Origin of the sequence: Microvirga sp. 2YAF29, from assembly GCF_052114605.1 — a bacterium.
Taxonomy (GTDB): Bacteria; Pseudomonadota; Alphaproteobacteria; order Rhizobiales; family Beijerinckiaceae; genus Microvirga.
Genome location: NZ_JBFRFB010000006.1, coordinates 230,687 through 285,875 on the forward strand (window position 1 = coordinate 230,687; position 55,189 = coordinate 285,875).

General features: G+C 63.6%; 54 protein-coding genes (2 of these 54 cut by a window edge). 33 read left to right on the top strand and 21 right to left on the bottom strand.

Annotated elements, in window-relative coordinates; genetic code table 11:
* On the top strand, positions 1-2,005 hold the 3' portion of the coding sequence (locus AB4Y85_RS10640) for an HWE histidine kinase domain-containing protein (RefSeq protein WP_441984863.1). Its footprint begins 533 nt before the window's first position; only the last 2,005 of its 2,538 coding nucleotides appear in the window; its start codon lies beyond the left edge, outside the window; it ends in the stop codon at positions 2,003-2,005.
* Here the strand turns inward: AB4Y85_RS10640 and AB4Y85_RS10645 are convergent.
* Positions 2,002-2,928 carry a polyprenyl synthetase family protein gene (locus AB4Y85_RS10645; RefSeq protein WP_441984864.1) on the bottom strand — a complete coding sequence of 309 codons (927 nt, stop codon included), beginning with the start codon at positions 2,926-2,928 and terminating at the stop codon, positions 2,002-2,004. The genes AB4Y85_RS10640 and AB4Y85_RS10645 overlap by 4 nt on opposite strands.
* A 103-nt stretch (positions 2,929-3,031) precedes the next feature.
* On the opposite strand from AB4Y85_RS10645, the gene mtgA reads away from it, so the two are divergent.
* From mtgA to AB4Y85_RS10660, 3 genes are all read left to right on the top strand, one after another.
* The gene (gene mtgA / locus AB4Y85_RS10650) at positions 3,032-3,718 is read left to right on the top strand and encodes a monofunctional biosynthetic peptidoglycan transglycosylase (protein WP_441984926.1); all 687 of its coding nucleotides are present in this window, start codon (positions 3,032-3,034) and stop codon (positions 3,716-3,718) included.
* Positions 3,719-3,840: 122 nt separating this feature from the next.
* Entirely contained in the window at positions 3,841-4,026 is a 186-nt protein-coding gene (gene rpmF, locus AB4Y85_RS10655; RefSeq protein ID WP_202065583.1) for a 50S ribosomal protein L32, read from the top strand.
* A 225-nt stretch (positions 4,027-4,251) separates the two neighbouring features.
* Positions 4,252-5,862 (top strand): GGDEF domain-containing protein, encoded by a 1,611-nt coding sequence (locus tag AB4Y85_RS10660; protein ID WP_441984865.1) that lies wholly within the window; start codon positions 4,252-4,254, stop codon positions 5,860-5,862.
* A 142-nt stretch (positions 5,863-6,004) separates the two neighbouring features.
* Here the strand turns inward: AB4Y85_RS10660 and phaR are convergent, their stop codons facing one another.
* On the bottom strand, positions 6,005-6,589 hold the full coding sequence (phaR, locus tag AB4Y85_RS10665; RefSeq protein WP_441984866.1) for a polyhydroxyalkanoate synthesis repressor PhaR: 585 nt from the start codon (positions 6,587-6,589) through the stop codon (positions 6,005-6,007).
* Between the two features lie 222 nt (positions 6,590-6,811).
* On the opposite strand from phaR, the gene AB4Y85_RS10670 reads away from it, so the two are divergent.
* The 3 genes from AB4Y85_RS10670 (at position 6,812) to yddG (ending at position 9,965) form a co-directional block, all read left to right on the top strand.
* Entirely contained in the window at positions 6,812-7,990 is a 1,179-nt protein-coding gene (locus AB4Y85_RS10670) for an acetyl-CoA C-acetyltransferase (RefSeq protein WP_441984867.1), read from the top strand.
* Positions 7,991-8,294: 304 nt separating this feature from the next.
* On the top strand, positions 8,295-9,020 hold the full coding sequence (gene phbB, locus AB4Y85_RS10675) for an acetoacetyl-CoA reductase (protein ID WP_441984868.1): 726 nt from the start codon (positions 8,295-8,297) through the stop codon (positions 9,018-9,020).
* Between the two features lie 66 nt (positions 9,021-9,086).
* Entirely contained in the window at positions 9,087-9,965 is an 879-nt protein-coding gene (gene yddG / locus AB4Y85_RS10680; RefSeq protein ID WP_441984869.1) for an aromatic amino acid exporter YddG, read from the top strand.
* Here yddG and AB4Y85_RS10685 read toward each other — a convergent pair.
* On the bottom strand, positions 9,940-10,701 hold the full coding sequence (locus AB4Y85_RS10685; protein WP_441984870.1) for a GNAT family N-acetyltransferase: 762 nt from the start codon (positions 10,699-10,701) through the stop codon (positions 9,940-9,942). The two genes, yddG and AB4Y85_RS10685, sit on opposite strands and share 26 nt — an antisense overlap.
* Before the next feature lie 34 nt (positions 10,702-10,735).
* Positions 10,736-11,503, bottom strand: coding sequence for a hydroxyacylglutathione hydrolase (gene gloB, locus AB4Y85_RS10690; protein ID WP_441984871.1), 768 nt, complete (start codon positions 11,501-11,503; stop codon positions 10,736-10,738).
* Between the two features lie 162 nt (positions 11,504-11,665).
* Here gloB and AB4Y85_RS10695 point away from each other — a divergent pair, with 162 nt between their 5' ends.
* The 4 genes from AB4Y85_RS10695 to AB4Y85_RS10710 all read left to right on the top strand — a co-directional run bounded on the left by AB4Y85_RS10695 (position 11,666) and on the right by AB4Y85_RS10710 (position 16,349).
* A complete protein-coding gene (locus AB4Y85_RS10695; protein ID WP_441984872.1) occupies positions 11,666-12,451 on the top strand; it encodes a methyltransferase domain-containing protein in 786 nt (261 codons plus the stop codon).
* Positions 12,452-12,535: 84 nt separating this feature from the next.
* Entirely contained in the window at positions 12,536-13,489 is a 954-nt protein-coding gene (locus AB4Y85_RS10700; RefSeq protein WP_441984873.1) for an acetyl-CoA carboxylase carboxyltransferase subunit alpha, read from the top strand.
* 275 nt (positions 13,490-13,764) lie between these two features.
* A complete protein-coding gene (locus AB4Y85_RS10705) occupies positions 13,765-15,069 on the top strand; it encodes a L,D-transpeptidase family protein (protein WP_441984874.1) in 1,305 nt (434 codons plus the stop codon).
* A 239-nt stretch (positions 15,070-15,308) separates the two neighbouring features.
* The gene (locus AB4Y85_RS10710) at positions 15,309-16,349 is read left to right on the top strand and encodes a sodium:calcium antiporter (RefSeq protein WP_441984875.1); all 1,041 of its coding nucleotides are present in this window, start codon (positions 15,309-15,311) and stop codon (positions 16,347-16,349) included.
* A gap of 358 nt (positions 16,350-16,707) precedes the next feature.
* On the opposite strand, the gene secA is transcribed toward AB4Y85_RS10710, so the two are convergent.
* The gene (gene secA, locus AB4Y85_RS10715) at positions 16,708-19,521 is read right to left on the bottom strand and encodes a preprotein translocase subunit SecA (RefSeq protein ID WP_441984876.1); all 2,814 of its coding nucleotides are present in this window, start codon (positions 19,519-19,521) and stop codon (positions 16,708-16,710) included.
* Positions 19,522-19,774: 253 nt separating this feature from the next.
* Here secA and AB4Y85_RS10720 point away from each other — a divergent pair, with 253 nt between their 5' ends.
* Positions 19,775-20,695, top strand: a complete 921-nt coding sequence (locus tag AB4Y85_RS10720) for a peptidylprolyl isomerase (RefSeq protein WP_441984877.1) — start codon at positions 19,775-19,777, stop codon at positions 20,693-20,695.
* A 288-nt stretch (positions 20,696-20,983) separates the two neighbouring features.
* A complete protein-coding gene (gene argJ / locus AB4Y85_RS10725) occupies positions 20,984-22,225 on the top strand; it encodes a bifunctional glutamate N-acetyltransferase/amino-acid acetyltransferase ArgJ (RefSeq protein ID WP_441984878.1) in 1,242 nt (413 codons plus the stop codon).
* On the opposite strand, the gene AB4Y85_RS10730 is transcribed toward argJ, so the two are convergent.
* A complete protein-coding gene (locus AB4Y85_RS10730) occupies positions 22,226-22,597 on the bottom strand; it encodes a hypothetical protein (RefSeq protein WP_441984879.1) in 372 nt (123 codons plus the stop codon).
* Between the two features lie 113 nt (positions 22,598-22,710).
* Between AB4Y85_RS10730 and mutT the strand changes: the two genes are divergently transcribed.
* Positions 22,711-23,133, top strand: a complete 423-nt coding sequence (mutT, locus tag AB4Y85_RS10735; RefSeq protein WP_441984880.1) for an 8-oxo-dGTP diphosphatase MutT — start codon at positions 22,711-22,713, stop codon at positions 23,131-23,133.
* A gap of 7 nt (positions 23,134-23,140) precedes the next feature.
* A complete protein-coding gene (locus tag AB4Y85_RS10740; RefSeq protein WP_441984881.1) occupies positions 23,141-24,058 on the top strand; it encodes a DMT family transporter in 918 nt (305 codons plus the stop codon).
* Here AB4Y85_RS10740 and AB4Y85_RS10745 read toward each other — a convergent pair.
* From AB4Y85_RS10745 to AB4Y85_RS10760, 4 genes are all read right to left on the bottom strand, one after another.
* Entirely contained in the window at positions 24,030-24,476 is a 447-nt protein-coding gene (locus AB4Y85_RS10745; RefSeq protein WP_441984882.1) for an acyl-CoA thioesterase, read from the bottom strand. The two genes, AB4Y85_RS10740 and AB4Y85_RS10745, sit on opposite strands and share 29 nt — an antisense overlap.
* Positions 24,473-25,621, bottom strand: coding sequence for an iron-containing alcohol dehydrogenase (locus tag AB4Y85_RS10750; RefSeq protein ID WP_441984883.1), 1,149 nt, complete (start codon positions 25,619-25,621; stop codon positions 24,473-24,475). The genes AB4Y85_RS10745 and AB4Y85_RS10750 overlap by 4 nt, the downstream gene beginning before the upstream one ends.
* Before the next feature lie 138 nt (positions 25,622-25,759).
* Positions 25,760-26,125 (bottom strand): DUF427 domain-containing protein, encoded by a 366-nt coding sequence (locus AB4Y85_RS10755; RefSeq protein WP_441984884.1) that lies wholly within the window; start codon positions 26,123-26,125, stop codon positions 25,760-25,762.
* An 83-nt stretch (positions 26,126-26,208) separates the two neighbouring features.
* Positions 26,209-27,090, bottom strand: a complete 882-nt coding sequence (locus tag AB4Y85_RS10760) for a methyltransferase domain-containing protein (protein WP_441984885.1) — start codon at positions 27,088-27,090, stop codon at positions 26,209-26,211.
* Positions 27,091-27,490: 400 nt separating this feature from the next.
* On the opposite strand from AB4Y85_RS10760, the gene AB4Y85_RS10765 reads away from it, so the two are divergent.
* From AB4Y85_RS10765 to AB4Y85_RS10785, 5 genes are read left to right on the top strand one after another with little or no spacing between them, the layout of a single operon-like run.
* Positions 27,491-28,198 (top strand): ComF family protein, encoded by a 708-nt coding sequence (locus tag AB4Y85_RS10765; RefSeq protein WP_441984927.1) that lies wholly within the window; start codon positions 27,491-27,493, stop codon positions 28,196-28,198.
* A gap of 45 nt (positions 28,199-28,243) precedes the next feature.
* Positions 28,244-28,501: a glutaredoxin 3 gene (grxC, locus tag AB4Y85_RS10770; protein ID WP_441984886.1), complete on the top strand. Its 258-nt coding sequence runs from the start codon at positions 28,244-28,246 to the stop codon at positions 28,499-28,501.
* A gap of 12 nt (positions 28,502-28,513) precedes the next feature.
* A complete protein-coding gene (locus AB4Y85_RS10775) occupies positions 28,514-29,380 on the top strand; it encodes a carbon-nitrogen hydrolase family protein (protein ID WP_441984887.1) in 867 nt (288 codons plus the stop codon).
* A gap of 19 nt (positions 29,381-29,399) precedes the next feature.
* Positions 29,400-29,852: a DUF1178 family protein gene (locus AB4Y85_RS10780; RefSeq protein WP_441984888.1), complete on the top strand. Its 453-nt coding sequence runs from the start codon at positions 29,400-29,402 to the stop codon at positions 29,850-29,852.
* Positions 29,853-29,903: 51 nt separating this feature from the next.
* Positions 29,904-30,419, top strand: coding sequence for a metallophosphoesterase family protein (locus AB4Y85_RS10785; protein WP_441984889.1), 516 nt, complete (start codon positions 29,904-29,906; stop codon positions 30,417-30,419).
* A 27-nt stretch (positions 30,420-30,446) separates the two neighbouring features.
* Here AB4Y85_RS10785 and ubiG read toward each other — a convergent pair whose 3' ends face one another.
* Positions 30,447-31,190: a bifunctional 2-polyprenyl-6-hydroxyphenol methylase/3-demethylubiquinol 3-O-methyltransferase UbiG gene (gene ubiG, locus AB4Y85_RS10790; protein WP_441984890.1), complete on the bottom strand. Its 744-nt coding sequence runs from the start codon at positions 31,188-31,190 to the stop codon at positions 30,447-30,449.
* A gap of 132 nt (positions 31,191-31,322) precedes the next feature.
* Here ubiG and AB4Y85_RS10795 point away from each other — a divergent pair, with 132 nt between their 5' ends.
* The 6 genes from AB4Y85_RS10795 to AB4Y85_RS10820 all read left to right on the top strand — a co-directional run bounded on the left by AB4Y85_RS10795 (position 31,323) and on the right by AB4Y85_RS10820 (position 38,617).
* On the top strand, positions 31,323-32,561 hold the full coding sequence (locus AB4Y85_RS10795; protein ID WP_441984891.1) for an aspartate kinase: 1,239 nt from the start codon (positions 31,323-31,325) through the stop codon (positions 32,559-32,561).
* A gap of 89 nt (positions 32,562-32,650) precedes the next feature.
* Complete coding sequence (ptsP, locus tag AB4Y85_RS10800) at positions 32,651-34,918, top strand: phosphoenolpyruvate--protein phosphotransferase (protein ID WP_441984892.1); 2,268 nt, start codon at positions 32,651-32,653, stop codon at positions 34,916-34,918.
* The gene (gene prfA, locus AB4Y85_RS10805) at positions 34,918-36,006 is read left to right on the top strand and encodes a peptide chain release factor 1 (protein ID WP_441984893.1); all 1,089 of its coding nucleotides are present in this window, start codon (positions 34,918-34,920) and stop codon (positions 36,004-36,006) included. The genes ptsP and prfA overlap by 1 nt, the downstream gene beginning before the upstream one ends.
* Positions 36,003-36,428: a FosX/FosE/FosI family fosfomycin resistance hydrolase gene (gene fosX, locus AB4Y85_RS10810; RefSeq protein ID WP_441984894.1), complete on the top strand. Its 426-nt coding sequence runs from the start codon at positions 36,003-36,005 to the stop codon at positions 36,426-36,428. The genes prfA and fosX overlap by 4 nt, the downstream gene beginning before the upstream one ends.
* A complete protein-coding gene (prmC, locus tag AB4Y85_RS10815) occupies positions 36,425-37,273 on the top strand; it encodes a peptide chain release factor N(5)-glutamine methyltransferase (RefSeq protein ID WP_441984895.1) in 849 nt (282 codons plus the stop codon). Before fosX ends, prmC begins: the two co-directional genes overlap by 4 nt.
* Positions 37,274-37,654: 381 nt before the next feature.
* A complete protein-coding gene (locus AB4Y85_RS10820) occupies positions 37,655-38,617 on the top strand; it encodes a DUF4167 domain-containing protein (protein ID WP_441984896.1) in 963 nt (320 codons plus the stop codon).
* Between the two features lie 201 nt (positions 38,618-38,818).
* Here the strand turns inward: AB4Y85_RS10820 and AB4Y85_RS10825 are convergent, their stop codons facing one another.
* The 3 genes from AB4Y85_RS10825 to AB4Y85_RS10835 all read right to left on the bottom strand — a co-directional run bounded on the left by AB4Y85_RS10825 (position 38,819) and on the right by AB4Y85_RS10835 (position 40,281).
* Positions 38,819-39,601 carry an MOSC domain-containing protein gene (locus AB4Y85_RS10825; protein WP_441984897.1) on the bottom strand — a complete coding sequence of 261 codons (783 nt, stop codon included), beginning with the start codon at positions 39,599-39,601 and terminating at the stop codon, positions 38,819-38,821.
* Between the two features lie 85 nt (positions 39,602-39,686).
* Entirely contained in the window at positions 39,687-39,947 is a 261-nt protein-coding gene (locus AB4Y85_RS10830; RefSeq protein WP_441984898.1) for a hypothetical protein, read from the bottom strand.
* Positions 39,948-39,954: 7 nt separating this feature from the next.
* Positions 39,955-40,281, bottom strand: a complete 327-nt coding sequence (locus AB4Y85_RS10835; RefSeq protein WP_441984899.1) for a hypothetical protein — start codon at positions 40,279-40,281, stop codon at positions 39,955-39,957.
* 189 nt (positions 40,282-40,470) lie between these two features.
* On the opposite strand from AB4Y85_RS10835, the gene clpB reads away from it, so the two are divergent.
* Positions 40,471-43,092, top strand: coding sequence for an ATP-dependent chaperone ClpB (gene clpB, locus AB4Y85_RS10840; RefSeq protein WP_441984900.1), 2,622 nt, complete (start codon positions 40,471-40,473; stop codon positions 43,090-43,092).
* A 66-nt stretch (positions 43,093-43,158) separates the two neighbouring features.
* Here clpB and hpf read toward each other — a convergent pair whose 3' ends face one another.
* Positions 43,159-43,560 (bottom strand): ribosome hibernation-promoting factor, HPF/YfiA family, encoded by a 402-nt coding sequence (hpf, locus tag AB4Y85_RS10845; protein ID WP_441984901.1) that lies wholly within the window; start codon positions 43,558-43,560, stop codon positions 43,159-43,161.
* Positions 43,561-43,659: 99 nt separating this feature from the next.
* Positions 43,660-44,766, bottom strand: a complete 1,107-nt coding sequence (locus tag AB4Y85_RS10850; protein WP_441984902.1) for a S1C family serine protease — start codon at positions 44,764-44,766, stop codon at positions 43,660-43,662.
* Between the two features lie 147 nt (positions 44,767-44,913).
* Here AB4Y85_RS10850 and AB4Y85_RS10855 point away from each other — a divergent pair, with 147 nt between their 5' ends.
* The 4 genes from AB4Y85_RS10855 (at position 44,914) to AB4Y85_RS10870 (ending at position 47,748) form a co-directional block, all read left to right on the top strand.
* Positions 44,914-45,636, top strand: coding sequence for a DUF4142 domain-containing protein (locus tag AB4Y85_RS10855; RefSeq protein ID WP_441984903.1), 723 nt, complete (start codon positions 44,914-44,916; stop codon positions 45,634-45,636).
* A 119-nt stretch (positions 45,637-45,755) separates the two neighbouring features.
* Positions 45,756-46,172, top strand: a complete 417-nt coding sequence (locus AB4Y85_RS10860; protein ID WP_441984904.1) for a hypothetical protein — start codon at positions 45,756-45,758, stop codon at positions 46,170-46,172.
* A gap of 182 nt (positions 46,173-46,354) precedes the next feature.
* Complete coding sequence (locus AB4Y85_RS10865) at positions 46,355-47,443, top strand: TRAP transporter substrate-binding protein (RefSeq protein WP_441984905.1); 1,089 nt, start codon at positions 46,355-46,357, stop codon at positions 47,441-47,443.
* Between the two features lie 143 nt (positions 47,444-47,586).
* Positions 47,587-47,748, top strand: coding sequence for a hypothetical protein (locus AB4Y85_RS10870; RefSeq protein ID WP_441984906.1), 162 nt, complete (start codon positions 47,587-47,589; stop codon positions 47,746-47,748).
* A 51-nt stretch (positions 47,749-47,799) separates the two neighbouring features.
* Here AB4Y85_RS10870 and AB4Y85_RS10875 read toward each other — a convergent pair whose 3' ends face one another.
* Positions 47,800-48,666 (bottom strand): DMT family transporter, encoded by an 867-nt coding sequence (locus tag AB4Y85_RS10875; protein WP_441984907.1) that lies wholly within the window; start codon positions 48,664-48,666, stop codon positions 47,800-47,802.
* 265 nt (positions 48,667-48,931) lie between these two features.
* Between AB4Y85_RS10875 and AB4Y85_RS10880 the strand changes: the two genes are divergently transcribed.
* Entirely contained in the window at positions 48,932-49,822 is an 891-nt protein-coding gene (locus AB4Y85_RS10880; RefSeq protein WP_441984908.1) for a YihY/virulence factor BrkB family protein, read from the top strand.
* A gap of 3 nt (positions 49,823-49,825) precedes the next feature.
* Here AB4Y85_RS10880 and AB4Y85_RS10885 read toward each other — a convergent pair whose 3' ends face one another.
* The 3 genes from AB4Y85_RS10885 to AB4Y85_RS10895 form a co-directional block, all read right to left on the bottom strand.
* On the bottom strand, positions 49,826-50,452 hold the full coding sequence (locus tag AB4Y85_RS10885) for a hypothetical protein (RefSeq protein WP_441984909.1): 627 nt from the start codon (positions 50,450-50,452) through the stop codon (positions 49,826-49,828).
* A 375-nt stretch (positions 50,453-50,827) separates the two neighbouring features.
* Positions 50,828-52,774: a bifunctional 2',3'-cyclic-nucleotide 2'-phosphodiesterase/3'-nucleotidase gene (locus tag AB4Y85_RS10890; RefSeq protein WP_441984910.1), complete on the bottom strand. Its 1,947-nt coding sequence runs from the start codon at positions 52,772-52,774 to the stop codon at positions 50,828-50,830.
* 366 nt (positions 52,775-53,140) lie between these two features.
* Complete coding sequence (locus AB4Y85_RS10895; RefSeq protein ID WP_441984911.1) at positions 53,141-54,295, bottom strand: trans-sulfuration enzyme family protein; 1,155 nt, start codon at positions 54,293-54,295, stop codon at positions 53,141-53,143.
* Between the two features lie 131 nt (positions 54,296-54,426).
* On the opposite strand from AB4Y85_RS10895, the gene AB4Y85_RS10900 reads away from it, so the two are divergent.
* Positions 54,427-54,936, top strand: a complete 510-nt coding sequence (locus AB4Y85_RS10900; RefSeq protein ID WP_441984912.1) for a TspO/MBR family protein — start codon at positions 54,427-54,429, stop codon at positions 54,934-54,936.
* Here the strand turns inward: AB4Y85_RS10900 and hpt are convergent.
* A protein-coding gene (gene hpt, locus AB4Y85_RS10905) for a hypoxanthine phosphoribosyltransferase (protein WP_441984913.1) crosses the window boundary here: on the bottom strand, positions 54,926-55,189 show its 3' end. Its footprint extends 321 nt past the window's final position; the window shows 264 of its 585 coding nt (coding positions 322-585); its start codon lies off the right edge, out of view — the gene reads right to left on this strand; the stop codon is at positions 54,926-54,928. The genes AB4Y85_RS10900 and hpt overlap by 11 nt on opposite strands.

The following is a 55,189-nucleotide window of genomic DNA, read 5'->3' on the forward strand; positions in this document are numbered from 1 at the left end:
CAAGCGCGGCGATCTCGAAAGTTTTCTCGGCCAGCACTTTCCCGCCAGCGACATTCCCCAGCAGGCGCGCGTTCTCTACCTGCGCAACATCATCCGCATCATCGGCGATGCCGACAGCCGCCAGATCCCGCTGGTGCCGGCGCTCGATGCATCCGGAGAACCCCTCAACCTGTCCTTCGCGCATCTGCGCAGCGTCTCGCCGATCCATTGCGAGTACCTGCGCAACATGGGCGTCGCGGCTTCGATGTCGGTCTCGATCATCATCGGCGGCGAGCTGTGGGGGCTCATCGCCTGCCATCATTACTCGCCCCGCGTCCTGCCCATGGGTCTTCGCGTGGCGGCGGAGGTGTTCGGCGAATTCTTCTCGCTCCACCTCAACGCTCTCCTGCAGCAGCGCAAGCTCGATGTGGCCATGGAGGCGCGCCGCTCACTGGACAGGATCCTGCGGCTGGCATCGCACCAGCCCGATGTGAGCGACATGCTGCGCACGAGCTTGGGCGAACTCAGTCAGATCGTTTCCTGCGATGGTGTCGGTCTCTGGATCGACGGCGTATGGACAGTTCAGGGCGCGGCGCCTCCTGAAGCTGCGATCCCAAGCCTCACGCGCTTCGTCGGCAATGTCGCCGAAGGCAAGGTGTGGGCAACGCACGCCCTGTCGCATCGCCTTGCATCGGCCGAAGACTACCGCGCGCAGGCTTCCGGCGTGATGGCCGTGCCGCTGTCGCAACTGCCGCGCGACTACCTGTTCTTCTTCCGCAAGGAGCAGGCGCAGACGCTCGAATGGGCCGGCAATCCAGACAAAGCCTACAGCAGCGGCCCCATGGGCGACCGCCTGACGCCGCGCAAGAGCTTCGCCATCTGGAAGCAGATCGTCCAGGCGCAATCCCTGCCCTGGACGGAAGCGGACCGCGAGATTGCGGAAGCCACGAGGATCTCCCTCGCCGAAGTCGTGCTGCGCCACGGCGAGCTTCTCGCCGACGAGCGCACCAAGGCCGACGTGCGCCAGCGCATGCTGAACGAGGAGCTCAACCACCGGGTCAAAAACATCCTGGCGATCATCAAGTCCCTCGTCGGGCATCCGGTCGAGGAAGGCCGCGAGCTGAGGGATTATGTCGATTCGCTCCAGGGCCGCATTCAGGCTCTAGCCGTCGCACACGATCAGGTCGTCCGCAGCGGCGGCGGTGGAGAACTGGGCGACCTCCTCGGCGCGGAGCTGACGCCGTATCAGGAACCCAGCACGAGCATCGTGCTTCAAGGCCCTAAAGTGGGACTCGATGCACGCGCCTATTCCGTAATGGCGCTGGTGCTGCATGAACTCTGCACCAACGCCGCGAAATACGGCGCGCTCTCGAATGCCAGAGGCCAGCTTTCCGTGATGTGGAGCCTCGAAGCCGAAGGCGGGTGCCGGATCGTGTGGCGCGAATCCGGCGGCCCTCTCGTGTCGGCTCCCAAGCGTGAAGGCTTCGGCACGGTGCTGATCGACCGCAGCATTCCCTACGATCTCGGCGGAGAAAGCCGCGTCGATTACATGCCCACCGGCGTCGAGGCCATCTTCCACATTCCGCAAAAGCACGTCGTGCAGGTTCTCGCATCGGAGGATGCACGGCCCAAGCGCAAAGCCGCCGCGAAGCGACACGCCGATCTCGCGAATATTTCCCTGCTGCTCGTCGAGGATCAGCTGCTGATCGCGCTCGATGTGGAAGCCATGCTGGGCGAGCGCGGGATCGGCGATGTGACGACGAGCGGAACGGTCTCCGATGCCCTGCGCAAGCTGTCCGAATCGACCCCGAGCGCCGCCATTCTCGACGTCAATCTCGGCAGCGAAACCTCGATCCCGGTCGCGGAAGAGCTGGCGCGGCGCAATATCCCCTTCGTCTTCGCCACCGGCTACGGCGAGAAAGGCATGGTGCCCGCCTCGCTCGCGAATGTCCCCGTCGTGCGCAAACCCTACGATGCGGACAGTCTGGCCGAGGCAGTGATCCAGGTCATCGCCACGTCTCGTTAAACCTGCCGCTCCACCACGAAGCGCACCGCCTCGCGCAAGGTGTCGGCCTTTGCGCCGAACCGGTCGAGCGCGGCATCGGCTTTCTCCACCAGCGCGGCGCATTCGCGCTTCGCGCCCTCCATGCCGAGCAGGTCGACCAGGGTCGCCTTGCCCTTTTCCTGATCCTTGCCGGTGCGCTTGCCGAGCGCCTCTGCGGAAGCCTCCCGGTCGAGGATATCGTCCGCGACCTGGAAGGCTGCGCCCAGCGCCCGCCCGTATTCCACGAGGCGCTTGCGCGAATCCGCATCCGCCCTGCCGATGATCGCGCCTGCTTCCGCCGAGAAGGTGAGGATCGCGCCGGTCTTCATCATCTGGAGCTGGCGCACCTCCGGCTCGCCCATGGAGACTGCGCCATAGCGCCCCTCCGCCGTGAGATCGAGGATCTGCCCGCCCACCATGCCGCCGAGACCCGATGCGCGGGCAAGGCCCAGCACGAGATCGGCGCGGATCGTGGGATCGGAATCGGTCGCGGTTTCCGCCAGCACCTCAAAGGCGAGCGTCTGGAGGGCGTCGCCCACGAGAATCGCGGTGGCCTCGTCATAGGCCTTGTGCACCGTCGGACGCCCACGCCGCAGGTCGTCGTCGTCCATGGAGGGCAGATCGTCATGCACCAGGGAGTAGCAATGCAGGAGCTCGATGGCGGAGCCCGCCCTTAAGGGACCCTCCCCCTCTCGGCCGAAGAGGCGCGCCGCCTCGATGGTGAGGAAAGGCCGCAAGCGCTTGCCGCCGCCCAGCGCCGCATGCCGCATGGCCGCTATCAGGCGCTCGGGCCTGGCAATCTCGCCGTGGGCCGCGTTGTCTGATAGCAAGGCTTCGAGATTAGCCTCGACAAGCCCTGCGGCCTGGTTGAGCCGTGCGGTGAAAGTGCTGGTGGATGGCGACATGATGAGCCCGAATTCGGACGGAGCGGCGGCCACGTCCGAGGAGAAACTTGAAGGAAGGTCGGGGCGTCGCTGGACGCTGCGGCCGGGTCGGGCACGGGGGCCGATGACGGTCTCCCGGTTCCTCCGCCGCGCCGTTCAGATCGGCCTCGGTCTGATTGTCTTATGGGTCGGAGCGGTTCTTTTGCTAGGGCTTCTCTACTGGGTCGTGCCTCCGGTTTCCACCCTCATGTTAGGCCGCTGGCTCACGCTCCAGAGCGTGGAGCGGGATTTCGTGGGCCTCGACGAGATCTCCCCCCACCTGCCGCTTGCCGTGATGACCGCCGAGGACAGCCGGTTCTGTGAGCATGGCGGCGTGGACTGGATCGCCATCCGCGAAGTGGTGGAGGATGCAGACGAGGACGGGCCCTCCCGGGGCGCCTCGACCATTCCCATGCAGGTGGCCAAGAACCTCTTCCTGTGGCCGAGCCGGTCCTATATCCGCAAAGGGCTGGAGATCCCGGTGGCCCTCTATCTCGATCTGATCTGGTCCAAGCGGCAGATGATGGAGGCCTATCTCAACGTGGCCGAGTGGGGCGAAGGCGTCTTCGGCGCGGAGGCCGCGTCCCAGAAATACTTCCGCAAACCGGCCAAGAACCTGACGAGGCATGAGGCCGCCCTCCTCGCGCGGGCCCTGCCGAACCCGCTTGTGCGCAACCCAGGCCGGCCGAGCAATCGCCACCGGGCCCTGGCGGGGCAATTGCAGGCCCGGATGGCGGGCGCGGCCCCCTTCAGCGGGTGTCTGCGGCCTTAAATTCGTAACGAAGGACTAGATATTTCCTCCAGGACCTTGTAAGAGGCGCAACCTCATCAAGTTTGAGATGTGAGCGTTTCCCGGTTAAGCGGGCGCTCCGCTATTTTGACCGGAGACGAGAAATGGCCGTTCCTAAGAGAAAAACGTCGCCTTCGCGGCGCGGCATGCGTCGTTCCGCCGATGCCTTGAAAGCCCCGACCTACAGCGAGGACAAGGACTCCGGCGAGCTGCGCCGCCCTCACCACATCGATCTGAAGACCGGTATGTACCGTGGCCGTCAGGTTCTGAAGGTGAAGGCTGACGCGTAAGCTTACGCGGCATGCGACAAAAAAGACCGGCGCTCAAAGCGCCGGTTTTTTTATGCCCGTAATCCCCAGAGCGCTGCCCCAAGGGCACTGAATCATTGTTTCTTTTTACAGTTCATTAAGTCTGAGCGCCGATCCTACACGCCTTGATATTTCCGAGGCTTAAGGACGGCGCAGACGAGGCGCGCCCCTCTGCCTCACGCGTGTTTTTGAGTACGAGGTGGCGTTATGGCAACGAAGCGGCAGGGCCGGCTGGGGATTTTCCAGGGAGCATCCCGGACACCCCGCAAACAGGCCGCTTCGCCGCTTCCCGGCACCGCCTATGCCTGGGATATGGCCACCGACGCCCTGACCTGGGGGCCGAACGCCACCGAGATCCTCGGTCTCACCAAAAGGGACCTGCCCCGCACCGGCCGCGCCTTCGCGCAGCTCGTCGAGCCCGGCAGCGGCATGGCCCGTTTCGACATCATCGCGGACCAGAACACACCGAACGGCTCCTACGAGACCCGACACGCCCTGCGCCTTGGCCCCGACCAGGTGTTGATGGTGGAGGATTGCGGCCGCTGGCAGCCGAGCGCCCAGGGACACCCCGCTTTCGTGCGTGGCCTGCTGCGAGCCGACCCAGTTCTCGCCATGCAGAATTGCCTACCCGCCCGGATCGCGGCGCGCTCGGACCTGCTGCGGCAGATACAGAACGGCATCAACGAGGCCTTGAGGATTTCCCAGACCTGCACCCTGGTCGTCGGTTCCTTCGACAAGGCCGACAGCATGAATGAGGCGGCCCGCAGGCTCCGCCCGATGATGCGCCGGCACGACGTGTTCGGGATCGTCAGCCCCACCCGCTTCGCGCTCGCCCTCGTCGGCTGCCCTGCCCCGGACACCGTCGGCGCCATGAACCGCATGGCGGGGCTCCTGAAAGGTTGCGGGGACGGCCTGATCCTGGGTGCGGCCTGCGCCCCGGACCACACCTTCCGTGCCCACAAACTCTTCCGTTTTGCCGAGGAGGCGGTGGAGGCAAGCCACCATCGCGGCTCAGACAAGGGCCTCTACGATCCCCGTCCCGCGCCCCGCTCCCGCGCGGTCGTTGAAGCCCCCTTCGACATCGTCACGGCCCTCAACGAGCGCAGCCTCATCCTAGCCACGCGGCCCGTGGTGGACGCCCATACGCGCCAGCCGGCCCTGTCGCAGGCCGTGGCTAGCCTCTCCATGCCCGATGGCGATGCCCTGCCCCTCGGACCCGTGCCGAGCCTGGACGACGCCAACCTCGCGCTGCTCGTGGATGGGCGCATGCTGGAGCTGGCGGCGGACCATCTCGCCCGCAATCCTCATGCACGTCTTTCGCTGCCCATCGCCTCCGCGACCTTGAAGGATTCCGAGTGGCTGCCGATGCTAGCGGCCCATCTCGGCGCCCGCCCCGGCATCGAATCGCGCCTCGTGCTCGAGGTGCCGGAGAGCGCTCTTGCGGGCGACGGCGCGCTTCAGGGCCGCCTGCATGCCATGAAGGCCATCGGCATCGGGCTGGCGCTGTCGGGTTATGGCAAGGGCCATGTTCCGGTGGACCAGCTACGGCACATGCCCTTCGATCTCCTCAAGATCGATGGCGTCTTTATCCAGCCTCTCAAGCGTTCGACACAGGACCGCCTCTACATCCGCACCCTGATCGACCGGGCACAGAACCTCGGCATCGCGGTCGCAACCGAGTGGGTGGACGATGAGATGAGCGCGCGGCTCCTCACGTCCTGGGGCGTGGATTACCTGGAAGGCAGCTATTTCGGCGAGCCCATGGCGATGGCGCAGCCGTCGCCTTTGCGCGACATGCTGGATCGGGCCTGGGGTTAGGGATAATCGACGAGCGTTTTCACACCCTCGACGTCATCACCGGCCTTGTGCCGGTGATCCCGATGCTGTGAGGCGTCGCACTCTTCCGATCGGGATGGCCGGGACAAGCCCGGCCATGACGGAAAAAGCTTCCCCTTAAACCCTACTTCCCGGCGAGCTTGTCCAACTTCGCCTGCATGTCGGCCATCTGGCGCTTCAACGCATCGAGGTCGCCTGCGCCCTGCTCCTGTTCCGGGGCGGTGGGAGCCTTGGAGCCGTTCGTGCCCGGCACTCCGCCCGGAAAGGGCGAGAACATGCGCATGGCTTCCGTGAAGAAGCCCATGTTCTTGCGCACCTGCTCCTCCATGGCCTGAAAGGCTCCGGCGCCGAAGGCGGTGGACATCTGGTCCCGAAGCTTCTGCTGCTCCTGGGATAGATTGTTCATGGAGAATTCGAGATAGCTCGGAACGAGTGCCTGCATGCTGTCGCCATAGAAGCGGATCAGCTGGCGCAGAACGGTGACGGGCAGCAGGTTCTGCCCCTCCTTGTTCTCCTGCTCGAAGATGATCTGGGTCAGGACCGAGCGGGTGATGTCGTCGCCAGATTTCGCGTCATAGACCAAGAAATCCTCGCCCTGGCGCACCATGCCGGCCAGGTCTTCCAGCGTCACATAGGTGGATGTGCCCGTGTGATAGAGGCGGCGGTTGGCATATTTCTTGATGACCGTCGGTTGCTTTTCCGTCGCCATGTGGCCGATACGCTCCTGAAAAAGACACCCGGCAATCTGTGGCAGAATTTAGCCGGTCCTCATTGATTATAAGGCTTATGCCGCGCGATCAAAGCGCCAAAAGTCTAAGGACCCTCCGGCCCCGCTTGCCCAAACGCATCCTTGACTTCCCAGGCTGTGGAGCTTTGATCGAACCAGCACTACATCATCTTCATGTCGAACAGATCAGCACAGGAGAGAGGCATGGCCCAGGACAGCATCGTCATCGTGGGAGCGGCCCGCACACCCGTCGGTTCCTTCAACGGGGCTTTCGCCAACACCACGGCTCACGAATTGGGCGCCATCGCCATCAAGGCCGCTCTGGAGCGCGCGAAGGTGCAGGCCGACGAGGTGGACGAGGTGATCCTCGGCCAGATCCTCACCGCGGGCCAGGGCCAGAACCCGGCCCGTCAGGCCGCCATGGCCGCGGGCGTTCCGCAGGAAAAGACGGCCTGGGGCCTCAACCAGCTCTGCGGCTCGGGCCTGCGCACCGTCGCCATCGGCATGCAGCAGATCGCCAATGGCGATGCGGACATCATCGTGGCCGGCGGCCAGGAATCCATGTCGCTCGCCCCGCACGCCGCCCATATGCGCTCAGGCACCAAGATGGGCGACTTCAAGCTCGCGGACACCATGCTGAAAGACGGCCTGATGGATGCCTTCAACGGCTACCACATGGGCAACACCGCCGAGAACGTGGCCCAGCGCTGGCAGCTGACCCGCGAGGAGCAGGACCAGTTCGCCACCGCCTCGCAGAACAAGGCCGAGGCCGCGCAGAAGGAAGGCCGCTTCAAGGACGAGATCGTGCCTGTCACGATCTCTACCCGCAAGGGCGACATCGTGGTCGATCAGGACGAGTACATCCGCGCCGGCACCACCATCGACTCGCTCGCGAAGCTGAAACCCGCCTTCTCCAAGGAAGGCTCCGTGACAGCGGGCAATGCGTCCGGCATCAATGACGGCGCTGCCGCCGTCGTGCTGATGTCGGAGTCGGAAGCGAAGAAGCGCGGTCTCACCCCGCTCGCGCGCATCGTCTCCTGGGCCACCGCCGGCGTCGATCCCGCCGTCATGGGCACGGGCCCGATTCCCGCCTCGCGCAAGGCGCTCGAGAAGGCCGGCTGGAAAGTCTCCGACCTCGACCTCGTGGAAGCCAACGAAGCCTTCGCGGCGCAGGCGCTCGCGGTCAACAAGGACATGGGCTGGGATCCGTCCATCGTGAACGTCAACGGCGGCGCCATCGCCATCGGCCACCCGATCGGCGCATCGGGCGCGCGCGTGCTCGTGACCCTGTTGCACGAGATGAACCGCCGCGACGCGAAGAAGGGCCTTGCCACCCTCTGCATCGGCGGCGGCATGGGCGTCGCCATGTGCCTTGAAAGGTAAAAGCGGCCGGGAATTCTGAAGACCTCGCGCTGAAACTTTCGCGAGATCGAGGAAAATAAGGCTGTGCGCCCTTCCCCCTTTCACGACTTGTACTAAGCTATGATCGAAGGGCTGCTTCACTTAAGGCGGCCCTTCGACAACGAGGTCTCGAAGAGATCCGCTAGAGCATCGGACCCAAAAGTGGGTTCCACTTTTGGGATCAATCCGATGCTCCACTCTATGGGAGGGCGCATCGTTCGGGCGGAAAACCGGATCCACTTTTCCGCACGATGCGCCAGGGAACAATCTTGGGAAGGAAACTGGCATGGCGCGCGTTGCATTGGTTACGGGCGGAACCCGCGGCATCGGCGCCGCGATTTCCACCGCCCTGAAGCAGGCTGGCTACAAGGTCGCCGCGAATTACGCGGGCAATGACGAGGCGGCCAGTCGGTTCAAGTCCGAGACAGGCATTCCTGTCTTCAAGTTCGACGTATCCGACGCCGCATCCTGCGAGGCAGGCATCCGCTCGGTGGAGGCCGAAATCGGACCCGTCGATATCCTGGTCAACAACGCGGGTATCACCCGCGACGGCATGTTCCACAAAATGTCATTCGAGCAATGGTCCACCGTGATGCGCACCAATCTCGATTCCATGTTCACTTGCACGCGTCCGGTGATCGAGGGCATGCGCGAGCGCGGCTTCGGGCGCATCGTCATCATCTCGTCCATCAACGGCCAGAAGGGCCAGATGGGACAGGCCAATTACTCAGCAGCCAAAGCGGGCGTGGTCGGCTTCGCGAAGGCGCTGGCGCTCGAGAACGCCAACAAGGGCGTCACCGTGAACGTGGTCGCGCCGGGCTACATCGCCACCGAGATGGTGAAGGCGGTGCCCGAGGAAGTGCTGAAATCGAAGATCCTGCCGCTCATCCCCGTGGGCCGCCTCGGCGAGGCCGAAGAAATCGCCCGCGCCGTTCTGTTCCTCGCAGGCGACGATGCGGGCTTCATCACGGGCTCGACCCTGTCGGCCAATGGCGGGCAGTATATGGCTTAAGTTTAATTTGCCATTGAACATGGAAAGCCCTCCCACTGAGGAGGGCTTTCGTTTATTGCGAGCCCCATGACGACTCGCACCGCCACCACCATCGGCCTTATCGCCATTCTGCTCTGGTCCACCCTGGCCCTGTTCACGGCCGCCACGGGTACCATCCCGCCGCTTCAGCTCAATGCCATGTGCTTTCTCATCGGCGGGCTTGTCGGTGTGGCGAGCTGGGTCGTGCGCCCGCAGGGCATCAAGGCTCTCAGGCAGAAACCTGTCGTATGGGCGCTGGGCCTCGGCGGTCTCTTCGGCTACCACGCGCTATATTTCGCGGCCCTGCGCTGGGCGCCGCCGGCGGAATCGGGGCTCATCAATTATCTCTGGCCGCTCCTGATCGTGCTGTTTTCCTCGCTGCTGCCGGGCGAGCATCTGCGGCGCGCGCATCTCGTCGGTGCGCTGCTCGGCTTTCTCGGCGTGATCGTGCTGATCGCGGGACGCGGCGCGCTCGACGCGCGGGCGGAGTACATGCCGGGCTATATCTGCGCCTTCGTCGCGGCCTTCGTGTGGGGCGGCTACTCGGTCCTCTCGCGCCGCTTCGGACAGGTGCCGACCGATGCGGTCGCGGGCTTCTGCCTTGCCACATCCGCGCTCAGCTGGATCGGCCATTTCGCCTTCGAGACGACCGTGTGGCCGGAAACGACGACGCAATGGCTCGCAGTTCTGGCGCTCGGTCTCGGACCGGTCGGCGCGGCCTTCTATGTCTGGGATATCGGCATGAAGCGCGGCGACATCCGCTTCCTCGGCGTCGCATCCTACGCGACGCCCGTGCTCTCGACCCTGCTGCTGGTCCTGGGCGGATATGCGGAGCCTACCCTCACCCTCGCGCTGTCCTGCGGCCTCATCGTCACCGGCGCGCTGGTGGCGACGCTCTCGCCTAAACGGAAGAGCGTCCGGGCATGACCCGGTGGGTATAGCGGTAGGCCGTGCCGAAACCGAGCGCCCCGTAAAGCGAGCGGGCGACCTCGTTCTCCTCGCGCACCTGGAGATAGGACGTATGCGCCCCCTGCTCGCAGCCCCAGGCGATCAGGCTCGACACCACGCGCCGTCCAAGGCCGATGCCGCGCAGGTCGGGCGAGACGACGATGTCGTAAAGCCCGATGTAGCCGCGCTCCACGACGCCGAGGCCCCAGGCCACCGGCTTGTCGTCGAGACTTAAAGTAGCGAAGGCCGTTTTCTGGCGAATGCGTGAGACGATCTGCAGGAGCTTCGCGTCGTCGGACTTGTCGCCGCCATAGGAGTGGGCGGCCTCGCGCACCCAGCGCTTCGAGGGCTGCGGATCCAGCGCCACTTCCGGATCGCGCTCGCAATCCGCGCTGGTGATGGGCGCGGTAAGCACATGCGTGGTCTCGACCTGCTTGAAGCCGCGCAGCTTCAGGCGCTCGTCCGCGTCCGGCGCCTCGATGCCGTTGAGGCGGAAGGTGGGGCGCACATTCGCCTCCACGAAACGCGCGATCATGTAGTCGATGAGCTCGTCATCCAAATTCACGCCGGAGCGGAACGGCGTCGCGGAATTGGCGCGCTTGGAATAGCCGTTGGCAAGACGCAGGATCCAGCCGTCATAGATCTGGTAATCGAAAGAGGGCCAGGCGTTCAAAAGCCTGCTCTCGAGTCCGATGATGAGGCCGTGGTCGCTCATAGGGGTCCTGCCGCTCCTTCGTTGCCAGACCGCATCAGAACCTGTTCTTCCATTCGCGCAAGGCCTGAAACACCTCGACGGTGGAAGCGCCTTCCTTATGAACGGTTTTCGCGACCTCAGGCTCCCCTGCCCTCAGGAAAGGATTGGTCGCCTTCTCTTGGCCCATCGTGGAGGGCACCAGGAAGCGCCCTTCCGCCTTCGCCTGCTCGGCCTCTTTCGCTCTCGCCTTCAGGGCTTCGTTGTTCGGATCGGCGGCAAGCGCGAAACGGGCATTCGAGAGAACGTAATCGTGGCCCGAATAAACCTTCGCCTCGTCCGGCAACGCCGCCAGCCGCTGAAGCGAATGCCAGAACTCGGCATAGGTGCCCTCGAACATGCGTCCGCAACCCAACGTGAAAAGCGTGTCGCCTGCGAACAATGCCCGGTCCGCAGCGAACCAGTATGATACGTGATCGAGGCAATGGCCCGGCGTTTCCCACACATGCGCCTGCAGATTGCCCACCACGACCGTATCGCCCTCGCGCACATAGGCATCCGCATGGGGCACGGCTTCGCGAGCCTTCACCGGCGCCACCACCCGGCAGCCGGTACGGCGCTTCAGGCCCTCGACGCCCTGCACGTGATCGCTGTGACGATGGGTGACGAGAATGTCCGTGAGCTGCCAGCCCTTCTCGGCGAGGGCCGCGAGGATCGGCCCCTCCTCCGGCGCGTCGATGGCGGCGCAGGCGCCCGTATTGGGATCGTGGATCAGAACACCGATATTGTCCTGAAGGCAGAGAAAGGCGTGAATCTGGGCTGACATCGAGGAACCTTGTCTTGATGTGCTCTGAGCTATCATGGAACAGTTAGGCCAAGAAACCAGATCTCGGAAACCAGATCTCGGAAACCGGATCCCGAACGAATATCAGGCATTGCCGGCACGGATCGAAAGGCATTCTGACGAGCCCATGAGCATTCATATCCCATGAGCATCGACATCACCGACCTGCGCAGCTTCTATGCGAGCCCTCTCGGGGCCGTGACGCGCCGCTATGTCGGACGGGCCATCGACCGCTTCTGGGGTCCGCTGACGGGCCTGCGCGTGCTCGGCCTCGGCTATGCCCCGCCCTACCTGCTCCATGTAAGAAGCCAGTGCGAGAGGGCGCTCGCCTTCATGCCCGCGAACCAGGGCGTGGTGAACTGGCCGAGCACCGGAGCCTCCGCTTCGGCCCTCGTCGATCCGCTGATGATGCCCCTGCCGGATTCCTCCATCGATAGGGTGCTCGTGGTCCATGCTCTGGAGACGGTGGAGAGCCCGACCGAGCTGCTCCACGAGATCTGGCGAATTCTCACTCCCGGCGGGCGGATCATCCTGGTCGCCCCCAACCGGCGGGGCCTGTGGGCCCGCATGGACACCACCCCCTTCGGCTATGGCCAGCCCTATAGCCGCTCGCAGCTGAAAAGCCTCATGCGCCAGACCTGGTTCTCGCCGGAAGGCTGGGCCGAGACCCTCTACATGCCGCCCCTGACGAGCCGCCTCCTCCTGCGCACCGCCCAGGTCTGGGAAGGGATCGGGGTCGGCTTTTCCATGCCCTTCGCGGGTCTCCATATCGTGGAAGCCACCAAGCAGCTCTACCGCCCTGGAACTGTCCAGGCGGTGCGGCGTTCACGACGGTTCTCGCCGGTTTTCGTACCGTCACCAGCCTCACAGGTGACGCGTTCTTCCTTGATTTCGCCGGGTTTTAGGGGAGTAAAGCAGGGCCCAACTTGACTTGATCACCCTAAATCGCCAGTGTCCGCCCGCTCCAGCGAAGCTATTCAGTCACGCTGGCCTTCCATTTTTCCATAGAGTCTGATGCGCAGTTATCTCGATTTCGAAAAGCCTGTCGCCGAACTTGAGGCGAAGGTCGAAGAGCTTCGGGCCCTCGGTGAGAACCGGGATGCCGTCTCCATTACCGACGACATCACCCGGTTGGAAACCAAGGCCGCCGACGCCCTGAAGGACCTTTATGCCAAGCTTACCCCCTGGCAGAAGACCCTCGTCGCGCGCCATCCGCAGCGGCCCCATTTCATCGATTACTGCGCTGGGCTCATCACCGAGTTCACGCCCCTCGCCGGCGACCGCAAATTCGCCGAGGACGAGGCCATCGTGGGCGGCTTCGGCCGCTTCCGGGGCCAGCCGGTCTGCGTGATGGGCCAGGAAAAGGGCCACAACACCGAAACCCGCATCCGGCACAATTTCGGCATGGCCCGCCCCGAGGGCTACCGCAAGGCCGTGCGTCTGATGGAAATGGCGGATCGGTTCAGCCTGCCCGTCCTCTCCTTCGTGGACACCGCCGGCGCCTATCCGGGCATTGAAGCGGAGGAGCGCGGCCAGGCCGAGGCCATCGCCCGCTCCACCGAGGCGCAGCTGGGTCTCGGCGTTCCCAACATCTCCCTCGTCATCGGCGAGGGCGGATCGGGCGGCGCCATTGCGATCGCCACCGCCAACAAGGTGCTGATGATGGAGCATGCCATCTACAGTGTGATCTCGCCGGAGGGCGCGGCCTCTATCCTGTGGCGCGACGCAGCGCGCGCTCAGGATGCCGCCACCAACATGAAGATCACCGCCCAGGACCTCCAGCGGCTCGGCATCATCGACAGCATCGTCACCGAGCCCGTCGGCGGCGCCCACCGGGACCCGCAGGCCGCCATCCAGGCCGCCGGCAACGCCATCGAGGAAGCCCTCAACGACCTCGGCAATATGGGCCCCGCCGAACTGCGCGACCATCGGGCCGAGAAGTTCCTCAATATCGGCCGCAAGCTCTAAAAGAGAGCGGAAGCCTTTTTCGGTTCAAGGCCGCGCCCACGGGTGCGGCCATTTTGCTGTCCACAGGATCGATTTCTTCAAAAGAGATGATTCATCAGAGACTTCGCCGCAGCTTGGCAGGAGCAAAAATTCTTTTGGGCAGGGGAATTTACCTCTCTTTAACCATGACTTCATTGCGTCCCCGCTTGCAGTAAGAGCCAGTTAAGGCTAACGATTTAAGGATACAGGGGAACTGTCAGGCACAATGCCGGCAGATCAAAATTGCGGGGTCCCCCATGATGAAGCGTATCGCATTGGCCGCGAGCCTGGTGCTCGCGCTTGCTGCCTGCCAGGACGGCAATCTCTCTCAAGGCTCCACACGTCATCTTCAGCCGATTCCGCCTGCCACCATGGCGCTGATGTCCACCAAGGGGATGTCCAAGAGCGATCCCATCCTGGTCCGAGCCTACAAGAAGGAATCGGAGCTGGAGATCTGGAAGCGCGGCGCCGACGGCAAATACGCCCTGCTCAAGACCTACCCCGTCTGCCGCTGGTCCGGCCAGCTTGGTCCCAAGACCCGCGAGGGCGACCGCCAGGTGCCGGAAGGCTTCTACACGGTCACCCCGGCGCAGATGAACCCGAATTCCAATTTCTATCTGTCGTTCGATACCGGCTATCCGAACGCTTACGACCGCTCGCTCGGCCGTAACGGCGGCGATATCATGGTCCATGGCTCATGCTCTTCGCGCGGCTGCTTCGCCATGACGGACGAGAACGTGGCCGAGATTTACGCCATCGCCCGCGACGCCCTCGCGTCTGGCCAGCGCGGCTTCCAGTTCCAGTCCTATCCATTCCGGATGACGGCCCAGAACCTGGCCAAGCACCGCCTCGATCCGAACATCGCCTTCTGGAAGAACCTGAAGGAAGGCTCCGATACCTTCGACGTGACGAAGGACGAGCTGCGCGTGGCCTTCTCCGGCAAGCGCTACCTGTTCAACGCCGACGAGACGGTGACCGCCGCCGTCATGCACAAGCAGCAACAGGATGAGCAGGAAGTGGCCAATCTGGTGTCCAAGGGCACCAAGCCGGTCAAGCTCGTCTATCATGACGGCGACACGCACGAGTCCTTCCGCACGGCGCTCGCCAACGCCTCCGGCGTGACCGACAGCAAGCTCGGCTACATCAGCCGCACCGAGGGCATCGCCTCCGGTCCGCAGCAGATTGCGCTCGATGACAGCGGCCGCGAGACCATCGACACTCCGTCCACGGCTCTGGCCTTCGCCTCCATGCGGGAAGCGCCTGCCGAGACGCCTGAGCCCATGGTCGCCCGCGCTGCCGCACAGCCTGCCGCACCGGCTCCGGTGGTGACGGCTTTCGCGGCACCCGCCGCTTCGCAGGAGACGCCCTTCTACAAGAAGATGTTCAGCAATGTGACGGACCTCTTCAGCTCCTCGGCTTCGCAACCTGTCGCCGAGACGGCCCAGGTCGCTCCCGTCGCCCCGGTTGTGTCTCCGACCCTTCGCACGATGCCGATCCAGAAGCCTGTGCCTCAGAAGCGGGTGCAGGCCTCCTCCCCGGTTAATATGGCTGCGGCCAACTAAGCAGCCTTTCAGCATCGCAATACAAAAGCCCGCCGAATGGCGGGCTTTTTGTTGGCTGAAGGGAAGCGCTACGGTCTCGATTCCACATGGGGCTCGAGCCCACTCGAACGCGTCCTCCTTCCCGTTCCGACCAATCCAGCCGTCGTTCAACTTTCTTCGCATGTTCGGAACCGTCCACGGGGAAGCTCCATTGTCACGGTTGCAGCTCCGCTGCGATCCTTCAGCGGAGGCCATGCCCATTGCCCCTTTCGAACGCGCAGGATTATCCGCTCTGGATCAATGTTGGGATCTTCCTCGCTGCGGCCGTGATGGTCTGGATCGCCGGTACGCGGCTCACGCATGCGCTCGATGCCATCACCGTCAAGACCGGCTGGGGACAGGCTTTCGTAGGTATGCTGCTTCTCGGCGGCATTACATCCCTGCCTGAAATCGCCAACACGATCACCTCGTCCGTCGCCGGCAATCCCGCGCTCGCGGTCAACAATCTTCTCGGCAGCGCAGCCATCAACGTTCTGCTGCTTGCCGTCGCGGATGCCTTCATCGGGCGCGATGCCGTGACCTCCGCCGTCGCGCGCCCTTCCACGCTGATGATGGCCACCCTGTGCATACTGGTGCTCATCACGGTCGCCGCGGCGATCACGGTGACGGATGTTCCCGTCATGGGCGTCGGCATCTGGTCCATCGCGCTCTGCGCGCTCAGCATCGGCTTCTTCGCACTCTCCGTCGGCTACAACGAGCGCGCGCCCTGGACCGTGAAGGATGTGGAGGACGAGCTCCACGAAGAAGACAGCGAGGATGCCGACAAAAGGTCCATGCGCTCGCTCGTGATCACGAGCGCGGTGACCGGCGCCATCATCTTCGTGGCAGGTTTCGCCCTGGCCCAAACGGGCGATGCGCTTGCGGAGCAGACGGGCATCGGCACGGGCATGGTGGGCTTTGCCCTCATCGGTCTCTCGACCTCCATGCCGGAACTAAGCTCGATCATCGCAGCCCTTCGGCTGAAGCGCTACGAGATGGCGTTCGGCCAGGTTCTCGGCACCAACTTCGTCAACCTGTCGCTGATCCTCCTCGGCGACGCCGTGTTTACCGGCGGGCCATTGATCAACGAACTCTCGCGCTTCGAGACCGTCTCGGCGCTTCTCGGCGCGGTGCTGACCGGCATCTTCCTCGTCGGCCTTTTGGAACGGCGCAATCCTACCATCATGAAGATGGGCTGGGATTCGTTCGCCGTCATCGTGCTCTTCTTCGGCGGTCTTGCCGTGCTCTACGCGGTGGAGTGAGGCCTCAAGGTCACGCGCCATAGCCGGGGCCTGACCCGCTCAACCCAGAGGCTGGCTCATAAAGCACCGACCGGCTCTCCTCCCCCATAAGCCTCGGGCTTGCCCGAGACTTGTCTTGCTTTGACGCAAGTCGGGAACACCCGACTTGCGCTGGGGAGGAGTTGGAGGTGGGGGTGGCGGCGACGAACTGGACCAGCGTGCCGCCGCCACCCCCACCCTGGCCCTCCCCACAAGGGGGAGGGAAACATGTGCTTTATCCTTCTCCGGCCAGATCCTCAGGATGAGGACGGAGAGCAATTCTGCCCAAGAAAAAGCCCGACACGAGGCCGGGCTTTTCATTTCGTCTCAAGCTCTCAGCTTACGCCACGAACTGGCCGTGACAGTGCTTGAACTTCTTGCCTGAACCGCAGGGGCACGGCTCGTTGCGGCTGACGCGGCCCCAGGTGTTGGGGTCGTTCGGATCGCGCTGGGCGCCCGTGGACGGGTCGATGGCAGTGGCGGCGAACCCTTGAGCTCCACCTTCGCCGAAGGCCGCACCTTGCGGCATGTCGAACTCGTTTTCGCCGGTGGCGGGATCGAGATGCTGCGGGAACATGGGCGGGAGCGTTGCGGCTTCAGGCTGCTGGAACACGACCTGGATGCGCATAAGCTGGCCCGTCACCTGCTCGCGCAGGTGGCCGACGAGATTGTTGAAAAGCTCGAAGGCTTCCGACTTGTACTCGTTCAGCGGATCGCGCTGGGCGAGACCGCGCCAGCCGATGACCTGACGCAGGTGATCGAGCGTGACGAGGTGTTCGCGCCAGAGATGATCGAGGCTCTGGAGCAGAACCTGCTTCTCGACATAGTTCATGACCTCGGCGGAGTTCGCCTCAACGCGCTGGGCGTAACCCTCGTCCGCTGCCTTGGTGATGCGCTCGCGGATCTCGTCGTCGGCGATGCCTTCTTCCTTCGCCCATTCCTCAACCGGCAGATCGAGGTTGAGGAAGTTGACGACGTTCTCCTTGAGGCCAGCCACATCCCATTGTTCGGCATAGGCGTTCTGGGGGATGGCGCGGGCCACGACGTCTTCGATGACGCCGTGGCGCATGTCGTCGATGGTCTCGCGCACGCTCTCTTCCGCCATGAACTCCTTGCGTTGTTCGAACACGACCTTGCGCTGGTCGTTCATGACGTTGTCGTATTTCAGGATGTTTTTGCGGATGTCGAAGTTGCGCGCCTCGACCTTCGCCTGCGCGCGCTCGATGGCCTTGTTGATCCACGGATGGATGATGGCCTCGCCTTCCTTCAATCCGAGCTTCTGCAGCATGCCGTCCATACGGTCGGAGCCGAAGATGCGCATCAGGTCGTCCTGCAGCGACAGGTAGAACTTGGAGCGGCCCGGATCGCCCTGGCGGCCCGAGCGGCCGCGCAGCTGGTTGTCGATGCGGCGTGACTCGTGGCGCTCGGTGCCGAGCACGTAGAGACCGCCAGCAGAAAGCGCACGCTCCTTGAAGGCGGCAACCTCGTCGAGGATCTCTTTCTCGCGGCGGGTGCGCTCTTCTCCCTCGACGCCGACCAGCTCGCGCTCGATACGCATCTTGGCGTTACCGCCGAGCTGAATGTCGGTGCCGCGGCCTGCCATGTTGGTGGCAATCGTGATCGCGCCCGGCACGCCGGCTTGGGCGACGATGAAGGCTTCCTGCTCGTGGAAGCGGGCGTTGAGCACCGCGAAATGCTTCGTGCCGCGACCGGCGCGCGCGTCCTTGTAGAGCGGCTCCAGCGCCTGCGGGTTTTCGAAGTCGATGAGCTTGTAGCCTTCCTTGACGAGAAGTTCGGCGAGCATTTCCGACTTCTCGATCGAGGTGGTGCCGACGAGGATCGGCTGGCCCTTGGCGGACGCCGCCTCGACATCGCGGATGACCGCCTTGTAACGCTCCTCGACCGTGCGATAGACCTCGTCGTCATCGTCGATACGCGACACGGGACGGTTCGTCGGGATCTCAACCACATCGAGATTGTAGATCTCGAGGAACTCGTCCGCTTCCGTCGCGGCCGTGCCGGTCATGCCGCCGAGCTTGCTGTAAAGGCGGAAATAGTTCTGGAAGGTGATGGAGGCGAGTGTCTGGTTCTCGGGCTGAACCTGCACGTGCTCCTTGGCTTCGAGCGCCTGGTGCAGACCTTCCGAATAACGGCGGCCCTGCATCATGCGGCCGGTGAACTCGTCGATGATCACCACTTCGTCGTTGCGGACGATGTAATCCTTGTCGCGCTGGAACAGGGTGTGGGCGCGCAAAGCCTGGTTCATATGGTGCACGAGCGTGGCGTTCTGAGCGTCGTAGAGATCGCCCTCCGTCAGGAGGCCGAACTCACGCAGAAGCTGCTCGATCTTCTCGGTGCCGTCTTCGGTGAGCGCCACCGAGCGCTGCTTCTCGTCGAGCTCGTAATCGATCTTGTCGAGGCGCGGGATGACCTTGTCGATGGCGTTGTAGAGTTCGGAGCGGTCGTCGAGGGGGCCGGAGATGATGAGCGGCGTGCGCGCTTCGTCGACGAGGATCGAGTCTACCTCGTCAACGATGGCGAAGTTGTGCCCGCGCTGGACCATCTGCGCCATCTCGTACTTCATGTTATCGCGCAGATAATCGAAGCCGTATTCGTTGTTGGTGCCGTAGGTGATGTCGGAGGCGTAGGCCTGGGCGCGCTCGGCATCGTCGAGGCCGTGGACGATCACGCCGACGCTCATACCGAGGAAGCGGTAGATCTGACCCATCCACTCGGAGTCGCGCGTGGCCAGGTAGTCGTTGACCGTCACCACGTGGACGCCCTTGCCGGCGAGCGCGTTCAGGTAAACGGGAAGCGTGGCGACCAGGGTCTTGCCCTCGCCGGTGCGCATTTCGGCGATGGAGCCCTCGTGGAGCACCATACCGCCGATGAGCTGCACGTCGAAATGGCGCTGGCCGAGCGTCCGCTTGGCGGCCTCTCGGACCGTGGCGAAGGCGGGGACCAGGATATCGTCCAGGGTCTTGCCGGCTGCGAGCTGGGCCTTGAACTCTTCCGTACGGGCACGAAGCTGCTCGTCGGTCAGGGCTTCCAGCTCAGGCTCGAGCGCGTTGATGGCCGCAACCTTGGGCCGGTAGGACTTCAGCCGGCGTTCGTTGACCGAGCCAAAGATTTTCTTCGCGAGAGAACCGAACATCGAGAGCCTTCGAAAATTCCAGAATTCCAGGGGAACGGGCGATTTGAGCCGCCTTATAGACCTAATTACGCCGGTGCGCATCTTAAAGGCTGCGCCATTCAGGCACAGCTTTAGCCCTACGAGACGGCCTCGAAAAGGCCACGCTATGCCGGATGCTGTGGCATAGATATGCCGTCGCTTGCAAACGTAAACACGTTAGGCCATCTGATCGGTGCTGTCAGTGGGCCGCTTTTTGCCCGCCAGAGGAATATACATGTCGCCATCATCGGTTCTCAAAACCCTTCTCGCCCCAGGTCTTGTTATTCTGGGAACGGCCCTGCCCCTCGTGGCCGGCGCCGCCCTCGCTCAGACCCCTCCGGCCGCGCAGACCCCTTCGCCGGCAACCTCCCCGGCCGCTGTCCCCGCCATCGACCCCTCCAAGGTGGTCGCCCGGGTGAACGGCGTCGAGATTACGGAAGGTGACCTCGCCATAGCAGCCGAGGATCCCGGCCTCCAGATGCCGAACGTCCCCGATGAGCAGAAGCGGGAGCTTCTCACCGGCTACATGATCGACCTGAAGCTCGGCGCCAAGGCCGCCGAGGCGGCCAAGGTCGGCAGCGGGGCGGAATTCGCCCGCAAGCTGGCCTACACCCGCGACAAGACCCTACTGGACGAATACCTCAACGAGACGGCCAAGAAGGCCGTGAACCCCGAGGCCGCCCGCAAGCTCTATGAGGAAACCGTCAAGAGCGTGCCCGCCGAGCAGGAAGTCCGCGCCCGCCACATCCTCGTGGAGAACGAGGACGAGGCCAAGGCGATCGCCACCCGCGTGAAGGGCGGCGAGGATTTCGCCAAGGTTGCCGGCGAGGTCTCCAAGGACCCCGGCTCCAAGACCGATGGCGGCGATCTCGGCTTCTTCACCAAGGACCGCATGGTCGAGCCCTTTGCTGAGGCCGCCTTCAAGCTCGAGCCCGGCCAGATCTCCGACCCCGTGAAGAGCCAGTTCGGCTGGCACGTGATCAAGGTCGATGAAAAGCGCGCCAAGCCCGCCCCGACCTTCGAGGAGACCAAGGATCAGGTGGAAACCTATCTCGGCCGCAAGGCCCAGCAGGACCTCATCGTCGGCCTGCGCAAGGACGCCAAGATCGAACGCCTGGACGACAAGGGCAATCTTGTCGAGCAGAAGCAGCCGTAAGGTCTGACCAATCGCATTGCTGAAAGGGCGGCCTTGAGGGCCGCCTTTTTTGTTGATGGGTTCTCCACATCGCTCTGGAAGGTCGAGCCGCCATTCAAGTCACGCGGTTCCCAGCCTGTCATGAAGACCTTCGTCTATGGCAGACTGGGTCGACGAGGGCACAGCAGACGCGTTCCTCGCTTTCCTCCGCGGCACTTCAGCAGCTTTGACTTGACAAAAACCTCCGAAAATCCACAGGTCGCAGTTCCTAACGGTATTCCATCCGCAGATTTTTTCGAGACCCACAGCATGTCCAAGACCGTGTCTCCGCTGGCACCCAAGTCGTATCCCACCCTGCCCGCCATCGACGGCGTCAGGATCGCGACGGCGGAGGCCGGCATCCGATACAAGAACCGGACGGACGTGCTCTATGTGACGCTGCCCAAGGAGACGACGGTGGCGGGCGTGTTCACGCGCTCGAAATGCCCGTCCGCTCCCGTGGATTGGTGCCGGAAGAATCTCACTAAGGGCACCGCGCGGGCGCTTGTGGTGAATTCCGGCAACGCCAATGCCTTCACTGGCAAGACCGGCGCTGAAGCCGTGAAGCTGACGGCCGATATCGCGGCCGAGGCCGCCGGCTGCCGCGCCTCGCAGGTCTTCATCGCATCCACCGGAGTGATCGGCGAACCGCTCGATGCCACGAAGTTCGAGGGCGTGCTTGCAGCTTGCGAGAAGAAGGCCAAGCCCACCGCCTGGCTCGATGCGGCCAAAGCCATCATGACCACGGACACCTTCCCGAAAGTGGCGACCCGCACGGCCACCATCGGCGGCGTCGAGGTCACGATCAACGGCATGGCGAAGGGCGCGGGCATGATCGCGCCGGACATGGCGACGATGCTCTCCTTCATTTTCACCGATGCGCCGATTGCGGCGCCCGTGCTTCAGGCGCTGCTCAAGAAGGGCGCCGACAAGAGCTTCAACTGCGTGACGGTGGACAGCGATACCTCCACCTCGGACACGCTGCTCTTCTTCGCGACCGGCGCCGCCGCCGCAAAGGGCGCGCCCGCGATCTCGCTGCCGAGCGACCGCCGTCTCAAGGAATTCCGCGCGGCGCTCGAGGATCTGCTCATCGACCTTGCCCAGCAGGTGGCCCGCGACGGTGAAGGCGCGCGCAAATTCGTGACCGTGAAGGTGACCGGAGCCACGGGCGCCGCATCCGCCAAACGCATCGCGATGGCGATTGCGAACTCACCCCTGGTGAAGACGGCCGTTGCCGGCGAGGATGCCAATTGGGGCCGCGTGGTCATGGCTGTTGGCAAGGCGGGCGAGCCCGCCGAACGCGACAAGCTCGCCATCTGGTTCGGCGATATTCGCGTGGCCGTGAAGGGCGCGCGCGATCCCGGGTACAGCGAGGCGAAGACGACCGCCTATATGAAGGGCGACGAGATCACGATCCGCGTCGATCTCGGCCTCGGCCGCGGCGAGGCCACGGCCTGGACCTGTGACCTCACCAAGGCTTATGTGGAAATCAACGGCGATTACCGCAGCTGATCAGGGCGTCACGGTGACCTTGCGCTTGATGGAAATGCGCATAGGACCGCCGTATTGGTCCTTCCCCAAGATGGTGTAGGTAAACTCGTCGGCACCCTGATATTTCGGTTTGGCGACGTAGTAAGGCCGCAGGTTCTCCACGCCGGCCCGCCCGGTCTTGGGAGGCTGCGTGATCTTCACATCCTCGATCATTCCGGGAATGCCGTTGACGTTGAAGGAACATCCCGTGCCCGCATTCACCGTCATTGGACCCTCGACTTCAACGATGTTGCCGTTGAAGTAAACGGGAGGAGCGGAGCATCCGGCCTGGACCTGGGTTGTCAGGGCGGACAGAGACAGCAGGCTCAAGGCCGCCAGCGATTTGATCTTCATTTGTGTGGACTCATTCAAGGGGCTTACATGTTATTGAGTAACATATTTCCGTTTGCCTTGGCTATTCGCCCAATTGTCATGAACAGCGAAATCTGATGTGTGGGGAACATACCATGACCACAAACCCGCCTCTCAAGCTCACCCTCGTCGTCGCCGTCGCCCTGATCGACGCCGACAACCGCATTCTTCTGGCCCAGCGTCCGGAGGGAAAGCAGCTGGCGGGATTGTGGGAGTTTCCCGGCGGCAAGGTGGAGCCGGGCGAGCGGCCCGAAGAGACGCTCATCCGCGAGCTGCACGAGGAACTCGGCATCTCCGTGAAGGAGCCCTGCCTCGCGCCGCTGACCTTCGCGAGCTTCGCTTACGAAACCTTCCACCTTCTCATGCCGCTCTACATCTGCCGCCGCTGGGAGGGCTTCGTGCAATCCATGGAAGGCCAGGCGCTCAAATGGGTGAAGCCGCAGGAGCTGCGGCAATACCCGATGCCGCCGGCGGATGAACCGCTGATCCCCTTCCTGCTCGATCTCCTCGGCTCCTGAAACCATCATGCCCTCGCACCCTGCCGGAGGCTCCTCCGCCCCGACGCCCGGCTTCATTCTCGCCAGCCTGCTGATCTGCTCGGCTCTATGGGGCAGCGCCTTCCTGTTCGTGAAACTTAGCGGGGATTTGAACCCTTTCGTGCTCGCGGCCATGCGCGGGCTGCTCGGTGCGGTGTCGCTCGCGGCCTGGTTTGCCTTGCAGGGCAAGAGCATCCTGCCGCAGCGCCATGAATGGCGCATCTGGGCATTTCTCGGCACCTTCAACGGCTGGCTGCCGAACGTGCTCGTCGCCTTCGCCCTGAGCCAGATCGCAACCGCTCCCGCCGCCATGATCCAGGCATCGTCGCCGCTGATCGTCGCGCTCTTTTCCCACATGCTGTTCGCGGATGAGAAGCTGACGCCGCAGCGGTTCATTGGCGTGCTCGTGGGCTTCGTCGGCATGGGCATCCTGATCGGTCCCGCAGCACTGCCGGACAGTGGCATCAGCCTTGCCGGAATCGTCGCCATGTTCATGACCGCATGCAGCTATGCCTCGGCGAATATCTATGTGCGCACCGTCAAGCATGCGGACCCGGCGCGCATGGCGCTGGGCCAGCAGATCACGTCGGGAACCGTGGCAACCTTGCTTGCGCTCGTGATGGTGGGCCCTGCGGCCTTCGTGCCGGTCCCCACCCATGCCGCGCCATTGCTGGCGTTAGGCGTGCTCTCGACGGCGCTGCCGATCCTTCTGTTCATGCATCTCATCCGCCGCACCGGCCCAACACGCGCGTCCATGGTGGGCTACCTCGGGCCCGTCTGGACGATTCTTCTCGCGGTGCTGTTCCTGAATGAACATGTGGGCTTTCGCGAGCTTGCCGGCGGCGCGGTTGTGCTTGCCGGCGTGGCGCTGGTTTCGTTCAGCGGTCGGTTGAGAACAATTCGCTGAGCGCCCTGCGCGCCTCGGGCGGAATTTCGACAGGGCGCTGCGTCTCACGATCCACATAGACATGAACGAAGTGCCCCTGCGCGGCGGCGAATTCCGCACCTTCCTTGAAGATGCCGATCTCGTAGCGCACGGAGGAGCGCCCCAGATGCGCGACGCTGATGCCGGCTTCGAGCTTTTCGGGGAAAGCGGCGCTCTCGAAATACGCACAGCCCGATTCGACCACGAGGCCGATCACCGGGCTGTCGCCGATGGAGAGCAGGCCCTTCTCCACGAGCAATCCGTTCACGGCGGAATCGAAATAGGAATAGTAATGCACGTTGTTCGCGTGCCCATAGGCGTCGTTGTCCATCCAGCGCGTGGTGATGGGCCGGAAGACGGGGTAGGTGGAGCGATGGCGACGTGTCGGTTTAGTGCTCACCACGCCGCCTCATAGATCGCGCGCGCATCTTGCAGTGTGACCGGGCGCGGATTGTTCACGAGAAGCCGCGTCTGCTTCATCGCATCTTCCGCCAGCATCGGCAGCGCATCCTGCGGAATGCCCACATCGCGCAGGCGTGGCTGCAATCCGACCCTGCCGCAAAGACCGGCGATGGCTTCGGCGAAAGCCGCTGCGGAGACTTTTCCTTCGCGATCGGGAAACACGTAAGGCGCGAGCTCGGCATAGGTGTCCTCGCAGGCACTGGCATTGAAGCGCAGCACATGCGGCAGCACGAGCGCGTTCGAGAGGCCATGCGGCACGCCGAAATGTCCGCCGATGGGATAGGCCAGCGCATGCACCGCCGCCACCGGCGAATTCGCGAAGGCCTGGCCCGCGAGCATGGAGCCGAGAAGCATCGCCGCCCTCGCCTCCTTGTCCGCGCCGTGATGCACCGCGCGCTCGATATTGCGGCCGAGCAGGCGCAAAGCCTCCCGCGCGAGCGCCTTTGATACGGGATTGTTGTTGGCGCTCACCGAGGTGTAGGCCTCGATGGCGTGCACCATCGCGTCGATGCCCGTTGCCGCCGTCACATGCGGCGGCAGGTTCACGGTGAGGTCGGGATCGAGCAGCGCGATATCGGGGATGAGAAGCGGCGAGACCACGCCCTTCTTCTCATGCGCGCCGGTGGTGACGATGGAAATGGGCGTGACCTCAGAGCCGGTGCCCGCCGTCGTCGGTATGGCGAGCAGCGGAAGGCGTGGACCCTTAGCTTCGCCGACGCCATAAATCTCAGGCAAATCCTCGCCGCTCCGCACGAGAAGCGCGACGAGCTTCGCCACATCGATGGAGGACCCGCCGCCGAAGCCGATAACCGCCCGCGCATCGAAGGCTTTCGCCTTGGCGACAGCCGCCAGCACCACGTCTTCCGGCGGATCGGCCACCACCCCGTCGAACACATCGACGGCGATGCCCGCCTCTTCCAGAATGGTCAGCGCCCGCGCGACGAGACCGGTCTTCACCAGACCGGCATCGGTGACGAGCGCCACACGGGCGCCGAGCCTTTGGGCCGCGACCTCACCCAACTGAGCGATGCAGCCTGGGCCCGCGATGAGCGAGGGAACCGTGTTGAAGGTAAATGACGACATGAGGCATTTCCTTTGCCGCCGGAGATTGCCTGAAAAGAAGCCGATCCGGCAATGCACATCCTGTCAGCCATTGGGAGAATACTGATTATCAGAGCCGCATTTTTTGACGGCGAACAGGAGCCGCTTCGCCGAAAAATGCTAGTCGCCGAACTCCTCTATGGCATCGACCTTCTCGGGATAAAACGCCACATGCTCCCTAATGGCGGCGACGGACTTTGCAGGCTCCTCGTAGCTCCAGGCCGCGTTCTCGCGCACGAGCCCGCCGCCATTGACCGTGAAATAGGAGGCGTCACCCTTGTAGGGGCAGTGGGTGTGGTGATCGGTGGAGTCGAGGAGATCCATGTGCACATCCGCCCGGGGAATGTACTGCACGGCTGGTAATGTCGCTTCCTGGAGGGTCAATGCCTGCGTGGTTTCGGCGACGATGAAGCCGCCGAGCATGACCCGGATGCGGTGCGGATTAGGCGTGATCGTGATCGGATGATCCGGGCCGGGTTCTTTCATGACACACCATTCTCCAGAAGGTCTTTTGGAGAACGAAAAATCGCGTGCTTAAGTTGCAGCCGGCGCTGAGCCGATACGAAAGATCATTCCTCGCGCGGCGTCGGAGTTGCCCCGTTCTTGCCGCCGAGCGCATCCGCGAGCCGCATCTGGGCCGAGCCCGGCTTGAGGGGCTTCTGCTGGCTCTCGTGCGGCGTCCAGCCGGACAGCCAGATAATCTCGAAGGTCGCGGGAATGCGCCCGTCGGACTCGGCGAAGCGCTCCGCGTATATCTCTGCCGCCCGCAGCAGGGTGCCGCGTCTCAGAAGCGTGCGGCGGCGGTCGTTGAGGGCATTGGTCAGCCCCATCCGGCGCAGGTCGCGCATGAGGGCGAAAGCATTGGCATAGCGCACGCGGACGATATCCGTGTCGGTAACCGGCAACGCGAAACCCGCGCGCTGGAGCAGGCCTCCGATATCCCGCAGATCCGCGAAGGGTGCCACGCGCGGGCTCACACCGCCTTCGAGTTCGGATTCGGCCTGGGTCATCGCCTGGCGCAGCTCGGTAAGGGTCGAGCCGCCGAGAAGCGCGCCGATGAACAGGCCATCGGCTTTCAGTGCGCGGCGGATCTGGATGAGCGCGCCCGGCAGGTCGTTCACGCCCTGGAGCGCGAGCAGGGAAATCGCCAGATCGAATTGCTCACCGGAAAACGGCAGCCGCTCCTCGTCGCCATGGATCGCACCGGGCTCAGGCGAGGGCGAAAGGCGCACGACCTTCTCCACGCGCCCGCTGCGCATGAGGGCCTCGCTGGCGAACGGGGTCGGCGTTCCCACATCGAGCGCCAAGGGGAAGGGCCGCAGCACCGCGGCAAGCCTCTCCTCCAGGTCCTCTACAGTGCGAACCAGCAGAAAATCCGCATAGCCCTCCTTCATGGCCCGCGAGAGGCGGCGGCGGACAAGGGCGCGGTCGAAGACGAGAGGTGTGCTCATAAGGTGCTCGATATGGCGTGGAATGAGGGCGGAGCCAAGGGAATTTCGTGACCTGCCACTTCTCCCCACGTCGTCACCGGCCTTGTGACGGTGATCCTGGCTTCAACACCCACCGACCTCATCCTGAGGAGCCCACGCAGTGGGCGTCTCGAAGGATCGTCCAGTGGTCTCTGGAGACGCCCTCGTCCTTCGAGACAGCGCTACGCGCTTCCTCAGGATGAGGGCTAAGGTGAGAAAACGTGGATGGCCGGGGCAAGCCCGGCCATGACGGCATTGAGAGCCATGGCCTCTCGCCCTTCACCTTGCCACCCGCTAAGCTTGGCGAATGTCCGACGCTTCCCAAGCGCAGCAACCCTCATTCCCCTCCCGCCTGCGCCACGCGGCGCGGGCGGTGTCGCGCATGTCCTTAGGCCTCCTCTACCCGCCCACCTGCATCGCCTGCCAAGCCGCCACCGGCGAACCTCACGGCTTATGCGCGACGTGCTGGGCAGGCATGCGCCTGATCGAGCGTCCATTCTGCGAAAGGCTAGGCATTCCGTTCCAGGTCGATCTCGGCCAGCCCCTGCTCTCGCCTGCGGCCATCGCCGATCCGCCCGTGTTTCAGCGCGCCCGCGCGGTCGCGGAATATGACGGCACGGCGAGCCTGCTCGTGCACCGGCTCAAATATAACGACAGGCTGGAATTCGCGCGGGGCCTCGGCGTCATGATGGCCCGGGCGGGAAGCGAGCTTTTGAGCCATGCGGAGGTGATCGTGCCCGTTCCGCTCCACCGCTGGCGACTCTGGCGGCGGCGGTTCAACCAGGCCATGGCCCTGGCCAGGGTGGTGTCGGAGGAAAGCCAAGTCCCCTGCGATCCTTTTCTGCTGGCCCGCGTCAAGCGCACACGGCGACAGGTCGGGCTCACCAAATCCCAGCGGCAGGAGAACCTGCAAGGGGCCTTCCGCGTGCCCGACGAGGCCAAGGCGCGGCTCAAGGGAAAGCGGGTGCTTCTCATCGACGACGTGCTCACCACCGGCGCCACCGCCAATGCCGCCTCGCGTGCGCTTTTGCGCGGCGGCGCGGCCTCGGTCGATATTTTAGCCTTCGCCCGTGTGGGACAAGAGTTGTGAACCGGCGTTGAATCTTCCTATATCTACCGCAACTCGGAGACAGCCATGCCGTCCATCACGATCTACACCAAGGGCTGGTGCCCCTATTGCTCGGCCGCCAAGAAGCTTCTCGACGACAAGGGCGTCGATTTCACAGAGATCGACATCGAGAAGAAGCCCGAGGCGCGGGCGGAGATGATCCAGAAAGCAAATGGCCGCACCACCGTGCCGCAGATCTTCATCGGCGACAGGCATGTGGGCGGCTGCGATGATCTTTATGCCCTCGACGACCGGGGCCAGCTCGAGCCCATGCTTCAGGCCTGACGGAGACTTTTAATGACCCCGACCCGCTTTACCGCCGCCTGCGTGCAGATGCGTTCCGGCCGCGACGTCCTGAAGAACCGCGATGCTGCGGTAGCTCTCGTCCGCGAGGCCGCCGACAAGGGCGCCCATTTCGCCCAGACGCCGGAGATGACCTCCCTCGTCTGCCGGGACCGGGCGGAGCTGTTCGACAAGGTCGGGCCGCAAAGCGGGGATCCAGTACTCGCCGCCCTGCAGGAGGTGGCTCGGGACAAGGGCATCCACGTCCATATCGGCTCGATTGCCGTGAAGGAGGGCGACAAGGTCGCCAACCGCGCCTTCCTGATCGACACGGACGGCGAGATCGTCGCGTCCTACGACAAGATCCACCTCTACGACGTGGATTTGCCGAACGGCGAGAGCTGGCGGGAATCGGCCACCTATTCCGGCGGCACCCATGCGGTGGCCGCGCCCCTGCCCTGGGGGATGCTCGGCATGACCATCTGCTACGATGTGCGCTTCGCGGCCCTCTACAAGGCGCTGGCCGAGAACGGCGCGTCGTTCCTCTCCGCGCCCGCCGCCTTCACCAAGCAGACCGGCGAGGCCCATTGGCATGTGCTGCACCGGGCGCGCGCCATCGAGACCGGTTCCTTCATGATCTCGGCGGCCCAGGGCGGCCTGCATGAGGATGGCCGCGAGACGTTCGGCCATTCGATCATCATCGACCCATGGGGTCGCGTGCTGGCGGAAGCAGGTTCCGAGCCCGGCGTGATCCTCGCCGAGATCGACCCGGCCCTCGTCACGGAGGTGCGCGGGCGCATTCCGACCTTGAAGAACGCGCGGCCCTTCAAGGTCGAGGTCGTGCCGGAAGCCGGCGCCATCGGACAGGCTGCAACCGCGTAAGATTTGAACTTTAAAGGACATGATCAAATACGCCCTGGCCTGCGAGCAGGCCCACGCATTCGAGAGCTGGTTTCCTTCGAGCGAGGCGTTCGAGACGCAGCGCAAGCGCGGCTTCGTGACCTGCCCGTTCTGCAACTCGCCCAAGGTCGAGAAACAGATCATGGCGCCTTCCGTGACACGCACGGACAAGGCGGTACCGGCGGCGGCATTGCCGGAACAGCCGCAACCCGTGGCCGTGCTCTCGGATCAGGCGCGTGAACTGCGCGCCGCTTTGCGGGCTTTACGCGAACACGTGATGAAGAACTCCGAAGATGTGGGCAAAGGCTTCGTCGAGGAAGCCCGCAAGATGCATTACGGTGAGGCGGAAGAGCGCTCGATCTACGGCGAAGCCGACATGGAGGAAGCCCGCTCCCTTCTTGAAGAAGGCATCGACGTGCTGCCGCTGCCCGTCGTGCCGGACGACAGGAACTAGGCTCACCGTTTCACGATTACGCTTGAACAAGAGTGACAAGCGGAGCGGCGTTTGACCGTTTTCTTCACCAGCGACACCCATTTCGGCGATCCGCGCGTATTGCGGATCGACAAGCGTCCGTTCAAGATGATTCCCGAACATGACGCGGCCCTCATCGCTAACTGGAACGACACCGTCTCGGCAGATGATGAAGTCTGGCACTTGGGCGATTTCGCGCTGCATGTTCGTCCGGAGCGGATCGATGAGCTGCTAGGCCTCCTCAATGGCCGCAAGCACCTGATCACCGGCAACAACGACGGTCCGGAGACGCTTGCGGCGAAGGGCTGGGAGAGCGTGCAGACCTATGCGGAGCTCATGCTCGATGGCCATGCCCTCGTCATGTGCCATTATGCTTTTCGCACCTGGAAGAACATGGGACGCGGCTGGATCGACCTGCACGGCCATTCCCATGCCAAGCTCAAGCCCCAGACCCGGCAATACGATGTCGGCGTGGACGCTTTCGATTATCGTCCCGTCACGCTCGAAACGATACTGGCCTCCCAGGCGCGCCGGAAGGCCGGTGTTTGAACCTGAAATTGTTGGAAGCCAAGCCTCTCAGATGCGCGAGGCGAGGAGCATGTAATTGACCGAAAGGTCCTGCGACAGCGACCATGTATCCCGCAGCGGATTGTAGGCCACGCCGGTCAGGTCATGAACCGAGAACCCGGTTTTGCCGATCGCTTCGGACAATTCGTCGGGGGTGACGAACTTGTCCCATTCGTGCGTCCCCTTGGGCAGCCAGCCGAGAATGTATTCCGCCCCGACGATGGCGGAGGCGAACGAACGCAGGGTCCGGTTCAGCGTCGCCATGGCCAGGCAGCCCCCGGGCTTTACCGCTTGGGCGCAGGCATTCACGAAGGCCTGCACATCGGCCACGTGCTCCACCACCTCCATGGCGAGCACCATGTCGAAGGTCTCACCCTTGGCGACCACGGCTTCCACGGTCTCGTTCCGGTAATCGACGGGCACCCCTGCCTGCTCCGCATGAAGCTGAGCCACCGAGATGTTGGTGGGCGCGGGGTCGAGCCCGGTCACCTTGGCTCCGAGCCGGGCCAGCGGCTCCGAGAGCACACCGCCGCCGCAGCCGACATCGAGAATCGTCAGGCCTTCCAGGGAACGGGCGGAGCGCGGGTCGCGGCCAAAGCGCCGGCAAGCCTCGTCGCGGATATAGGCGAGGCGCACCGGATTGAACTTGTGCAGGACCTTCATGGGCCCGTTCGGATCCCACCACGTCCCGGCGATCTGCTCGAAGCGGGCGACCTCGGCCGGGTCGATAGTGGTGGCTGCGCCGTCGGTCATGAAAACTTAGTTCCCTAAAGGCAAGAAATGGTTCGGCCGCGTTGACAGCCGGTTCCCCTCCCGTCATGTATACGCGCCTTTTCGCCCCGCGAAGGGCAAAATTTTTCCCTGACCTTGATCGGCCTTCTTCGCATGCCCCGTCTTGTCATGAAGTTCGGCGGTACATCCGTCGCCACCGTAGAGCGTATCCGCAACGTGGCGCAGCACGTCAAACGCGAGGTCGAGGCCGGCTACGACGTGGCCGTGGTCGTTTCCGCCATGTCGGGCAAGACCAACGAGCTTGTCTGCTGGGTGAAGGATGCCTCCGCCCTTTACGACACCAAGGAATACGATGTGGTCGTGGCTTCGGGCGAGCAGGTCACCTCCGGCCTCCTGGCCGTGGCCTTGCAGGAGATCGGCATCAAGGCCCGCTCCTGGCAGGGCTGGCAGATCCCGATCATGACCTCCGACGCCCACGGATCGGCCCGAATCGCCGATATCGACGGCTCGAACATCATCGAGAGCTTCGAGAAGAACAAGGAAGTGGCCGTCGTGTCCGGCTTCCAGGGCGTCCACCAGGAGACGAAGCGCATCACGACGCTCGGCCGTGGCGGCTCGGATACGAGCGCCGTCGCGCTCGCCGCCGCCATCGGGGCCGAACGCTGCGACATCTATACGGATGTGGACGGCGTCTACACCACCGATCCGCGCATCGTGCCCAAGGCGCAACGTCTGGATAAAGTTTCATACGAGGAAATGCTGGAGATGGCATCGCTCGGGGCCAAGGTGCTTCAGGTGCGCTCGGTCGAGCTCGCCATGATGCACCGGGTTCCGACCTATGTGCGCTCCAGCTTCGACGATCCCGCCGAGCCCAAGCTCGGCACCCTCATCTGCGACGAGGAAGACATCATGGAACAGCAGGTTGTCACGGGCATCGCCTATTCGCGCGACGAAGCCCAGATTACGTTGCGGAATGTGGCCGACAAGCCCGGCATCGCCGCCTCGATCTTCGTGCCGTTGGCTGACGCCAACATCAACGTGGACATGATCATCCAGGTCGTGTCCGACGATACCACCACGACGGACCTGACCTTCACGGTCCCCTCCGCCGAATACGAGCGGGCCTGCGCGGTGCTCAACGCCCACAAGGCCGAGATCGAGTTCAGGGACCTCCAGGGCGCCACCGACGTGGTGAAGGTCTCGGCCATCGGGGTCGGCATGCGCAGCCATGCGGGCGTGGCCGCCAAGGCGTTCAAAGCCTTGGCCGACAAGGGTATCAACATCCGCGCGATTACAACTTCCGAGATTAAATTCTCGGTTCTGATCGACTCCGCCTATACCGAGCTTGCGGTGCGTACCCTCCACTCGTTATACGGCCTCGATAAAGCCTGATTGACGGCTGGTCCGTCAGCCTGCGACACTTGGAAATAACAACCGCCGGTTCGCCTGCCCGGCACCGTAGGACGGGAACTGTTAAGCTCATGCCCAGCGCTCCCGGCGGTCCGCGCCTTCTGTTGCGCCGACTCCGCGAGATCATGGCGGAGCCGGTGGGAGCGCAGGACCGCCTCGACAAGATCGTCACGCAGATCGCCGCCAACATGGTGGCGGAGGTGTGCTCCGTCTACGTGATGCGCGGCGACGGCGTGCTCGAGCTGTTCGCGACCGAGGGCCTGAACCGGGAAGCCGTCCACCTCACCGTCATGCGCTCGGGCGAAGGCCTCGTCGGCCTCATCGCCTCGACCGCCGAGCCCCTGTCCCTCTCGGACGCGCAGAGCCACCCGGCCTTCTCCTACAAGCCGGAGACAGGCGAAGAGATCTACCACGCCTTCCTCGGCGTGCCGCTGCTTCGCGCCGGCAACACCATGGGCGTCCTGGTCGTCCAGAACCGCACCTACCGGGTATACGCCGAAGAGGAAATCGAGGCGCTGCAGACCACCGCCATGGTGGTCGCCGAGATGATCGCCTCCGGCGAATTGCAGGCGCTTGCCCCGATCGATACAGGCATTGCGCTCCGCCGCGCGGTCTACCAGAAGGGCGCGCCCCTCGCCGAGGGCGTGGGGTTGGGCCATGTGGTGCTTCACGAGCCGCGCGTCGTCATCAAGAACCTGATCGCCGAGAACGTCGAGTCCGAGCTGAAGCGCCTGGACACCGCCATCGGCGAAGTGCGCATTTCCATCGACGAGCTGATCGAGCGGGGCGATGTGGCCCATCACGGCGAGCACCGGGAGGTTCTGGAAACCTTCCGCATGTTCGCCCATGACCAGGGCTGGCTGCGCCGCATGCGCGAGGCGGTGACCTCGGGCCTGACGGCGGAAGCCGCCGTGGAGCGGGTGCAGTCCGACAACCGCGCCCGCATGCTGCGCCAGACCGACCCCTATCTGCGCGAGCGCCTGCACGATCTCGACGATCTCGCCAATCGCCTGCTTTTCCGCCTCATCGGCCGCGACCTGGTGGCCGACCGCAGCACCCTGCCGGAGAACGCCATCATCGTGGCGCGCTCCATGGGCCCGGCTGCGCTCCTCGATTACGACCGCTCGCGCCTGCGCGGCCTCGTGCTGGAGGAAGGCGGGCCGACCAGCCACATCGCTATCGTCGCCCGCGCGCTGGGCATTCCCGCCGTAGGCGAGGTTTCCAATGCCACGTCGCTCACCGAGCCGGGCGATGCGATCATCGTGGATGGCGCGGCGGGCGAGGTGCAGATCCGTCCCAAGCCCGACGTCGAAGCCGCTTACGCGGAAAAGGCGCGCCTGCGCGCCCGGCGCCAGGAGCAATATCTCAAGCTCCGCAACGTGCCCTCCGTCACCAGGGACGGCGCGGCGATTACCCTCAATCTCAATGCGGGCCTCGTCATCGACCTGCCGCATCTCGACGATACCGGGGCCGAGGGCATCGGCCTGTTCCGCACCGAGCTGCAATTCATGGTCGCCGAGCGCATGCCCTCGGCCTCCGACCAGCAGGCGCTCTACGGCGCGGTGTTCGCCGCTGCCGGCGACCGCCCCGTCACCTTCCGCACCCTCGATATCGGCGGCGACAAAATCCTGCCCTACATGCAGGCGGTGGAGGAGGAGAACCCGGCTCTCGGCTGGCGCGCGATCCGCATCGGCCTCGACCGTCCCGGCCTCCTGCGCGCCCAGGTTCGCGCGCTGCTGAAGGCCGCAGCCGGGCGTCCGCTCAAGATCATGTTCCCGATGGTCGCGACCTGCGACGAGTTCGAGCGCGCCAAGCTAATCGTGGAGAAGGAGAAGACCTATCTCTCCAACCACGGCCATCCCCTGCCCTCCGACCTGAAGCTCGGCGTGATGCTGGAGGTGCCCTCCCTCCTGTTCCAGCTGAAGGAGATCTGCTCGCGGGCCGACTTCATCTCCATCGGCTCCAACGACCTGATGCAGTTCCTCTTCGCCATCGACCGCGAGAACCGGCGCGTGTCGGACCGGTTCGACCCGTTGAGCGTGCCGATGCTGCGGGCGCTGCGCATGGTGGCCGAGCAGGCGCAGGCCTATGGCTGCCAAGCGACCCTGTGCGGTGAGATCGGCGGACGGCCTCTGGAGGCCATGGCCTTGCTCGGCCTCGGCTTCCGCTCACTGTCCATGTCGCCAGCCTCCATCGGCCCGGTGAAGGCGATGCTTCTCGCCCTCGATGCCGCCGAGCTTAAAAATTTCCTCCATGACGAGCTTGAGAGCATCGGCAGCGGCGATACGCTGCGCCAGAAGCTGATCCAGTTCGCGGAAACTCGTGGTATCCCGGTCTGATGTCGATTGCGCCTCCCTCCGAACGCCTGAGCGCCATTCTTGCCCGACATGACATCATCATGGCGACGCTCAATGCCGGGCCCGATCCTGAAACCTTCGTGTCCCTCTCCCGCGAGCTGGCGGAGCTCGACGGCGTCGTCGGCGCTATTCGCGCCTATCGCGTCATGGAGGACAACCTGAACGGCCTCCAGGCCATGGTCGACGATCCCGCGATGGATTCCGAGATGCGCTCGCTGGCCGAGGACGAGCTGCCCCAGGCGCGCGAGGATCTGGAGAAGGCCGCGCAGGATCTGCGCGTCATGCTGCTGCCCAAGGACGTGGCGGACGAAAAGAGCGCGATCCTCGAAATCCGCGCCGGCACCGGCGGCGACGAGGCCGCGCTCTTCGCGGGCGATCTTTTACGCATGTATACCCGCTACGCCGACTTGAAAGGCTGGAAGGTCGAGATCGTGTCCGAGAGCGAAGGCACGGCGGGCGGCTACAAGGAAGTTGTCGCCGAGGTCAAAGGACGCGGCGTGTTCGCGCGCCTGAAATTCGAGAGCGGCGTGCACCGTGTGCAGCGCGTGCCCGACACGGAAACGCAAGGGCGCATCCATACCTCCGCCGCAACCGTCGCCGTGCTGCCGGAAGCGGAGGACGTGGACATCGTCATCAACGACGCAGACCTGAAGATCGACACCATGCGCGCGCAAGGAGCGGGCGGCCAGCACGTGAACAAGACCGAGTCCGCGATCCGCATCACGCATATCCCCACCGGCATGGTGGTGTTCGTGCAGGACGAGCGCTCCCAGCACAAGAACCGCGCCCGCGCGATGGCCCTGCTGCGTTCGCGCCTCTACGATGCCGAGCGCACCGCTAAGGATGCTGTCCGCGCCGCCGACCGCAAGTCTCAAGTCGGCTCCGGCGACCGCTCCGAGCGCATCCGTACCTACAATTTCCCGCAAGGCCGCGTGACGGACCACCGCATCAACCTCACGCTCTACAAGCTCGAGGAAGTGATCGCCGGCAACGCCCTCGACGAACTGATCGACGCACTGATCACCGAGCATCAGGCAGCCCAGCTGGCGGACCAGGACTGGGCCGCATGATCGAGGGCGGAATCGAAGGGCTGAGCCATATCACGCTCATCACCCGCGATCTGGAGCGCATGAGCGCGATCATCGAACAGGTTCTCGACGGCAAGCAGGTCTATGCATCGGGCGAGGAGACCTTCTCGCTCTCTCGCGAAAAATTCTTCGTCGTCGGCGGGCAATGGATCGCGATCATGGAAGGCGAGAGCCTGCCGTCCCGCACCTACAATCACATAGCCTTCAAGATCGCCGCGTCGGCTATCGACGCATATCGCGCGCGCATCGAAGAGCTCGGCCTGGAATTCCGCGAATCCCGCCCTCGTATCGAGGGTGAAGGCCAGTCGCTCTATTTCTACGACGAGGACAACCACCTCTTCGAGCTGCATACCGGCACACTGAACGAACGGCTGGAGAGGTACCGGCGGGGTCGGACGGCGTGACAACCCGAGCCCAGGCCCTGAGGGACCTACGCCAGCTTCTCGCCCAGGCCGGTTTCGAGACGGCGGCGCTGGATGCGCGGCTGCTTCTCCTGACGGCTTTGGGCATCGCGGCGACCGATCTCGTGATCCATCCGGACACCGCTCTCACCCCGGAGCAGGAGCAGATTCTGGCCGATTTCACCCGTCGCCGCCTCGCCCATGAGCCGGTGGCGCGGATCGTTGGGGAGAGGGAGTTCTGGGGCCTGCCCTTCCGCCTGTCGCCGGATACACTCGTGCCCCGGCCCGATACGGAAACCGTCGTGGCGACCGTGCTGGAGCTTCTCCCGGACCGTCAGGCCCCTTTGCGGATCGTCGATTTCGGCACCGGCTCGGGCTGCATCCTGGTGGCTCTCCTCTACGAATTGCCGCAGGCCACGGGGATCGGGATCGACCTGTCCGAGGGGGCCTTGAGGACAGCGCGAGGCAATGCCTGGGCCAATGGAGTGGGCGAGCGAAGCCGCTTCGTGGCCTCCCGCTGGGCTGATGCCTTGTCGGGCACCTTCGACGTGATCGTCTCCAACCCGCCCTATATCGCCTCTTCCGTCATCCCCACCCTCGCCGAGGAGGTGCGTGAGCATGATCCCCTCCTTGCCCTCGACGGCGGTCAGGACGGGCTGGAGCCCTACCGAATCCTCTTGGGCGAGGCCAAGCGGCTGCTGGCGCCCGGCGGACTTCTGGCGGTCGAGATTGGATATGACCAGGAAGAGGCTCTTCGAAGCTTGGCAGCGGAAAAAGGCCTTGAAATCCTTAACGTCGCGCACGATCTATCAGGGCATCCCCGGTGTGTCGCCATAAGGCGCTTTTGATCGCAAAATCTGGGTCTTTCTTGTCCCAGGGTGGGATAAAAGCTGAAATACCGCTTGTTGGACCGGGAGGAACCCGCTAGATTCGACCCTAAGACATCGTCATCGGTCGATGAAAAAGCGGTCACTCCATGGAGTGCATGCCGAAAGACCAAACGATATCCATCGCGCAGGCAGGGGCTAATGAACAGCCGGGCGCGATCATCTGAACCCGACACTGAAGGAAAGCGAGGCGCTTGACGCCTTGACCGTACGACAGACGGTTTGCCACGCGAACGGTGGGCATTGAGCCCGTTCGGTGAATTTTGGCTGGCATATCGCGTGGGCTTAAAGAACCAGCGAGGCTCATAGAGCAAGAAAATGAGACCAGGACAGAACAGGCGTATGCGCGGTCGTAACAACAACCGCAACAATGGTGGTAACAAGGGCCCTAATCCCTTGACCAAGAGCTATGAGTCGAACGGTCCGGACGTGAAGATCCGCGGCACGGCTCAACATATCGCCGAGAAGTATAGCCAGCTCGCCCGCGATGCGCAGGCCAGCGGCGACCCGGTTGCTGCGGAGAACTACTTCCAGCATGCCGAGCATTACTATCGCATCATTGCCGCCGCCCAGGAGCAGCTGCGCGAGCAGTACGGCTACCAGCAGCGCTTCGACGACGAGGGCGACGAGGATGGCTTCGGCCAGAACGACCGCCCGAACTTCGAGCGCATGGGCGGCAATGGCGACGACATGGACCCCTCTTCGCAGCCGCAGCCTTACGAGAATCGCGGCGATGGCGAGCGCTCCTCGCGCTTCGATCGCGGCGACCGCCAGGATCGTGGGGACCGTCAGGACCGTGGAGATCGCCAGGATCGCGGTGACCGCCAAGAGCGTGGAGACCGTCGCGAGCGCTTCCCGCGCGACCGCGGACCGCGCCCGGACTTCCAGCGTGACGACCAGCAGCCCTTCGAGGGTGAGCGTCCGGCCCGTTTCGAGCGCGGGGATCGTCCTGAACGTCAGGACCGCCCCGAGCACCAAGACCGTCCTGAGCGTCAGGATCGCCCCGAGCGTCAGGAACGCCCTGAGCGTGGGGAACGGCGCGAGCGCTTCTCTCGCGAGCGCCGCCGCGAGGAGCCTGAAGCTGTCGAGCAGGGTACCCTGCCCGCCTTCCTCACGAACCCGGTGCGTACTGTTGCCCCTGTCAGCGACGAGGCTCCCGCCCCGGTCGCGCAGGATCTCCTGGGCAATGTGGAAGAGGCCAAGGTCCGCGCTCCGCGTCGCCGCCGCACCCGCCGCGACATGGTCGAGGGCGCGACTGAAGAGGCCGGTTTCACGCCGGACGTGGAAACCCCGGCCGCCGAGTAAGGTCGGTTAGGATTTGAGAATGGAAAAGGGAGAGCTTGGCTCTCCCTTTTTTATTGGCCAGATCACGTCATCCCGGACAGAGCGCAGCTTCGGGATTGCAGGCAGGATGAGGCGTAGGTTTCCCTCCCCACAAGGAGGAGTTCCAGCGCCATTCTTGTTTAGCGGTTTCGGATCGGCTCACGCCGTCTGAGATGACCTCATTTAAAGCGCCAAGGCTGCCTGCTCGGCCTCCAGGCTGTCGCCGATGCCGATGGTGCCCGCGCCGACAATTTCGGCGTAGATTCCGCAATCGAAATGCCCATAGGCCTGCATCAGGCTTTTCGGGATTTGAAGATCGCGGATGCCGGTATCGGGATCGACATTCGTCGCGGCGCAACGCTCGATGCGCTTCGTCACCTTCAGCCGCGCGCCCGATGACGTGGTGAGCACCTGCCCCACGAGATCGAACTCCGCGAAAGGAGCCAAGCCTTCGATATGAATGTTGCCCCTGAAGCGCAGGGGATCGACCGGCGCACCGGCCACGTTCTCCAGCTCCCGTACGCTGGCGAGGTTGATGAGCGAGACGAAGCCGCGCCGCGAATCGGTGAAGCGGAAGCCGTCGGGGGCGCTCAGCAGCTTCGGCGGACCGCGCAGCTCCTTGGGCATGAAGCGGCGGAAGAAGGCTTCGATGGCAAGCCGCCCCTGGGCCGTTGAAAGATCACCCCGCGCCACCTCGCGCCCGCCCTCCTCGATGAAGAGTGTGGTGATGCTGTCGATATACCGGGTCTTCAGCCGTGCCAGGCTTTCGTTGCGCATGAGCATCAGGAACTTGATCTTGGGCTGATGCTGCGGATTGTCCGGATCGAACCCGGCAGGACCGTTCTCGACGGCAAAAAGCCGGTCGCCTGGGAAGTACCCGCCTTTGGCAAGGGCGGCGGTTTCCAGGGTCTCGGGCGAAAGCCCCTTCACGGGATAACGTTGGAGAGAGGCGATGCGAATGGTCATGGCTTACCGGTAAGGCATGAGCCCAACATGGAAAAGCCCTGCCGACACACGGCAGGGCCCATGTTTCACAAGGATCAACAAGCTATCAGGAAGCGTCGCCCGACCGCGCGACCTTGGAGCGCTTCATCTGAGGCGTAAAGCCGGCATCGCGAGCGCGATCCACCTCGACATGGTGGTGGTCCTGCATACCCTCATGCGTGGTCTGATGTTGAGGGATATGGGTCGCAGGTCCGGCTTCCTGTTTCATGCGCAATGCCTTTTCGGCATTCGCCTTCAGCTCCTCGCGGGCCTTCTCGGCCTTGCCTTTCTTGGGGCTGATGCGGGAAATAAGATCGGATAAAGCCATGGTGTTATTACTCCTTTGCGCGGGAGAGCACGCCGTCGCTCCGGTCGCTGCGATGGGTCGGTGGGGTCTGAACGTTCTGCCGGTTCTCGGGGATATCGCGGGAGGTCTTCATGGTTCCCGTCGAATCGCCGATGTCCTGGCTGTTCTCGGTGCGCTGCGGGGTCTCGTCCAAACCCTCGCGGGCGCGTTCATTCTCGGTATTGCTGCCGAACGTCTCGGGCGTTACCGAGGGGCCTTGCTCCGCCGGACTTTCCGGCACGGCTAAGCCCAGTTCTGCATTGCGCGCCAGATCGGCGCGGGCCTTTTCGGCATCGGAACGCGGATCGCGCGCCATGAGAGCCTCCTGAACCAGATGAGAATACGTGCTGGGTCAATGCGAGCCCGGCAGCCGGGTTCCCCTCTTGTCGTTCAGGCCTGAACGTCCCACCTTAAGCTCAGCGGATGCTTCCTGATGAAGGTCCGACATCGCTGGGTCTGCTTGCGCCTCATGGAGGGCGGGTGGACTTTAGGAGGGATGATATCAATGAACTTTGAAAAATACACCGAGCGCGCTCGGGGTTTCGTACAGGCTGCGCAAAATCTCGCCATGCGGGAAGGCCATCCGCAGCTGTCCCCCGGCCATGCGCTCAAGGTCCTGCTCGACGATCCTGAAGGCCTCTGCGCCGGCCTGATCGACCGTGCCGGCGGCAATTCCCGCCAGGCGCTGGCCGCCGTCGAGCAATGGCTTGCCAAGCAGCCGAAGGTTTCCGGATCCGCCGCGCAACCCCAGGCCACGCGTGAGCTGATGCGCTTCTTCGACACCGCAGAGAAGGCAGCCGAGAAGGCGGGCGATTCCTACGTCACCGTCGAGCGCATGCTGCTGGCCCTCGCCGTCGAGAAGGACACGGAAGCCGGCAAGATTCTGGCCCAGGCGGGCGTGACAGCCCAAGGCCTCAACAACGCCATCAACTCCCTGCGCAAAGGCCGCACCGCCGACAACGCGACGGCGGAGAACGCCTATGATGCGTTGAAGAAATATGCGCGCGATCTCACAGAGGCTGCCCGCGACGGCAAGCTCGATCCGGTCATCGGCCGCGACGAGGAGATCCGCCGCACGATCCAGGTTCTGTCGCGCCGCACCAAGAACAATCCGGTGCTCATCGGCGAGCCCGGCGTCGGCAAGACAGCCATCGTGGAAGGCCTGGCGCTTCGCATCGTCAATGGCGACGTGCCTGAATCGCTGAAAGACAAGCAGCTTCTCGCGCTCGACATGGGCTCCCTGATCGCGGGCGCGAAGTATCGCGGCGAGTTCGAAGAGCGCCTGAAAGCCGTGCTCAGCGAAGTCACGGCAGCCGAAGGCGGCATCATTCTCTTCATTGACGAGATGCACACTCTTGTCGGCGCCGGCAAAGCCGATGGTGCGATGGATGCCTCGAACTTGCTGAAGCCCGCGCTTGCGCGCGGCGAGCTGCACTGCGTCGGCGCGACGACTCTCGATGAGTACCGCAAGCATGTGGAGAAGGACGCGGCGCTTGCTCGTCGCTTCCAGCCCGTCTTCGTGAGCGAGCCCACCGTGGAGGACACGGTGTCGATCCTGCGCGGCCTGAAGGAAAAATACGAACAGCATCACGGCGTGCGCATCACCGATTCCGCGCTCGTCGCCGCCGCCACGCTGTCGAACCGCTATATCACCGACCGGTTCCTGCCGGACAAGGCCATCGACCTCGTGGACGAAGCGTCCTCGCGCCTGCGCATGCAGGTGGATTCGAAGCCGGAAGAACTCGACAATATCGACCGCGATATCGTGCGCCTGAAGATCGAGCAGGAAGCGCTGAAGAAGGAGACGGATGCCGCCTCCAAGGATCGCCTCGAGCGCCTGACGAAGGAGCTTGCGGACCTGGAAGAGCGGTCCTCCGCCATCACGCAGCGCTGGAAGGCGGAGAAGGACAAGCTCGGCACCGCCGCGGACCTGAAGAAGAAGCTCGAGGAAGCCCGCAACCAGCTGGCGAACGCGCAGCGCTCCGGCGACTGGGCGAAGGCGGGCGAGCTCTCCTACGGCGTCATTCCGGGCCTGGAGAAGCAGCTTGCCGATGTGGAAGAAAAGGCGGATGGCGGCGGCCTGATGGAAGAGGCGGTGACGCCCGACCACGTGGCAGGGGTCGTCTCCCGCTGGACCGGCGTGCCTGTCGACAAGATGCTGGAAGGCGAGCGCGAGAAGCTGCTGCATATGGAGCAAGATTTGGCTAAGCGCGTCGTCGGTCAGCGCGAAGCGGTGGAAGCCGTCTCGACCGCCGTGCGCCGTGCCCGTGCAGGCCTGCAGGATCCGAACCGGCCCATCGGCTCGTTCATGTTCCTCGGCCCCACAGGCGTCGGCAAGACGGAGCTCACCAAGGCGCTAGCAAGCTTCCTGTTCGACGACGACAGCGCGCTCGTGCGCATCGACATGTCGGAATACATGGAGAAGCACTCGGTCGCCCGTCTCATCGGCGCGCCTCCCGGCTATGTGGGCTATGAGGAGGGCGGCGCTCTCACCGAAGCCGTTCGCCGCAGGCCCTATCAGGTTGTTCTGTTCGACGAGATCGAGAAGGCGCATCCGGACGTGTTCAACGTCCTGCTGCAGGTTCTCGACGATGGACGTCTCACGGACGGCCAGGGCCGCACCGTAGACTTCCGCAACACGCTCATCATCATGACCTCGAACCTTGGTTCGGAATATCTGGTGAACCAGCCCGAGGGCCAGGACACCGACATGGTGCGCGACGAAGTCATGGGCGTGGTGCGTTCGCACTTCCGGCCCGAGTTCCTCAACCGCGTGGACGAGATCATCCTGTTCCACCGGCTGAAGCGCTCGGAGATGGGCGCCATCGTGGACATCCAGCTGGCCCGCCTTGGAAAGCTCCTCACGGATCGCAAGATCATTCTGGAGCTCGACGAGGCCGCACGCGAGTGGCTCGCCGAGAAAGGCTACGATCCCGCCTATGGAGCGCGCCCCTTGAAGCGCGTGATCCAGAAGAACGTGCAGGACCCGCTGGCCGAGGCCATCCTCGCCGGCGAGATCAAGGACGGCGAGACCGTGCCCGTGCATGCGGGCCCCATGGGTCTGACCATCGGCAACACGAATGTCTCCGCCAAGGAGCGCCCGCCGGAAGGCGTGCGGCTGAACTAAGCCAGAAAACAAAAGAATGGCCGGGGAAACCCGGCCATTCTTTTAATTTGCGTTTTAAGAAGCCGCTTACTCAGCGGCTGCCTGAAAATCCTCTTCGTCCCGGATGCGCGTTTGCGTGCCCTCACGCAGAAGCATGTCCTTGTCGGTCCGTGCCGCCTTGTCCTCGCGCAGCTCGCGCTTCGAACGGCGAAGCTGCTTTGCGGTCTTTTGCAATGCAGAACGGAATGCGGTGTAGAGGTCCTTATCCTTGGCCTCTCCGCTCATCATCTTCAATGCGCCCATCTGGATGTTGACCGTGCACCGGTAGGTGATGCCGTCGCGGGAGACATGTACCGAGGCCATGATCATATGACCGAAATACTTAGCTGCCACTTGGCGTATATTGGTTTTCGCATACTCGGGAAACATATCGCCCAAATCGACATTCGAGCTTTGCACCAAGATGTTTTCGGCGCCTTCGAGACTCATTCGCTCCTCCGCTGGTGAAGGTTCGAGGGCTAACGAGTGGGCTGCAAGATGGTTTCAGCTCCATGAAACAAAACTGCCTGCCGCATAGTTTGAATGGGTTCATGGCCTGCGCTCGCGCTGGCCTACATCGACAATCCGTACGGTGACGGTTTGCTCACGGTTGTCGCGGAGCACCTTGAGCGACACGGATTGCCCAACGCCCACGCTTTCAAGCTTATCCGTGAGATCGGACAATCTCTTCACAGGATTGTCACCGGCGCCGACGATGATGTCGCCGATGGTGCCGAAGCGCTGATCGACGCCGCGCAACCCTGCCTCGGCTGCCGGTGAGCCCGGCACAACGCCCGCCACGATGACGCCCGTCACGCTGAGCTGGGCCGCAGCCGCCTCGTCGGCGGCAATAATGCCGATGCCGGGCGTCGGCACGCGACCCTCGCGGATGAGTTGCGGCACGACCCGGTTCACCACGTCCACGGGAATCGAAAACCCGATGCCCGCATTTGCGCCGGATGGCGAATAGATGGCGGTGTTGACCCCAATCAGGCGACCGGAGGAATCGAGCAGCGGACCGCCGGAATTGCCAGGGTTGATGGCGGCGTCGGTCTGGATCACGTCGGCGATTTCACGCCCGCCGCTTGTCGGCAGGCGGCGCTTGAGCGCGCTGATGATTCCGGTGGTGAGCGATTGGTCGAGGCCGAAGGGATTGCCGATGGCGTACGCCGTCTGCCCGACCTTGAGATCGGAGGATGAACCGATGGCGACAGGAGGCGGCAGAGCGGCGCGCCTTTCGAGCAGCAATACGGCGAGATCGTAATTCGGCGCCTGCCCCACGACCCGCGCGGGCACCACCTCGCCCGAAGCCAGGCGCACTACGACGGATTGGGCATTGGCAACCACGTGGTCGTTGGTCACCACATGGCCCGCCGCATCCCAGATGAATCCCGTCCCCGATTCCGAGGGTTGATCTCCACCGTCCTGAAACGGATTGCGCTGACCCGACATGGACACGACCTGCACGACGGAAGGGGCAACCGTCTCGAACACGTGAACCGTGGAGCGTTCGAAATCCGCAAGATCACCGCGTGGCGCCACGGTTCTCGGCTCACGCGCCGAGAAAAAGTAGGACGTCACATAGGGCTGGACGAGAAGGAGCGCCAGCAGCACGGCCACTATGGTCATGATCAATCGCGTCGCCCGATCCTGCATCTCGCCTCCTTCTCCTGACATTCAACGCTTGAGGGACGCGCCGGATGCGGATTCGTTCCTGGGCATCGAGCAGCCGGAAACCGACATCGTTCCGAACAAAAGCCCGGTGCAAGCGTTCGCCTCCACATATCCATGCAGGAGACATTCATGTCATCACGCCGCATCGTCATCGCGGGCCTCGGGCTTGCCCTCAGCCTTCCTGCCTTCGCTCAGCAGTCGAACCAGGGAATTTCCGCCCCCACCACCACGCAGCCTGCGGAAACGCAAGCCAACCCGGCGCTCGGCCAGGGCGCGCAACAGCGCCAGCAGCGCACGCAGCAGGGTGGCGCACCGCAGGATACGCAGACGCCAGCGCGTCAGGGACAGGCCAACAGCGCACCTGCCGCCCAGGGACAGCAGCAATCCCAGGCCGACAGCCAGTACATTCAGCAGGTCCTTGCCATCGGCACCGTCTCGCTGCAGCAGGCGAACTTCGCTCACAGCAAGGCGCAGCATCCGCGCGTGAAGCAATTCGCCGAATTCGAGATCGGCGAGCAGAACAATATCGCCGACATCCTGCATTCCTTCGCCGATCCTGCCGCGACTGCATCGACCTCCGGTGCGCAATCGGCGGCCTCCACCGCGCCGGAACTGCCGCAAGCCGACGCGGCAGTCATGGAGCGCATGTCGAAAGCGCAAGCTGGCGCTGCCTTCGACAAGGATTTCGTGACGGCGCAGCTCAAGGGGCATGAGGAGCTTCTGAAAATTCAGGAGAACTACATCAAGAGTTCAGGCAATCGCGAGATGACGAACATTGCAAAGCTCGCGAGCGGCCAGATCAAAGAACATATCGCCATGCTGCAGGACATCCAGAAAGAGCTTGGCCGATAAAGGATGTCCGGCTCCGCTTGTTCATGACATCGGAGCCGGAACCCCTTTTCTCGACACCACGTTGCCCCTTCAATCAGCAGGCAGGTCTGCCTGCTCAAACTGTAGAAGAGGAATATCCGATGGCGCGAGACAAGCGCGGAAGCAGTCCTGAGCCGGATGTCGATGAAGTTCTGAACGAACTGACCCAGGAAGAAACCGGCGATGATTTCATCGCGGGCCCGACCCAGCGCAACGATGTCGGCAACACCAAGCGCGCGGCGGCCAAGGCTACCGGCCTGATGGGCGCTTCGAAGAAGCTCGATCCCGATCTCGATATCGACCATGTCGACGATGGTCGCATCACCAGCGGCTCCAAGGCCGGCATTCGCTCCTTCAACCAAGTGCCGGAATCGGAAGACGATGACGCCGGCTTCCAATTGTCGAACGATGAGATCGCGGAGGGTGTAAACACGACCGCCCAGAAGAGCCCGGCGACCCGCGCGGGCGAGGGGCGGGTCACCCGCCCGCCCTCCAAGAACGGAACGGGCGAGCGCTGACCGTCATCAGCAGGCTAATAATCCCGGGCCCGTGTCGGCGGGGCCCGGGATTTTTTCTTGTTCAGCTTACCTTGCCGCATAGCTGCCCCAACGGAAGGCGAAGTGACAAGCCCCTGCCTCGCGCTTTATGGATCTTTCAGCCAAACCGGCATCCGCATCATAAAGACGTCGAGGAAACCTCCATGGATAGAAGAAAAGTTCTCAAAGGCGCTGGCCTTGCTGCCGCAGCCGGTGCAGTTGCCTCGCCCGCCATCGCTCAGGCCAATCCCGAAATCCGCTGGCGCATGACCTCGGCCTATCCGAAGAGCCTCGATACCCTCTTCGGCGCGGGCGAGATGATCTCCAAGCGCGTGGCGGCCGCTACCGACAATAAGTTTCAGATCCAGGTCTTCGCCGCCGGCGAGATCGTGGGCGCGCTCCAGAGCCTCGATGCCGCCCAGAACGGCACGGTCGAATGCTCCTACACCCTATCGAGCTTCTTCATCGGCAAGGATCCGACCTTCATGTTCGACACCTCCGTTCCGTGGGGCATGAATGTGCGCCAGCACAATGCCTGGATGTATTACGGCGGCGGCCTCGAACTCATGCGCGAGTTCATGAAGGATTATAGCATTTACCCGATCCCCGCGGGGCAGACGGGCGCTCAGATGGGTGGCTGGTTTCGCAAGGAGATCAAGTCCATCGCCGACCTGCAGGGTCTCAAGATGCGCATCGCCGGCATGGGCGGCCAGATCATGCAGAAGCTCGGCGTGGTGCCCCAGGTTCTCGCCGCCGGCGACATCTATCCGGCGCTGGAGCGCGGCACCCTCGACGCGGTGGAATTCTCCGGCCCGCATGACGATGAGAAGCTCGGCTTCGTGAAGGTGGCCCAGTACTATTATTATCCGGGCTTCTGGGAAGGCGGCGCGCAGCCCTCGCTCTACGTGAACATGAACAAGTGGAACGAGCTGCCCGCGAACTACAAGGCCATTCTCGAAGCGGCCTGCGCGGAAGCCAACGCCATGTGCGTGGCGAAATACGATGCGCAGAACGCCGACGCGATCCGCCGCCTCGTCGGCCAGGGCGTGCAGCTGCGCCCCTTCCCGCGCGACGTGATGGAGCAGAGCTACAAGGAAGCCTACAAGCTCTATGGCGAACTCTCGGCCTCGAACGCCAAGTTCAAGAAGGTCTACGATTCCTGGAACGCCTTCCGCGAGAAGGAACTGACATGGTTCCGCATCGCCGAGCTGCCCTTCGATTATTTCGTCAATCAGCAGCAGGGCCAGCGCTGATCGAACCGAGATGATAAACGGGCCGCTTCCATGAGAGTGGAAGCGGCCCTTCTCGTTCTCATGCCGTGATGTTTGGCAGCGAACCGAAGCTTGCCGCCGCGCGTTGTCTCCACAAGTAGATCCCTAAGCCCATGGAGACAGACATGGACAAGAAGACCCAGCATCAGGAAAAATCGATCAAACAAGGCAAGAAAGACGAGAAGCTGCCCGAGAACTCCAAGGCCGAACTCGACAAGAAGCTCGATGAGGGCGTGGAAGAATCCTTCCCGGCCAGCGACCCGGTTTCCGTCAAGATCACGAAGTAGTTTTCCGTCGAACGGCCAAAGCCCCGGGCCCCCCGGGGCTTTTCTTTTGCCTCAACTGCGGCTTGCGAGCGCCACGCCGAAAGCCGCGCAAGCCATGCCGAGCATCTGGACGAGGCTCAAACTTTCTCCGAAGAGCAGGAAGGCCATCACAGCTGCGACCGGAGGCACCAGATAGAGCAGGGTCGCCACGCCCACCACCGCACCTTGGCGGATCAGGAACAGCAGCAGGCCGATGGCGCCGATGGACAGGCCCAGCACGGCCCAGGCCATGGCGCCGATGAGCGGCCACGTGAACGCGATATGCCCCTCCTCCAGCAGAAGCACCAGCGGCAGGGTGACCGCAGCCGCCCCGACATATTGGATGGTGGCGTTGACCCGCAGGTCCAGATTGGCGCCCGTACGTTTCTGCCAGACGGTGCCGAGCGTGATCGACACCATGCCGAGCAGGCAGATCCCCAGCGGCAGCGCCGGCACCCCGCCATCGCCCAGTTTCGGCGCCACGACCAAGGCCGCCCCCACGAACCCGATGCCGATGCCGAGCCATTTCTTAAGCGATACGCTCTCCTTCAGGAGCGGCCCGGCCAGCATCGCCGTGGCGAGCGGCTGAAGACCGGCCACGAGCGCCGAGATCCCCGCCGGCAATCCATGCTTCACCGACCAGAAGACCGCGCCGAGATAAAACCCATGCAGCAGGATTCCCGCGATCATGGCATTGATCCAGTCCCGCCCGCTCTTGGGCCAAGGCGCCCGCACCGCGACCACGATGATTGCCAGCACCAAGATGGCCAGCAGGTAGCGCAGCAGAAGGAACGTGAGCGGCTCCGCATAGGGCGCCACGAACCGCGCGACGATGAAGCCCGTCGCCCAGATGAGCACGAAGAGAGGGGGAGCGACGCGGGCGAGGTGTTGAGAGGTCATGGAAGTGGGGCTGAGAAACTGCGATGAAGAACCGGGAGGGACAAAAGCCTTACTTTCTAGGCTCCTGAAAGGTGCTTTGTCGATGCACGGGACTTTAGCCCGTTGCCTGGCTCTATGCCGTAGCGCATATCACAAAGTCATCTTTGCCCCATTCGCGTTCCGGGAAACGGATCGGCGCGCTTGCCGTTACCTCTTCTCTTGTCTGCCTCCTTGCCTTGCCTCCCCGCCCTGCCGCACCATCTCCAGCAGCCTGGAGCCCTGACGCTTGAACCGCCTTCGCCTCTATTTCGAACTCTTCACCATCACCACCAATCGCTTCGTGCTGCACGATGCCTGGGCGATCGCGAGTCATATCGCGCTGTCGGTTCTCACCTCCTTCTTTCCCTTCCTCATCCTGGTCACCGCGCTCGCCAGCGTGTTCGGCACCGGCTCGCTGGCCGATGGGGTGGCCGACCTCATTCTGGAAGCCTGGCCGCAGGAGATCGCGGGGCCGATCGCGGGCGAGGTCCACAACATCCTCACGGGCCGGCGCAGCGACGTGCTGACGCTCGGCGTGGTGCTCACCCTCTATTTCGCGTCAAGTGGCGTGGAGAGCCTGCGCGTCGGGCTCAACCGCGCCTATAACGTTCGCGAGACGCGGGCCTGGTGGCTGACGCGGCTCGAATCCATCGCCTTCGTCATCGGCGGCGCTTTCGTGCTGATGGCCATGGCGCTCCTCGTGGTGCTCGGGCCCTTCATCTGGCGCGGCATCCTGCACTGGGTGCCGGCGCTCCAGCCTCTGGACGGGCTCATCGGCTTCCTGCGCATCGGGGTCGCGACGCTGGTGATCGTGGCGGGGCTGATGTGCGCGCACAAGCTCATCCCCTCCGGACGACGCAGCTTTCTCTCGGTGATGCCGGGAGTCGGCATCACGCTGCTCCTGTGGATGCTCGGCGGCTTTGGCTTCAGCTGGTATCTCGAATTCTACCCCGGCGCCTATGCCTCGACCTATGGGGGGCTTGCCACCGCCATGGTGGCGCTGATCTTCCTCTACACGCTCGGCGCCATCTTCCTGTTCGGGGGCGAGCTCAACGGCACCATCATCGCGGCCAAGCGCAAGCGCCTCGGAATCGAGCCGCCGCCGCAAAGCATCAACGACGTGATCACCCTTCCTTAGAGGTTACAGGTTTGGCGATATCCTGAATTCCAGCATGGCCGATGCGGCAGGCCGCGTGTCCTGCGCGACGCCGTAGCCCGCCTTCACGTTGAGAACCGACCTGTACGGATCGGCCTGGGAGCTGAGCACGGTCTGGCCCATGATCTCGGACATGAGGCCCGACCCCATCGCGCCGCTCGCCGTATCCACGTTCATGTTCGGCGAGAGGCGCACCTGCGTGCTCCACTTCTCCAACGCCAATCCCACGGGAATGCCGAGCGTGCCGCTCACCGTCTGGGAATAACCGGTGTTGAGCGTCGCCATGGAGCCGCCGGTCGAGAGGCCGAAATTCAGGCCGCCGAAAAGATCGGCTTCCCGAGACCAGAAGGCCTCCCATTTCGCCCGCGACGTCAGGGCGCCGTTATCGCCTCCGCTGCGGACCAGCTCCGTTCCAAGCCGTAGGTTGAGGTCGTCGAACGGCTGCAGCCTGGCACCGAGGCTCCTGTCGTAGCTGTCGGGATTGAACGCGGCTTTCTCCGACTTGGTGAGACCGCTCGTCCAAACCTGGGTGCGCGACAGCGAGTAACGGGGAGCGGGGGAGGAGCGAGGCCGTCGGACCGCGATATGCTCATCGAGCCAGGAAGAGGTCATGCGCTCGGACCAGATATTCTGATCCTCCGCAGCACTCGCGGAGGCAATACTTATCAGGCAACCCAGCAAAATCGCCACGCAATTCAAGTACACATGAGGCATCATTCAAACCAGAATATAATCTTAAATCAAAATTAGGTATGCGAATATTCGAACGCGAACTCATTAAAATGCGATTAACTTGAAACAACCCTGGACCTAAGCCCAATTTGTAAACAATAAGGCCCGGGGCATTATGGAAACGAATCAGGAAAAGCCTGAATGTTGTGCAGTCTTCTGATAAATATTGTAACAATTTGCAACACGACATTGTGTCGCTGAAATGAAAACGGCCGGGCATGGCCCGGCCGCTTCGTATGCCATGGCGCCGGAAAATCAGCCCACGATTTTGTACTTCACGAAGCCTTCCGGCGCGTCGCCCATCTTCTCGACCTTGATGCCGGCAGGCTGGTAATTGGCGGCGTTGGGGCCGGTCGTGAAGGTCATGGTCACGCCGGCGGGAACGGCGAGCGCCCAGGAGCCATCGGCCTTGGGAGAAACTTCCTTCTTCTCGATGATGTAGCGCATGATCGCATCGCGAGTGAGGTCGGGCGCCTCGAACACCATGGTGGTGCCGTCGGCTCCGGGGAAGTTGCCGCCGCCGCCCGCGCGGTAATTGTTGGTCACCACGAGGAACTGCTGATCGTCCGTTACGGGCTTGCCGTTATAGGTCAGCTCCTTGATGCGGTGCGCATCTGCATTCACGACCTTGCCGTTGTCGTCGTAGCGCGAGGCTTGCGTCGGATCGATCTTGTACTGCACGCCCGCGATCACGTCGAAATTGTAGGCCGGGAACTTCGCGTTGATCAGGTCCTGCTCACCACCCTTGGCCACATCGATCTGGTTGTAGATGCCGGCCGAGCGCTCGAGCCACTCGCGCACCTGCGCGCCGGTGATCTTCACCACGCGGATCGTGTTCGGATAGATGTAGATATCCGCCATGTCCTTGATGGCGAGCGGGCCGGGCTTGATCTCGGTGAAGTAATTCGGGCCACCGCGCCCACCGGCCTTGAAGGGCGCCGCCGCCGAGAGGATCGGCAGGTCCTTGAAGGCGGACGCTTTCAGCTGGTCGGCCACGTACCAGGACTGCGCTTCGGCCACGAGTTTCACGGAAGCATCGTCCGCGACGAGTGAGTAATAGGAATGGATCGGCACCGCCGTGGTGCCCACGGGCTCCCGCACGTATTTCAGCGTCGCGTCATGGCCGGCCTGCGCCGCTGCCATGACGAGCGCATCCGAATCCACCTTCGCGACCACCTTGCGGTCGACACGGTCGTAGATCGGGCGTGCCTCGGTGCGGAAATTCGCGACCTTCCAGGCATTGCCGTCCTTGGTCAGTTCGAGGTCGATAAGGCCGAGATGGCTGCCCCAGAAGCCGGCCATGACGGCGGGCTTGCCGTGCAGCGTGCCGGCCTTCACGTCGACGCCGGGGATGTTGTTGAATTCCTTGCCGCCGGGGAACACGAAGTGCTGGTGTCCGGTGAGAATCACGTCGATGCCGTCGACCTTCGCGAGGTGCAAAGCCGCGTTCTCCTCGCCGCCCTTGCGCTCGCCGCCCGCGATGCCTGAATGGCAGAGCGCGACGACGATGTCGGCACCGGCCTTCTTCAGATCGGGCACATGCTTGTTGGCCGCATCGACGATGTCGATGGTGGTAGCCTTGCCGTCGAGATGCGACTTGTCCCACTGCACGATCTGCGGCGGCACGAAGCCGATCACGCCGACCTTGATCTTCTGCTTACCGCCGGCCTCATCGGTGAACTCGCGGTCGAGGATGAGCCAGGGCTTCTGCAGCGTCTCGCCATTCGCCTTGATGACGTTGGCGCAGACCAGCGGGAATTTCGCGGCGCCTAAGGCGTTCTGCAGGAATTCCAGGCCGTAGTTGAACTCGTGATTGCCGAGCGTGCCGCAATCGTAATTCAGCTCGTTCATGGCGGCGACCATGGGGTGCACGTCGCCCTTCTTCATGCCCTGGCGGTAAGCCACGAAATCGCCGAGCGGCGAGCCCTGGATCAGGTCGCCGTTGTCGAAGAGCAGGCTGTTCTTGGCCTCCGAGCGTGCCCCCTTCACCAGCGTCGCCGTGCGCGCAAGGCCGACCGTGTCGTCGGCCGCATCGCGGTAATAATCATAGGGCATGACGTTCACGTGCAGGTCGGTGGTCTCCAGGATACGGAGCTTCACCACCGGGCCGCTCTGGGCCCAGGCGAAGGGGAACATTCCCGTGAGAGCGGCGGCGGCAACGCCGGTCTGAAGGACGCGGCGGCGGGTAATCGACGATGTCATGGCGGCTTTCCTTGCACGAAACAAAATTCGCTTAAGCAAGAGAAGCACAAGTTTTATGACAGGATCAAGATAGCCGGCTCAAGGTAACACCCATATTCATGGCGCGCGTCATCCCGGACGGAGCGGAGCGCATATCCGGGAGCGGGTGCAGAAAATGGCATGCGCCTCTGCCATTCCGGGGCGCCACAGGCGAGCCCGGAACCCATAATCACCGTGGGAGCAGAAGGAAGTGTGTAGGTGCAGCAGTGCTCTTCCTTGCACTGTCGCGGTTATGGGTTCCGGGCTCCGCTGCGCGGCCCCGGAATGACAATGCCCTATTCTTCTGACGATCCCGGATCGGCTGCGCCGTCCGGAATGACGTGCGTGTCACGAAGCCCTGAGCGCCTCGTCGAGGTCGCGATACAGGTCCTCCACGTCCTCAATGCCGGTGGACAGGCGCAAAAGGTCCGGCGGGCAAGGGGTTCCGGGGCCTTCGATGGACGCGCGGTGCTCGATGAGGCTTTCCACGCTGCCGAGAGATGTCGCCCTTTTCCACAGGCGGACCTTCGCCGCCGTGCGAATCGCGGCGGCCTCACCTTCCGTCACTTGGATCGAGAGCATGTAGCCGAAGCCGCCCTCCATCTGCCGGGCGGCGATATCGTGGCCGGGATGCTGCGGCAGGCCGGGATAGAGAACCCGCGCCACCTTCGGATGCGCGGACAGGCGCTGGGCAAGGTCGAGCGCGCTCTTGGCTTGCGCCGCCGTGCGTACATGGAGCGTGCGCATGCCGCGCATCAGAAGATAGGCCTCGAAGGGCCCGAGAATCGCGCCCTGCATCTTGCGGATGGAGGTGACCCGCGTCCAGAATTCATCGGCCTTCGCACCGGCAAGAGCGCCCGCCACCACATCGGAATGGCCGTTGAGCACCTTGGTGGCCGCATGCATGACGATGTCGGCGCCAAGATTCAGCGGGCGGGTATGGACCGGCGAGGCCGTGGTGGAATCGACCGCCAGCCTTGCGCCAGCCGCATGGGCGATCTCGGCAGCGCCAGCGATATCGGTGACGGTCCAGAGCGGGTTGGAGGGCGTCTCGATCCAGACGAGCTTGGTGCGGCCCGGCACGACGGCCTTACGCAGGGCATCGAGATCGTCCGTCTCCACGAAATCGACCTGAAGCCCCCAGCGCACGGCTTCCGTCATCAGCCAACTGCGCAGGGCCCAGTACATGACCTTGGATGCCACGATGTGATCGCCGGGGTTGAGCGCCTGGAACACGGCTGTGGCCGCAGCCATGCCGGAGGAAAACAGCAATGCACCGGCCTCCGCCTCTTCCAGCATCGCCAAAACCTCTTCGGCCTCGCGCACGGTGGCATTGTCCGGGCGGCCATAGACGTAGCCGGAGGAATAGGCGTTATCCTCGTCGCGGATGAAGGTCGTCGCCACATGGATCGGCGGCACGACCGCCTTGGTGATAGGGTCCACATGGCCCATGGCCTGGGCGGTTAGGCTGCGCTTCGACCAGGGGGAACGGGGCGACGACATGGGAACCTCCGAAAGCGTGACCGGTTGCGTCACTGACAAAGATGCGATGCTCAAGCTCATAGAGCAACGGACGCAAAAGTGGGAACCGGTTTTGCGTGTAAAGATGCTCAAGTTCATAAAGGAATTTCGCGATGCAGACACATCAAACCGCGCCGGGCAGCCATGCAATTCCGCCTCTCCCGCGTTTCCTGATCGCGGTGCTGCCGGTCGTCGCGGTTGCGATATCGGGTAGCCTCGTCACCGAGCCGAACATCCCGACTTGGTACGCAAGCCTGCAGAAGCCCTCTTTCACGCCGCCGAACTGGGCCTTTCCCGTCGCCTGGACGACGCTTTACGCCATGATGGCCTATGCGCTCTGGCGCATTCTCTCGCTGCCGAAGGGCATGCCTGGCCGCAATGCCGCCATCGCCACGTTCTTCGTGCAGCTGGTCTTGAACGGATTGTGGTCCTTCGCCTTCTTCGGCGCGCAGAGCCCGATCGCGGGCCTCGTGGTGATTGCGGCCTTGATCGTGGCGATCCTCGCCACGATCGTGAGCTTCTGGAAGCTCGACCGCGCGGCGGCCCTGCTTCTCGTGCCCTATCTCGCCTGGGTGGCCTATGCGACCGCCCTCAACGGGACGATCTGGCAGCTCAACGGCTAGCCTTTCCCTCGGCTTCGTCGAACAGGTCGGGGCTGTCGTCCAGGTGATCGACCACGCCGACGAAGGGCAGCTGGCGGTAGGAATGGGCAACGTCCATGCCGTAGCCGACGACGAATACGTCCGGGCAGGTGAAGCCCACGTAATCGGGCGTGATCTGCACGGCGCGCTTGCCGGGCTTCTCCAGCAGCACCGCCGTGCGCACGCTCTTCGCGCCGCGGGCCATTAACAGGTCCTTGGCGAAGGTGACCGTGCG

Bases quoted from the DNA above. Each gene is read 5' to 3' on its own strand.
- AB4Y85_RS10645 (WP_441984864.1), bottom strand. From the start codon at position 2,928: ATGTCGCCATCCACCAGCACTTTCACCGCACGGCTCAACCAGGCCGCA.
- mtgA (WP_441984926.1), top strand. From the start codon at position 3,032: ATGACGGTCTCCCGGTTCCTCCGCCGCGCCGTTCAGATCGGCCTCGGT.
- rpmF (WP_202065583.1), top strand. From the start codon at position 3,841: ATGGCCGTTCCTAAGAGAAAAACGTCGCCTTCGCGGCGCGGCATGCGT.
- AB4Y85_RS10660 (WP_441984865.1), top strand. From the start codon at position 4,252: ATGGCAACGAAGCGGCAGGGCCGGCTGGGGATTTTCCAGGGAGCATCC.
- phaR (WP_441984866.1), bottom strand. From the start codon at position 6,589: ATGGCGACGGAAAAGCAACCGACGGTCATCAAGAAATATGCCAACCGC.
- AB4Y85_RS10670 (WP_441984867.1), top strand. From the start codon at position 6,812: ATGGCCCAGGACAGCATCGTCATCGTGGGAGCGGCCCGCACACCCGTC.
- phbB (WP_441984868.1), top strand. From the start codon at position 8,295: ATGGCGCGCGTTGCATTGGTTACGGGCGGAACCCGCGGCATCGGCGCC.
- yddG (WP_441984869.1), top strand. From the start codon at position 9,087: ATGACGACTCGCACCGCCACCACCATCGGCCTTATCGCCATTCTGCTC.
- AB4Y85_RS10685 (WP_441984870.1), bottom strand. From the start codon at position 10,701: ATGAGCGACCACGGCCTCATCATCGGACTCGAGAGCAGGCTTTTGAAC.
- gloB (WP_441984871.1), bottom strand. From the start codon at position 11,503: ATGTCAGCCCAGATTCACGCCTTTCTCTGCCTTCAGGACAATATCGGT.
- AB4Y85_RS10695 (WP_441984872.1), top strand. From the start codon at position 11,666: ATGAGCATCGACATCACCGACCTGCGCAGCTTCTATGCGAGCCCTCTC.
- AB4Y85_RS10700 (WP_441984873.1), top strand. From the start codon at position 12,536: ATGCGCAGTTATCTCGATTTCGAAAAGCCTGTCGCCGAACTTGAGGCG.
- AB4Y85_RS10705 (WP_441984874.1), top strand. From the start codon at position 13,765: ATGATGAAGCGTATCGCATTGGCCGCGAGCCTGGTGCTCGCGCTTGCT.
- secA (WP_441984876.1), bottom strand. From the start codon at position 19,521: ATGTTCGGTTCTCTCGCGAAGAAAATCTTTGGCTCGGTCAACGAACGC.
- AB4Y85_RS10720 (WP_441984877.1), top strand. From the start codon at position 19,775: ATGTCGCCATCATCGGTTCTCAAAACCCTTCTCGCCCCAGGTCTTGTT.
- argJ (WP_441984878.1), top strand. From the start codon at position 20,984: ATGTCCAAGACCGTGTCTCCGCTGGCACCCAAGTCGTATCCCACCCTG.
- AB4Y85_RS10730 (WP_441984879.1), bottom strand. From the start codon at position 22,597: ATGAAGATCAAATCGCTGGCGGCCTTGAGCCTGCTGTCTCTGTCCGCC.
- mutT (WP_441984880.1), top strand. From the start codon at position 22,711: ATGACCACAAACCCGCCTCTCAAGCTCACCCTCGTCGTCGCCGTCGCC.
- AB4Y85_RS10740 (WP_441984881.1), top strand. From the start codon at position 23,141: ATGCCCTCGCACCCTGCCGGAGGCTCCTCCGCCCCGACGCCCGGCTTC.
- AB4Y85_RS10750 (WP_441984883.1), bottom strand. From the start codon at position 25,621: ATGTCGTCATTTACCTTCAACACGGTTCCCTCGCTCATCGCGGGCCCA.
- AB4Y85_RS10755 (WP_441984884.1), bottom strand. From the start codon at position 26,125: ATGAAAGAACCCGGCCCGGATCATCCGATCACGATCACGCCTAATCCG.
- AB4Y85_RS10760 (WP_441984885.1), bottom strand. From the start codon at position 27,090: ATGAGCACACCTCTCGTCTTCGACCGCGCCCTTGTCCGCCGCCGCCTC.
- AB4Y85_RS10765 (WP_441984927.1), top strand. From the start codon at position 27,491: ATGTCCTTAGGCCTCCTCTACCCGCCCACCTGCATCGCCTGCCAAGCC.
- grxC (WP_441984886.1), top strand. From the start codon at position 28,244: ATGCCGTCCATCACGATCTACACCAAGGGCTGGTGCCCCTATTGCTCG.
- AB4Y85_RS10775 (WP_441984887.1), top strand. From the start codon at position 28,514: ATGACCCCGACCCGCTTTACCGCCGCCTGCGTGCAGATGCGTTCCGGC.
- AB4Y85_RS10780 (WP_441984888.1), top strand. From the start codon at position 29,400: ATGATCAAATACGCCCTGGCCTGCGAGCAGGCCCACGCATTCGAGAGC.
- ubiG (WP_441984890.1), bottom strand. From the start codon at position 31,190: ATGACCGACGGCGCAGCCACCACTATCGACCCGGCCGAGGTCGCCCGC.
- AB4Y85_RS10795 (WP_441984891.1), top strand. From the start codon at position 31,323: ATGCCCCGTCTTGTCATGAAGTTCGGCGGTACATCCGTCGCCACCGTA.
- ptsP (WP_441984892.1), top strand. From the start codon at position 32,651: ATGCCCAGCGCTCCCGGCGGTCCGCGCCTTCTGTTGCGCCGACTCCGC.
- prfA (WP_441984893.1), top strand. From the start codon at position 34,918: ATGTCGATTGCGCCTCCCTCCGAACGCCTGAGCGCCATTCTTGCCCGA.
- fosX (WP_441984894.1), top strand. From the start codon at position 36,003: ATGATCGAGGGCGGAATCGAAGGGCTGAGCCATATCACGCTCATCACC.
- AB4Y85_RS10820 (WP_441984896.1), top strand. From the start codon at position 37,655: ATGCGCGGTCGTAACAACAACCGCAACAATGGTGGTAACAAGGGCCCT.
- AB4Y85_RS10825 (WP_441984897.1), bottom strand. From the start codon at position 39,601: ATGACCATTCGCATCGCCTCTCTCCAACGTTATCCCGTGAAGGGGCTT.
- AB4Y85_RS10830 (WP_441984898.1), bottom strand. From the start codon at position 39,947: ATGGCTTTATCCGATCTTATTTCCCGCATCAGCCCCAAGAAAGGCAAG.
- AB4Y85_RS10835 (WP_441984899.1), bottom strand. From the start codon at position 40,281: ATGGCGCGCGATCCGCGTTCCGATGCCGAAAAGGCCCGCGCCGATCTG.
- clpB (WP_441984900.1), top strand. From the start codon at position 40,471: ATGAACTTTGAAAAATACACCGAGCGCGCTCGGGGTTTCGTACAGGCT.
- hpf (WP_441984901.1), bottom strand. From the start codon at position 43,560: ATGAGTCTCGAAGGCGCCGAAAACATCTTGGTGCAAAGCTCGAATGTC.
- AB4Y85_RS10850 (WP_441984902.1), bottom strand. From the start codon at position 44,766: ATGCAGGATCGGGCGACGCGATTGATCATGACCATAGTGGCCGTGCTG.
- AB4Y85_RS10855 (WP_441984903.1), top strand. From the start codon at position 44,914: ATGTCATCACGCCGCATCGTCATCGCGGGCCTCGGGCTTGCCCTCAGC.
- AB4Y85_RS10860 (WP_441984904.1), top strand. From the start codon at position 45,756: ATGGCGCGAGACAAGCGCGGAAGCAGTCCTGAGCCGGATGTCGATGAA.
- AB4Y85_RS10865 (WP_441984905.1), top strand. From the start codon at position 46,355: ATGGATAGAAGAAAAGTTCTCAAAGGCGCTGGCCTTGCTGCCGCAGCC.
- AB4Y85_RS10870 (WP_441984906.1), top strand. From the start codon at position 47,587: ATGGACAAGAAGACCCAGCATCAGGAAAAATCGATCAAACAAGGCAAG.
- AB4Y85_RS10875 (WP_441984907.1), bottom strand. From the start codon at position 48,666: ATGACCTCTCAACACCTCGCCCGCGTCGCTCCCCCTCTCTTCGTGCTC.
- AB4Y85_RS10885 (WP_441984909.1), bottom strand. From the start codon at position 50,452: ATGACCTCTTCCTGGCTCGATGAGCATATCGCGGTCCGACGGCCTCGC.
- AB4Y85_RS10890 (WP_441984910.1), bottom strand. From the start codon at position 52,774: ATGACATCGTCGATTACCCGCCGCCGCGTCCTTCAGACCGGCGTTGCC.
- AB4Y85_RS10895 (WP_441984911.1), bottom strand. From the start codon at position 54,295: ATGTCGTCGCCCCGTTCCCCCTGGTCGAAGCGCAGCCTAACCGCCCAG.
- AB4Y85_RS10900 (WP_441984912.1), top strand. From the start codon at position 54,427: ATGCAGACACATCAAACCGCGCCGGGCAGCCATGCAATTCCGCCTCTC.